Annotated in this window: 53 protein-coding genes and 1 pseudogene (2 of these 54 running past the window's edge); 24 read left to right on the forward strand and 30 right to left on the reverse strand. The window is 70.6% G+C overall.

Going from position 1 to position 56,315, the window contains the following annotated elements:
• Positions 1-189, reverse strand: the 5' portion of a protein-coding gene (locus HS104_34940) for a hypothetical protein (protein MBE7485152.1). It extends 102 nt beyond the left edge of the window; the window shows 189 of its 291 coding nt (coding positions 1-189); it begins with the start codon at positions 187-189; its stop codon lies off the left edge, out of view.
• A 3-nt stretch (positions 190-192) separates the two neighbouring features.
• The gene (locus HS104_34945; protein MBE7485153.1) at positions 193-1,776 is read right to left on the reverse strand and encodes a hypothetical protein; all 1,584 of its coding nucleotides are present in this window, start codon (positions 1,774-1,776) and stop codon (positions 193-195) included.
• Positions 1,777-1,864: 88 nt separating this feature from the next.
• Between HS104_34945 and HS104_34950 the strand changes: the two genes are divergently transcribed.
• The gene (locus tag HS104_34950) at positions 1,865-3,499 is read left to right on the forward strand and encodes a glycoside hydrolase family 1 protein (GenBank protein MBE7485154.1); all 1,635 of its coding nucleotides are present in this window, start codon (positions 1,865-1,867) and stop codon (positions 3,497-3,499) included.
• On the opposite strand, the gene HS104_34955 is transcribed toward HS104_34950, so the two are convergent.
• Positions 3,500-4,417, reverse strand: coding sequence for a 2-dehydropantoate 2-reductase (locus HS104_34955; GenBank protein ID MBE7485155.1), 918 nt, complete (start codon positions 4,415-4,417; stop codon positions 3,500-3,502). It abuts the gene before it with no gap.
• 64 nt (positions 4,418-4,481) lie between these two features.
• Here HS104_34955 and HS104_34960 point away from each other — a divergent pair, with 64 nt between their 5' ends.
• From HS104_34960 to HS104_34975, 4 genes are all read left to right on the forward strand, one after another.
• Positions 4,482-5,054, forward strand: a complete 573-nt coding sequence (locus HS104_34960) for a hypothetical protein (GenBank protein ID MBE7485156.1) — start codon at positions 4,482-4,484, stop codon at positions 5,052-5,054.
• Positions 5,055-5,144: 90 nt separating this feature from the next.
• The gene (locus HS104_34965; protein MBE7485157.1) at positions 5,145-6,419 is read left to right on the forward strand and encodes a hypothetical protein; all 1,275 of its coding nucleotides are present in this window, start codon (positions 5,145-5,147) and stop codon (positions 6,417-6,419) included.
• A 1-nt stretch (position 6,420) separates the two neighbouring features.
• Positions 6,421-7,188, forward strand: a complete 768-nt coding sequence (locus HS104_34970) for a DUF72 domain-containing protein (protein MBE7485158.1) — start codon at positions 6,421-6,423, stop codon at positions 7,186-7,188.
• A gap of 200 nt (positions 7,189-7,388) precedes the next feature.
• On the forward strand, positions 7,389-7,943 hold the full coding sequence (locus tag HS104_34975) for a hypothetical protein (GenBank protein ID MBE7485159.1): 555 nt from the start codon (positions 7,389-7,391) through the stop codon (positions 7,941-7,943).
• A 47-nt stretch (positions 7,944-7,990) separates the two neighbouring features.
• Here HS104_34975 and HS104_34980 read toward each other — a convergent pair whose 3' ends face one another.
• Positions 7,991-8,767, reverse strand: coding sequence for a MerR family transcriptional regulator (locus tag HS104_34980; protein ID MBE7485160.1), 777 nt, complete (start codon positions 8,765-8,767; stop codon positions 7,991-7,993).
• 56 nt (positions 8,768-8,823) lie between these two features.
• On the opposite strand from HS104_34980, the gene HS104_34985 reads away from it, so the two are divergent.
• Positions 8,824-10,455 (forward strand): right-handed parallel beta-helix repeat-containing protein, encoded by a 1,632-nt coding sequence (locus tag HS104_34985; GenBank protein MBE7485161.1) that lies wholly within the window; start codon positions 8,824-8,826, stop codon positions 10,453-10,455.
• A 31-nt stretch (positions 10,456-10,486) separates the two neighbouring features.
• On the opposite strand, the gene HS104_34990 is transcribed toward HS104_34985, so the two are convergent.
• From HS104_34990 to HS104_35005, 4 genes are all read right to left on the reverse strand, one after another.
• Positions 10,487-11,926 (reverse strand): protein kinase, encoded by a 1,440-nt coding sequence (locus HS104_34990; protein MBE7485162.1) that lies wholly within the window; start codon positions 11,924-11,926, stop codon positions 10,487-10,489.
• A gap of 51 nt (positions 11,927-11,977) precedes the next feature.
• Positions 11,978-13,396 carry a hypothetical protein gene (locus tag HS104_34995; GenBank protein ID MBE7485163.1) on the reverse strand — a complete coding sequence of 473 codons (1,419 nt, stop codon included), beginning with the start codon at positions 13,394-13,396 and terminating at the stop codon, positions 11,978-11,980.
• On the reverse strand, positions 13,397-14,392 hold the full coding sequence (locus tag HS104_35000; GenBank protein MBE7485164.1) for a hypothetical protein: 996 nt from the start codon (positions 14,390-14,392) through the stop codon (positions 13,397-13,399).
• 103 nt (positions 14,393-14,495) lie between these two features.
• On the reverse strand, positions 14,496-14,987 hold the full coding sequence (locus HS104_35005; GenBank protein MBE7485165.1) for a hypothetical protein: 492 nt from the start codon (positions 14,985-14,987) through the stop codon (positions 14,496-14,498).
• 349 nt (positions 14,988-15,336) lie between these two features.
• On the opposite strand from HS104_35005, the gene HS104_35010 reads away from it, so the two are divergent.
• Positions 15,337-16,476, forward strand: a complete 1,140-nt coding sequence (locus tag HS104_35010; GenBank protein MBE7485166.1) for a hypothetical protein — start codon at positions 15,337-15,339, stop codon at positions 16,474-16,476.
• Here HS104_35010 and HS104_35015 read toward each other — a convergent pair.
• Positions 16,461-17,276 (reverse strand): hypothetical protein, encoded by an 816-nt coding sequence (locus HS104_35015; GenBank protein ID MBE7485167.1) that lies wholly within the window; start codon positions 17,274-17,276, stop codon positions 16,461-16,463. The genes HS104_35010 and HS104_35015 overlap by 16 nt on opposite strands.
• A gap of 95 nt (positions 17,277-17,371) precedes the next feature.
• Here HS104_35015 and HS104_35020 point away from each other — a divergent pair, with 95 nt between their 5' ends.
• Genes HS104_35020 through HS104_35035 form a run of 4 tightly spaced genes read left to right on the forward strand, consistent with a single transcriptional unit; the run spans position 17,372 to position 20,686 of the window.
• Entirely contained in the window at positions 17,372-18,685 is a 1,314-nt protein-coding gene (locus tag HS104_35020) for a sigma 54-interacting transcriptional regulator (protein MBE7485168.1), read from the forward strand.
• On the forward strand, positions 18,682-19,611 hold the full coding sequence (locus HS104_35025) for a hypothetical protein (GenBank protein MBE7485169.1): 930 nt from the start codon (positions 18,682-18,684) through the stop codon (positions 19,609-19,611). Before HS104_35020 ends, HS104_35025 begins: the two co-directional genes overlap by 4 nt.
• 57 nt (positions 19,612-19,668) lie before the next feature.
• A complete protein-coding gene (locus tag HS104_35030; protein ID MBE7485170.1) occupies positions 19,669-20,001 on the forward strand; it encodes a hypothetical protein in 333 nt (110 codons plus the stop codon).
• Positions 20,002-20,032: 31 nt separating this feature from the next.
• Positions 20,033-20,686 (forward strand): hypothetical protein, encoded by a 654-nt coding sequence (locus HS104_35035; GenBank protein ID MBE7485171.1) that lies wholly within the window; start codon positions 20,033-20,035, stop codon positions 20,684-20,686.
• 39 nt (positions 20,687-20,725) lie between these two features.
• On the opposite strand, the gene HS104_35040 is transcribed toward HS104_35035, so the two are convergent.
• The 6 genes from HS104_35040 to HS104_35065 form a co-directional block, all read right to left on the reverse strand.
• Positions 20,726-21,133 (reverse strand): hypothetical protein, encoded by a 408-nt coding sequence (locus HS104_35040; protein MBE7485172.1) that lies wholly within the window; start codon positions 21,131-21,133, stop codon positions 20,726-20,728.
• 177 nt (positions 21,134-21,310) lie between these two features.
• Positions 21,311-21,607 carry a S24/S26 family peptidase gene (locus tag HS104_35045; GenBank protein ID MBE7485173.1) on the reverse strand — a complete coding sequence of 99 codons (297 nt, stop codon included), beginning with the start codon at positions 21,605-21,607 and terminating at the stop codon, positions 21,311-21,313.
• A complete protein-coding gene (locus HS104_35050; GenBank protein ID MBE7485174.1) occupies positions 21,607-22,428 on the reverse strand; it encodes a TatD family hydrolase in 822 nt (273 codons plus the stop codon). Before HS104_35050 ends, HS104_35045 begins: the two co-directional genes overlap by 1 nt.
• Positions 22,425-22,841: a hypothetical protein gene (locus HS104_35055; protein MBE7485175.1), complete on the reverse strand. Its 417-nt coding sequence runs from the start codon at positions 22,839-22,841 to the stop codon at positions 22,425-22,427. Before HS104_35055 ends, HS104_35050 begins: the two co-directional genes overlap by 4 nt.
• A gap of 438 nt (positions 22,842-23,279) precedes the next feature.
• Positions 23,280-23,843 (reverse strand): hypothetical protein, encoded by a 564-nt coding sequence (locus HS104_35060; GenBank protein ID MBE7485176.1) that lies wholly within the window; start codon positions 23,841-23,843, stop codon positions 23,280-23,282.
• Between the two features lie 27 nt (positions 23,844-23,870).
• Positions 23,871-24,770 carry a serine/threonine protein kinase gene (locus HS104_35065; GenBank protein ID MBE7485177.1) on the reverse strand — a complete coding sequence of 300 codons (900 nt, stop codon included), beginning with the start codon at positions 24,768-24,770 and terminating at the stop codon, positions 23,871-23,873.
• Between the two features lie 230 nt (positions 24,771-25,000).
• Between HS104_35065 and HS104_35070 the strand changes: the two genes are divergently transcribed.
• From HS104_35070 to HS104_35085, 4 genes are all read left to right on the forward strand, one after another.
• On the forward strand, positions 25,001-28,801 hold the full coding sequence (locus tag HS104_35070; protein ID MBE7485178.1) for an N-acetylmuramoyl-L-alanine amidase: 3,801 nt from the start codon (positions 25,001-25,003) through the stop codon (positions 28,799-28,801).
• Positions 28,801-30,558 carry a hypothetical protein gene (locus HS104_35075; protein ID MBE7485179.1) on the forward strand — a complete coding sequence of 586 codons (1,758 nt, stop codon included), beginning with the start codon at positions 28,801-28,803 and terminating at the stop codon, positions 30,556-30,558. The genes HS104_35070 and HS104_35075 overlap by 1 nt, the downstream gene beginning before the upstream one ends.
• A gap of 11 nt (positions 30,559-30,569) precedes the next feature.
• Positions 30,570-31,106: a hypothetical protein gene (locus tag HS104_35080; GenBank protein ID MBE7485180.1), complete on the forward strand. Its 537-nt coding sequence runs from the start codon at positions 30,570-30,572 to the stop codon at positions 31,104-31,106.
• A 90-nt stretch (positions 31,107-31,196) separates the two neighbouring features.
• The gene (locus HS104_35085; GenBank protein ID MBE7485181.1) at positions 31,197-32,213 is read left to right on the forward strand and encodes a hypothetical protein; all 1,017 of its coding nucleotides are present in this window, start codon (positions 31,197-31,199) and stop codon (positions 32,211-32,213) included.
• 12 nt (positions 32,214-32,225) lie between these two features.
• On the opposite strand, the gene HS104_35090 is transcribed toward HS104_35085, so the two are convergent.
• The 3 genes from HS104_35090 to HS104_35100 all read right to left on the reverse strand — a co-directional run bounded on the left by HS104_35090 (position 32,226) and on the right by HS104_35100 (position 34,123).
• Entirely contained in the window at positions 32,226-32,444 is a 219-nt protein-coding gene (locus HS104_35090; protein ID MBE7485182.1) for a hypothetical protein, read from the reverse strand.
• Between the two features lie 46 nt (positions 32,445-32,490).
• Positions 32,491-33,729: a histidine phosphatase family protein gene (locus HS104_35095; protein ID MBE7485183.1), complete on the reverse strand. Its 1,239-nt coding sequence runs from the start codon at positions 33,727-33,729 to the stop codon at positions 32,491-32,493.
• A gap of 61 nt (positions 33,730-33,790) precedes the next feature.
• The gene (locus HS104_35100) at positions 33,791-34,123 is read right to left on the reverse strand and encodes a hypothetical protein (protein ID MBE7485184.1); all 333 of its coding nucleotides are present in this window, start codon (positions 34,121-34,123) and stop codon (positions 33,791-33,793) included.
• A 40-nt stretch (positions 34,124-34,163) separates the two neighbouring features.
• Between HS104_35100 and HS104_35105 the strand changes: the two genes are divergently transcribed.
• On the forward strand, positions 34,164-35,381 hold the full coding sequence (locus HS104_35105; protein MBE7485185.1) for a pectinesterase: 1,218 nt from the start codon (positions 34,164-34,166) through the stop codon (positions 35,379-35,381).
• Between the two features lie 6 nt (positions 35,382-35,387).
• Here the strand turns inward: HS104_35105 and HS104_35110 are convergent, their stop codons facing one another.
• Genes HS104_35110 through HS104_35120 form a run of 3 tightly spaced genes read right to left on the reverse strand, consistent with a single transcriptional unit; the run spans position 35,388 to position 38,763 of the window.
• Entirely contained in the window at positions 35,388-36,830 is a 1,443-nt protein-coding gene (locus HS104_35110) for a diguanylate cyclase (protein MBE7485186.1), read from the reverse strand.
• 20 nt (positions 36,831-36,850) lie between these two features.
• Positions 36,851-37,831 carry a family 43 glycosylhydrolase gene (locus tag HS104_35115; GenBank protein ID MBE7485187.1) on the reverse strand — a complete coding sequence of 327 codons (981 nt, stop codon included), beginning with the start codon at positions 37,829-37,831 and terminating at the stop codon, positions 36,851-36,853.
• A 32-nt stretch (positions 37,832-37,863) separates the two neighbouring features.
• Positions 37,864-38,763 (reverse strand): hypothetical protein, encoded by a 900-nt coding sequence (locus HS104_35120; protein MBE7485188.1) that lies wholly within the window; start codon positions 38,761-38,763, stop codon positions 37,864-37,866.
• Between the two features lie 1,394 nt (positions 38,764-40,157).
• On the opposite strand from HS104_35120, the pseudogene HS104_35125 reads away from it, so the two are divergent.
• Together HS104_35125 and HS104_35130 are read left to right on the forward strand one after the other, a co-directional pair.
• Positions 40,158-40,235 (forward strand): annotated as a pseudogene (locus tag HS104_35125) (energy transducer TonB).
• Positions 40,236-40,497: 262 nt separating this feature from the next.
• Positions 40,498-41,403, forward strand: coding sequence for a glycine--tRNA ligase subunit alpha (locus tag HS104_35130; protein MBE7485189.1), 906 nt, complete (start codon positions 40,498-40,500; stop codon positions 41,401-41,403).
• Between the two features lies 1 nt (position 41,404).
• Here HS104_35130 and HS104_35135 read toward each other — a convergent pair whose 3' ends face one another.
• The gene (locus HS104_35135) at positions 41,405-41,971 is read right to left on the reverse strand and encodes a sigma-70 family RNA polymerase sigma factor (GenBank protein MBE7485190.1); all 567 of its coding nucleotides are present in this window, start codon (positions 41,969-41,971) and stop codon (positions 41,405-41,407) included.
• 65 nt (positions 41,972-42,036) lie between these two features.
• A complete protein-coding gene (locus tag HS104_35140; protein MBE7485191.1) occupies positions 42,037-42,207 on the reverse strand; it encodes a hypothetical protein in 171 nt (56 codons plus the stop codon).
• A 77-nt stretch (positions 42,208-42,284) separates the two neighbouring features.
• On the opposite strand from HS104_35140, the gene HS104_35145 reads away from it, so the two are divergent.
• Positions 42,285-42,815 carry a hypothetical protein gene (locus HS104_35145; GenBank protein MBE7485192.1) on the forward strand — a complete coding sequence of 177 codons (531 nt, stop codon included), beginning with the start codon at positions 42,285-42,287 and terminating at the stop codon, positions 42,813-42,815.
• A 4-nt stretch (positions 42,816-42,819) separates the two neighbouring features.
• Here the strand turns inward: HS104_35145 and HS104_35150 are convergent, their stop codons facing one another.
• The gene (locus HS104_35150; GenBank protein MBE7485193.1) at positions 42,820-43,353 is read right to left on the reverse strand and encodes a peroxiredoxin; all 534 of its coding nucleotides are present in this window, start codon (positions 43,351-43,353) and stop codon (positions 42,820-42,822) included.
• Between the two features lie 58 nt (positions 43,354-43,411).
• A complete protein-coding gene (locus HS104_35155) occupies positions 43,412-45,829 on the reverse strand; it encodes a Smr/MutS family protein (GenBank protein ID MBE7485194.1) in 2,418 nt (805 codons plus the stop codon).
• Between the two features lie 79 nt (positions 45,830-45,908).
• On the opposite strand from HS104_35155, the gene HS104_35160 reads away from it, so the two are divergent.
• From HS104_35160 to HS104_35170, 3 genes are all read left to right on the forward strand, one after another.
• A complete protein-coding gene (locus tag HS104_35160; protein MBE7485195.1) occupies positions 45,909-47,888 on the forward strand; it encodes a protein kinase in 1,980 nt (659 codons plus the stop codon).
• Between the two features lies 1 nt (position 47,889).
• On the forward strand, positions 47,890-48,270 hold the full coding sequence (locus HS104_35165; GenBank protein ID MBE7485196.1) for a hypothetical protein: 381 nt from the start codon (positions 47,890-47,892) through the stop codon (positions 48,268-48,270).
• A 185-nt stretch (positions 48,271-48,455) separates the two neighbouring features.
• On the forward strand, positions 48,456-49,310 hold the full coding sequence (locus tag HS104_35170; GenBank protein MBE7485197.1) for a phosphate/phosphite/phosphonate ABC transporter substrate-binding protein: 855 nt from the start codon (positions 48,456-48,458) through the stop codon (positions 49,308-49,310).
• A gap of 24 nt (positions 49,311-49,334) precedes the next feature.
• Here the strand turns inward: HS104_35170 and HS104_35175 are convergent, their stop codons facing one another.
• The gene (locus HS104_35175; GenBank protein MBE7485198.1) at positions 49,335-49,985 is read right to left on the reverse strand and encodes a DUF4230 domain-containing protein; all 651 of its coding nucleotides are present in this window, start codon (positions 49,983-49,985) and stop codon (positions 49,335-49,337) included.
• Between the two features lie 79 nt (positions 49,986-50,064).
• Positions 50,065-50,532, reverse strand: coding sequence for a hypothetical protein (locus tag HS104_35180; protein ID MBE7485199.1), 468 nt, complete (start codon positions 50,530-50,532; stop codon positions 50,065-50,067).
• 91 nt (positions 50,533-50,623) lie between these two features.
• Here HS104_35180 and HS104_35185 point away from each other — a divergent pair, with 91 nt between their 5' ends.
• Positions 50,624-51,994, forward strand: a complete 1,371-nt coding sequence (locus tag HS104_35185; GenBank protein MBE7485200.1) for an Ig-like domain-containing protein — start codon at positions 50,624-50,626, stop codon at positions 51,992-51,994.
• A 21-nt stretch (positions 51,995-52,015) separates the two neighbouring features.
• On the opposite strand, the gene HS104_35190 is transcribed toward HS104_35185, so the two are convergent.
• From HS104_35190 to HS104_35200, 3 genes are read right to left on the reverse strand one after another with little or no spacing between them, the layout of a single operon-like run.
• Positions 52,016-53,326 (reverse strand): DUF4026 domain-containing protein, encoded by a 1,311-nt coding sequence (locus HS104_35190; protein MBE7485201.1) that lies wholly within the window; start codon positions 53,324-53,326, stop codon positions 52,016-52,018.
• Between the two features lie 12 nt (positions 53,327-53,338).
• Positions 53,339-53,635 (reverse strand): Smr/MutS family protein, encoded by a 297-nt coding sequence (locus HS104_35195; GenBank protein MBE7485202.1) that lies wholly within the window; start codon positions 53,633-53,635, stop codon positions 53,339-53,341.
• On the reverse strand, positions 53,632-54,519 hold the full coding sequence (locus tag HS104_35200) for a Ku protein (protein MBE7485203.1): 888 nt from the start codon (positions 54,517-54,519) through the stop codon (positions 53,632-53,634). Before HS104_35200 ends, HS104_35195 begins: the two co-directional genes overlap by 4 nt.
• Here HS104_35200 and ligD point away from each other — a divergent pair.
• Positions 54,467-56,315, forward strand: the 5' portion of a protein-coding gene (gene ligD, locus HS104_35205) for a DNA ligase D (GenBank protein ID MBE7485204.1). 1,274 nt of this gene lie beyond the right edge of the window; 1,849 of the gene's 3,123 nt are visible here — the first part of the coding sequence; it begins with the start codon at positions 54,467-54,469; the stop codon falls past the right edge of the window. The two genes, HS104_35200 and ligD, sit on opposite strands and share 53 nt — an antisense overlap.

Raw genomic sequence — 56,315 nt, forward strand, 5'->3', positions numbered from 1 at the left:
GCGCCGCGTCTTGGTGAAGTGAAACGGCAAGCAGAGCGGGCCGAACAGCACGATGGCGCTCCAGAAGCTCGCGTCGGTCCAGGCGCGGCCGAGGCGCTCGTCGTCCAGGCGGCGGAGGTCGCGCCGCACGATCCACCAAGGCACGACGATGCCGAGCCCGAGCTCGATGCTGAGCAGGAGGACGGACACGACTCAGGGGGCCGAGACGGTCTTCATGAGGTCTTTGAACGCGGCCTCTTCGTTCGGCTGCGGGGCTCCGCCGCGGCGGAAGAGCGAGGCCTTCTTCGCGTCCGTCTCACACTTGGCGGCCTTACCGAAGGCGGAGAGCGGTTCGTCGATGGGTTGCTTGGACGCGACGGCCTTGCCGACCTCGTCGATGGCCTTCGCCAGCGGCTCGCAGCCCGAGCTCGCCTCGGGGAGCTCCAGCGCCTTGGGGTCGTTGCAGCAGCTGGCGCGGATCATGCCGAACGCCGCCATCTCGTACCAACCGAGCTTGGCGAACAGCTGCTGCGCTTCGGTCGGAGCTCCGCCGGCCGCGCCCTGCACCACGGCGACGCGCAGCTTCTCGCCGCCCGCTCGCGGATCGACCTCGGCGCAGAGCCAGGTCAGGTCGGGCGCCTTCTTGAAGGTGTCCTTGGGGAAGTAGGCGGCCACGCAGCTGAGCGAGCGGTCCACGCCACCTTCGCCCTCGCTCTCGCCGGTCACGGCGACCTCGCCCAGGCTCACCGCCGAGGGCGCGACCGCGGCGCCGGTCTCCTGCGGGGCGGCGGTGGTGATGACCGTGACCTTGGGCCGCGAACGCCAGGCCGAGACGCCCCAGGCCGCGCCCAGACCGAGCACGGCGGCGACCGCGGCAAAGACGAGGGGAGTCGAGGTCTTCTTGCGCGCTGCGACCTCCGTCGGCATCGACTTCGAGAACGGCGGCGCGCCGGACACCGGGGCGGGGGGCGGCACACTGCCGCTCGAGCCGGGTAGCCCCGGCGGCAGCGGCGGCGGGCGGCTCATCATGCTGGAGTGACTGGAGCCGTCGCCCGCGTGATCGGCGAACCAGCGCGCCAGCTCGCGGCGGAGCGGCTGGAGCGTGTCGCTGCGCTTGGACGGATCGGCGGCGAGTGAGTGAAAGAGCGCCGCGCGCAGCACCGGATCGTCGATGCCGGCGGCGCCGACCTCGTCCTCCGACATGTACCCCACCGCCGCGGGGTCCTTGCCGGTGAGCATGCGGTAGAGGAGCGCCCCGGCGGCCCAGGAGTCGTCGGCCACGGAGGGCGGACCGGCCTCGCCGCGCTCCGGCGAGCGATAGGTCGAGAGCGCCAGCAGCGATGGCGCGAAGGTGACGACGGGCCTCGGCCGCGCCTCCGGCTCCATCACCACCGCGGCGGGGCGCAGGAAGCCGTGCGCCGCGCCCGCTTGGTGCAGCGCCAGGAGCGCGTCGAGGATCCTGAGCGCGAAGCGCACCGCGTCCACCTTGGACAGGCGCGACGCCCCGTCCGTGAACGCCTCGACCGAGAGCCCAGGGACGTACTGAGCCAATAAGACGTCACGCTCGCCGTGCGCCACCAGCCCGACCACGACGCCCAGGTGCGGGTGCTGCACGGCGACCGCGGGCCGGAGCGCGTCGGCCTCTGCCAGCTGCACCTCGAAGACCAAGAGCCGATCTTTCGACTCCTGATCGGTGGCCAGGAACGCCGGACCCGCCTCCGCGAAGGCAACGGGCTCGTCGATGCGGAAGCGATCCGCGATCACCACCCCGGGCTCGAGCGCCGTTTTTGGGTCCACCTCGGGTCGAGGTTTGTCACTTCCCCGGGGGGCCGTAAAGGGCAGACGCGGGTCAAACGGGTAAATCTGCGCTAGATCGTCGCCCACCATGGCGGGTGTTCAGGTATCGAGTCGGTTCCTCGCGGGAGTGTGCTGTTTGGGCGCCCTCTCCGGTTGTGGCGGTGACGACGGGGGCGGCGGCGGGACCAAGGACATCGCGTTCGCGGAGCCTGGCAGCCTGAGCAGCAGCGCCGGCAAGGGCAGCTTCCGCTTCGGTGCGGCCAGCGCCGCGACCCAGATCGAGGACCAGAACACCAACACCGACTGGTACGTGTTCACCCAGCCGAAGGCGCAGGGCGGCCTCGGTCACGGCAGCTTCGTCGGCGAGGCGGCCAAGGGCTACACGAAGGCCCTGGAGGACGTCGCGCTGATCTCCAGTCTGGGCCTCGACTCGTATCGCTTCAGCATCGAGTGGGCGCGGGTCGAGCCGAAGCGCGATCAGATCGACGAGGCGGCGCTCACCCACTACGGAAAATTCATCGACGCGCTCCTCGCCGCGGGGATTCGGCCGGTGATCACCCTGCACCACTTCTCGAACCCGGTCTGGGTGGACGACCCGCGCGACATCGAGTGCGTGAACGGTCCGACGGATCAGAACTTGTGTGGCTTCGGCCACCCGCAGGGCGGCGCGCTGGTGATCGAGGAATTCGCGGAGCACGCCAAGCTCGTCGCCGAGCGCTTCGGGGATCGGGTCGACGACTGGGGCACGGTGAACGAGCCCATCAACTACCTGGTGGCCTCCCACATGGTCGGCGCGTTCCCGCCGGGGAAGAGCTACCTGACGGCCCTGGTGGACAAGTTCGTGCCGGTGGTGAAGGACTACGCCGCGGGTCATGTGGCGGCCTACGACGCCCTCAAGGCGGCGGATCAGAAGGACGCGGACGGCGACGGAGAGGTCGCCAGCGTGGGGCTCTCGCTGGCGGTCGCCGACTGGGTGCCTTCCCGGCTGGGCAAGCCCAGCGACGACCCGGAGGACGTCGCTGCGCGGGATCGCCTCGAGCTGTTCTTCCACCACCTGTTCGTCGACGCGTTGATCGAAGGGGGCTTCGACAACGACCTCGACGGCAAGCTCGAGGAGAGCCTTCCCGCGTTCAAGGGCAAGCTCGACTGGCTCGGGCTCCAGTACTACTTCCGCGCCGGAGTCACCGGCAAGGGCGGGCTCTTGACGGCCCTCGGCCTCACGCCCTGCTTCAGCACCTTCGACTTCGGGGCCTGCGTGGAGCCCATCGATCCGAGCTACTGCGTGCCCACCATGGGCTACGAGCACTACCCGCCGGGCCTGGAGAGGCTGCTCGGGGTCTTCTCGAAGCGCTACCCCGGGCTCCCGCTCGTGGTGAGCGAAAGCGGGATCGCCACCGAGCTCGGGGAGCGACGCGCGGAGAACATCGTCCGCGCCCTCGAGCACATCGACGCCGCGCGCAAGTCCGGCGTGGACGTGCGCGGTTATTACCACTGGTCGCTCTACGACAACTTCGAGTGGGCCGAGGGCTTCGTGCCGCGCTTTGGGCTCTACCACACGGACTACCAGACCTATGAGCGCACACCGACCCTGGGCGCGGACGTGCTCGGGCAGATCAGCAAGGGGCGCAAGCTGAGCGGCGCGCTGCGCGCGAAGCACGGCGGTACCGGACCGATGACGACCGAAGGCACGCCGCCGGACGAAGGCGCCTGCGAGAAGTACTGATCAACTCCCGTGGGAGCAGCCCCTGAGCAACGCGTGCAGCGTGCGGTGGATCGGGGTCGGCAAGCCGTGCCGTTCGCCGCGTACCGCCACCGCGCCCTGCAAGGCGTCCGCCTCCGTCGCGCGCCCGGCCACCACGTCCTGAAGCATGCTCGGCTCGGTGTCGGCGAACATGCCGCGCGTGATGGCCAGCATGGCGTCGATGGCGTGCTCTCCGAGATCGACGCCTTCGCTCTGGGCGACCAGCACGATCTCGCGCATGGCGTCCCGGATCAGCGCCTCCAGGGCCGGGACCGCCAGCACGTCGCCGGCGTTCTTGCGGGTCAGCGCGCACACGCCGTTGAAGGGCGCGTTCCAGAGCAGCTTGGTCCACAGCACGCGACCCAGGTCGTCCTCCGCGGCGCAGGGGAAGCTGGCGTCGAGCTCGGTCGCCAGCGCGCGCACGCGCTCGAGCTGATCGCCGGACAGCGGCGCGATGGTCATCATGCCGCCGGCGCGCACGCGCACTCGCCCCGGGGTGACGAGCGAGGCCGCGAGCTGCGCCACTCCGCCGACGACGTGCTCGGAGCCGATCACGCCGGCGAGCTCGCGCTCGGAGTCCAGGCCGTTCAAGAGCGGGATGGCGACGCCGTGCTCGCCCAGCGCCGCGCCGGTGCCCGCGGCGACGTCGGCGAGCGCGGAGGCCTTCACGGCCACCAGCGCCAGATCGAAGCCCTGGCCGCGCGCCTCGCCGACGTCGTCGATCACGGCCCCGTGCGCCTCGAGCTCGTTGCCGTCGGGCGTCTCGACCCGGAGCCCTCGCTCGCGGATCGCCGCGCCGTTCTCGCGCCGCGCGACGAAGGTGACGGCATGCCCGCCCAAGGCGAGCTTGGCGCCGAACCACCCGCCGACCGCCCCGGTTCCGACGATGAGGACCTTCATGCCCGCGAGGCAACACCGGCTGCGGCCGAGGGACAAGCTGGGCGAGCGCGCTAGCCTTTCCTTCATGGTTGCCCCGACGGTCAGCGAGCTCCTGGGTCGAGCCGGGGCGGCGGTTCACGTCATCGAGCGCACCGCCGCCGGCGCGCCGGGCAAGGTGCTCGCGCAGCTCGCCGCGCTCGCGCCCTGGCTGAGCATCGCGACCGCGCGAGCCGCCGACGCGCGGTGTCCGCGCGTGCGGGTCGAGGGCGTCAGGCCACACGGGGAGATCACGTTCCTCGGCCCCGTCGAGGGGCGCCAGCTCGAGCCTTTCGTCTGGCTGTTGCACGAGCTCTCGAGCGGGGAGCCGAGCTACGAGACTCCGGCGACCGCGGCCCTGCTGTCCGAGCTCGAGCGCAATCTGGCGCTGACCTTGGCCGTCAGCGCGACCTGCCCGTACTGTCCGGCTCTGGCGTCCACGGTGCTGCGCTTCGCTCAGGCGTCGCCACGCATCGACGTGGTCATCGCGCGGGCCGATCTGGGGTGTCTGACCGGTCCTGTGCGCAGCGTGCCGACCCTGCTCGCGGATGGCGTGGTGGTGGCCAAAGGCCCAGTCGGCGAGTACGCCCTGGCGCAGAAGCTGCTAGCCGCTGGAGTCTGATGCCGCGTTTTGCGGGGTTTTCGCCGCGTGCGCCGCGCGGCTGCCCGAAAAGCAGACCCGCGCGCCGCTGGGTGGCAAAATCGCCGAGTCATGTCTCGGGCCAGGTCCATTGGGCTGCTCGCAGCGCTCGCGCTCTGTGCCGCGCCGGCGCTCGCGCAAGAAGGTGCCGCTCCGCCAGCCGCCGCTCAGCCGAAGGCGCAGAAGACGGTGGTCGTGGTCGCGGACGCGTTCGACGACGAGACGGAGAACGCGAAGTTGCGCGCCAAGGTGTTCGACGCCTGTCGCGAGCGCGGCCTGACGCCGGACGGCAAGGCCGACGTGAAGGGCGCCGCCGAGCAAGGCGGCGCGATGCAGGAGGGCCGCGTGGTCGCGGACGCCGGCCCGCTCGACGGCGTGCGCAAAGCGGTCGGGGCAGCCGTCCTGGTCCGCATCTCCAAGGACGCGGACGGCGTGCGCGTGCTCGTGATCCGCGACGGCGACGCGAAGAGCAAGGTCGTCGCGAACGCCGACGCTGCTCTCGCCGCCGTGGGGGAGTTGCTCGGCGGCCCGGCGAAACCCGCGGCTACCGCCGCCGCCCCGGCAGCGGGCGCACCAGAGACCGCGCCGTCCGAGGGGATCTCCGCGGGCTTCATCCTCAAGCGCCCGAAGAAGGACGACGAGCCCGACTACGGGGATCCGAAGGTGCTCGCCAAGGGGTGGCAGGACCGCGGCGGCGCGCGCGTGAGCTACGGCGCGCACGCAATGGCCACCGGACTCATCATCCCGAACACGCTGTATCCGGGAACCAACCCGGAGACCAACGAGCTCGAGATCGGGAAGGCCACGACCTACGGCGTGGGCCTCGGGCTCGGCCTCGATCTCTCGGTGATGTACCTGCCGCTGCCCGAGCCGGCCAGCGGCTCGACGTCGTGGGCGGCGTTTCGAGCCGGCATCCGCCTCGACGCGAGCGGGCTCTACGTGCGACCGCCGCTGAAGTACACCTACAAGGTCGACACCACGACCGGACAGGTGACGGGTCGCGACACCAAGTACGACAACGTCGGCTACATCTACGGCGTGCTGCCCTTCCAGCTCGGCGTGCACTTCGGGTTCGGCGACTTCCGCCTGCCCACCTTGTGGCGCGGCATCGTGCTCGGCGTCGCCTACTCGCCGGCCGTGATCTTCTCGCTCAAGGTCGGGGAGAAGGAGGACGCGGTGGACTCCGTGTTCAACTACGGCGGTTTCGAGCTCTCGGCGGACATCACCAAGCTCGAGGTGGGAGGAGGGTCGCAGCCGCAGGTGAGGCTCAGCGCCCTGGTGCTGCCGAGGGTGAACGACGAGGTCCCCTGGCTGGCGTCGTTCGGCGTCGGCGCGGTCTGGTATTGAGATGAAGCTCCGTGCGGGAACCAGCGGCTTCTCCTACTCCGAGTGGCGGGGCGCCTTCTACCCGGAGGGAATGCCCGCGGACGCGATGCTCGGCTACTACTCCAGCCGGCTCGGCAGCGTCGAGGTCAACAACACCTTCTACCGCATGCCGAGCCCCGCGGTCCTCGCCGGTTGGGCCGGCGCGACCCCGCCAGAGTTCCGCTTCGCGGTGAAGGCCTCGCGGCGCATCACACACCTGTCGAAGCTCCGGAACGTCGCCGATCCCGTCACCTTCCTCGCCAAGACGCTGAGCGGGCTCGGCGCCAAGCTCGGCGTGGTGCTGTACCAGCTGCCCCCGGTGCTCCGGCGGGACGACGCCTTGCTGCGGGACTTCCTCGCGCTCTTGCCGAGCGAGCAGCGCGCGGCGCTCGAGGTCCGGCACGCCTCCTGGCTCGACGACGCGGTCTACTCGCTGCTCCGCGACAAGAACGTCGCGCTGGTCGCCGGGGATCCGGAGGAGGGCGGTCCGGTCGTGCCCCTCGAGCCGACGGCCGACTTCGGCTACCTGCGCCTGCGCGCCGAGGACTACTCCGACGCCGACCTCGGCGCGTGGCACGCGCGTCTCGCCGCGCAGCCGTGGCACGAGGTGTTCGCGTTCTTCAAGCACGAGACGAAGGGCCCAGAGTTCGCGCTGCGTCTGTCGGCGCTGGCCGAGGGCCGCGCGCGTCCCGGCGTCGCGAAGCCCAAGGCGAGCCCGGCGCGCGGGAGCGGGCGGAAGAGGACGGCGTAGGGCGCGCCGGTTACCGAAGCGCCAGCGACCGCCATGGGCTCTTGGGATCCGCCAGCAGCTCGTCGGCCGCCTCGCGCGCCTCCTCGGCGTCGCCCATCCACAGCTCGCGCCCCATGCGCCGGCGGTCCGCGGTTGCGATCGATCCGAGTGTTTGACATGGGTGACGACTCGGATAACGTGGTGCATTGGGAGGTGTGCGCGTGAGACGTTGGGCGTGGCTTTCGGGTGTGCTCTTGGTTTGGACGGCAGGGTGCGGGGGTGACGACGGTGGCGGAGGTTCGGGCGGCAGCGCGACCGGCGGCGCAGGTGGCAGCACCGGCGGCGCAGCTGGCTCGGCCACCGGCGGCGCAGCTGGCTCGGCCACCGGCGGCGCAGGTGGCAGCACCGGCGGCGCAGCGGGGTCGGCCACCGGCGGTGCGGGCGGCAGCACCGGCGGCGCAGGCGGCAGCGCTGGGTCCAGCGGCACCGCCTGCAAAGGCGAGCCTTACTCGGCCAGCTGCAAGATGAACGACGGCAGCAGCTGCATCGACTACCACGGCGCGACTTGGACCTTCGACATCGTGAAGCAGGGCTGTGAAGTCGGGGGCAAGGCCACCGTGAGCACCACGAAGTGCGCCCTCACCGGGACCGTCGGCGGCTGCGAGCACTACATCGCCGCGGGGACCTGCGACGTCACACACTACTTCGCGCCCGTGACGACGGGCGTGGCGCAATCGACCTGCACCGGGAGCGGCGGCACGTTCTATCCGCCGTGAGCGTGGCTCTGGCCGCCGGCTCGCGAGCGACTGCCGCCGCCGGCGGTTCAGCGCGCGGTCCGCTTCTTCCGCTTGCCCTCCCGAGCGGCCTCGGCGAGCAGCTGCTCGAGCGTAGGCAGCAGCAGCTTGCGCCGCAGCAGCACCACCAGCTGCTCCGACAGCGCCGTCGCCTGATCGGCGAGGGCGTCGAGCTCGTCGCCGGCCAGCGGGATGACGCCGGCGCGGAACAGCGCGAGCTCCGTGCGCACCAGCTCGCGGATCGCTCGGGCGTAGTCCGCGAGGATCGCCGTGGGGAGCATCTCCGGCGCGAGCCCCACGCGACGCGCTCGCCCCAGCACGCGCAGGATGGCCAGATCGTCCCCGCGGTACGTCTTCTGGTCGCCGCGCCCCGTCGGCGTGACCAGCCCGACCCCCTCGAGCCAGTCGAGCTCCGCGCCCGCGACGCCGGAGGAGACGAGCTCGGCGCGGGTGCGCGCCGCCTCGGGCGTCTCGCGCTCGACGAACTGAGAGATGGCCGCGGCGGTGGCCAGATCGCCGGCGTCGTCGCCGACCTTGTCGAGCACTTCCTTGATGATCTTGAGGGGCAAGAAGCGCTCCTGCTGGAGGCGCTTGATGGTGCGGATGCGCTCGACGGTGGAGGGGGCATACCACGACATGTTGCGCCCGGTGCGCGCCACGGGCTCGGGCAGGAGCCCCTCCCGGAGGTAGTGTTTCACCGTCGCCACCGGGACGCCGCTCTGCTTGGCCAGCGCGGAGATCTTGAGCGGCCGCGGCTCTGGTGTGTTCTTGGGCTTGGACATCTCGGCCCGAAAGAGGGAGCCCATGCTAGCTCGGCGGACCGACGCGCGGCTATACTCGGACGCTCACGACGGGGTACGCCATGAAGCATCCGCTGTTCGCTCCGGCACTCGGCTCGCTGCTCTTCACGGTCGCGCTCTCGGCGCGCGCCGCGGACTTCTACGTGGATCCGGCCAGCGGCAGCGCCGCCGGCGACGGCAGCGCGGCGAAGCCCTGGAAGACGCTGGAGGAGGTGATCGCCGCGGGGCTCTTCGGCTCGGCGGTGAAGGCGGGCGACACCGTGCACCTCCTGACCGGTTTCCACGGCGAGATGATGGTGAGCGGCGGCAGCTACTCGCCGCCCATCAGCGTCGTGGCGGGCGCCGGCCAGAGCCCGAAGCTCCGGCGCGCGCGCTTCAGCAACACCAGCGGCTGGCTGCTCCGCGGCGTGTCGGTGAGCCCGTCCCACGGCGGCACGGGCACCGGGTCCATCACCATGGTCGAGATCCAGACCAGCTCCTCCAAGGTGACCGTGGAGGACTCGGAGGTCTTCAGCGTGGCGGACGCCAGCGGCTGGGGCGCAACGGAGTGGCTGGCGGCGCACAGCGGCGTCTCCGTCCGCGGCGCCGAGTCCGTCGTGCGCGGGAACAAGATCAGGAACGTGCGCTTCGGTATCAGCGCCGACGCCGCGAAGGTGATGATCGACGGCAACGTGGTCGAGAACTTCTCCGCCGACGGCCTGCGCGGGCTCGGCGACGATCAGACCTTTCAGTACAACCTGGTCAAGAACTCGTATCTGGACGACTCGCTGGACTCGAACCACGACGACGGCTTCCAGAGCTGGTCGGTCGGACCCGGCGGCGTGGGGACCGGCGAGGTCAAGAACATGACCCTGCGCGGCAACGTGATCATCAACTCCGAGAACCCGGCGCAGCCGCTCAAGGGCACGCTGCAAGGGATCGGGTGCTTCGACGGCACCTTCGTGGGCTGGGTGGTGGAGAACAACGTGGTCATCACCAACCACTGGCACGGCATCTCGCTCTACGGCGCCCGCGACTCGCGCATCGTCAACAACACCGTGATCGACACCGACGACGCCAAGCCCGGCCCGCCCTGGATCATGGTGAACGACCACAAAAACGGCACGCCGAGCCAGAACGTGGTGGTGCGCAACAACCTGGCCACGGACTACGACGTCAAGGGCACCAACGTGACCCAAGACCACAACGTCACACTCAGCGGCACGTTCGCGGGCTACTTCGTCAACCCGTCGGCGCCGGCCTGGGACCTCCGGCTCTTGAAGACTTCACCCGCCGTGGACCAGGGCTCCACCGATCTCGCGCCACCTCTCGACGCCGACAAGATCCAGCGGCCTCAAGGCGCCGGCATCGACCTCGGCGCCTACGAGTGGCACGACCCGAGCGTCGTCCCCACCGGCGGAACCGGCGGCGGCGGCGGTGCCGCCGGCGGCGCGGGCGGCAGCGCGGGCGCGGGCGCGAGCACGAGCGGCGGCTCCGGCGGTGGCGGCGGCGCAGGCGCGACCGCAGGCGGCGCGGGCGCGGGCGCGGGCGGTTCACCAGCGAGCGGCGGCAAGGGCGCGAAGGACGACGGTGGCGACGACGGCGGCTGCGGCTGCCGCGTCCCGGGCTCGCAGCGCGAGCCGTCGCTGCACGCCGGGCTCCTGCTTTCGGCGCTCGCGTTCGGAGCGCTCCGGCGGCGGCGCCCGGCCAAATAGCATCGCGGTGGCGCTGCCCCGCAGCGTGACGTCAGAACCCGAAGTCTGGCGACGCCGTGGACCTTGGTTTGGCAGCAGCCCCGCGAACCGCCGGGGCGGGCTGAACGGGTTGCTGTCCGGACTTGGTCGGAGCGAGGCCTCTACCCGACGTAGCCTGCGGCGGCTTGATGGCCACTGGGTCCCGCGGCGATCCGGCGCTCGCCGTCGAAGCTGGCGGAGTTGGGCTCTCGAGGGGGGCCGTTCGAATCGCGGGCGTCGGCTCGTCCGGAGCTTTGACCGCCTCGATCCCGGGTTCGTCTGCAGGCGCGCGGACGACGGCGAACGCGCCGGCCGCGATGACGACCAGGATGAACGCCGCTGCCGCCATCCACACCCACTTGGGCCGCTGGGCACCGGCCGCGACTGTCTCCTGCCGAGTCAGCCGGGGGTCCCGATTGCCGGTCTCCTGCGGACGCTCCGTGTGCTGGTCATCGGGAGGCGGAGTCGTCGAATTGATCTCGACCTTGACCTCCGCGAAATCGGCCTCGAGCCAGCTCGAGCGTAGCGACGCCCCGCAGGCGTCCTCGCGGGTGCCGTGCTCGTAGCCCCAGAGTGCCAGCGCTTCTCCGAACGCGCGCATCGACTCCCAGCGATCGTCTGGGGATTTCTTGAGACCTCGGTCGAGCAAGCGCCATAGCTCGACGTTGCCGGCCCGGAGATCGACCGTGGGCGTCGGTTGGTCGTTGATGATGGAGTTGAGAAGGGCGTGGTAGTTGTCCGCCTTGAACGGCACCGCTCCGGTCAGAGCCTCGTAGAGCATCACGCTGAAGCTCCAGATGTCGGTCCGCGCGTCGACCTCGGCGCCTCGGGCCTGCTCGGGCGACATGTAGTCCGGCGTTCCCACGACTGCGCCCTTGGCCGTGAGTCGCCGATCGACGTCCGTCTGCCGAGCGATACCGAAGTCCAGCAGCTTCGGCTGCACGCGCCCGAGCTCGTCCGAAGCCACGAACACGTTCTCCGGCTTGACGTCCCGGTGAACGATTCCGGCGCTGTGCGCCGTGTGAAGCGCGTCAGCGATGGGCAGGAGCAGCTGCACGACCCGCGGGCCGGTGAGGCGTCCCTCCCGTTGGATCAACTCGAAGAGCGACTCGCCATGCAAGAGCTCCATGGCGACGAACGGGTCGGCGCGTTCGGTCTGACCGAAATCGAACACCCTCACGATGGCGGGGTGGCGAAAGCGCGCGGCGGCCCGGGCTTCCTGAAGCAGGCGCTCCGTCTGGGACGGTGCAGCGCCGGGCTCCAGGTAGATGATCTTGAGCGCGGCGTGGGTGTCCAGGAGCGAATCGTGGGCTACCCAGACCCGCGCAAAGCCGCCCTGCCCCAGCGGTCGCACCAGGTGATAGCGCTCCCGGATGACTTCACCGGGCCGGTAGCGGTCTTCCGCTCCGGCGCTCGATTCACCGTAAGGCGTGGCTCGGCGGGCAGGGCCCATGTGAATTCGAGATCATGCCCGCGGCCCGATTTGCTGGCAACCGGACCCCGGCTAAGGCTGGAAACGCACGCCCTTCGACGTGAGCGCAGCACCCGTGCGGCCGCCCCAGACCACCAGCTCTTGTCCGGTCCAGACGGCCGCGCCCCAGGCATGGTCCTCCGCGCTCGGCCAGTCCCCGACGCCGGTCCACTTCGGCGTGGCGGCGCTGGCGTCGTAGATCCCGCCGTTGCGGAAATACGTCCCGGTGGCGGTCATGCCTCCGACGAGCAGCACGACCTGGTCGGCGACTCGAGCGCTCCACCCGGTGTGGCGTTGCGGCGCTGCGCGAGCGGCCGGCGCTCCGGTGATCGCAAGCGCACTCCAAGTCCCTTGGTAAGCGGCGCCGTCGGCCTTCGCGTTGTTGTCGTCGCGGCCGCCCCAAACCCAAAAGCGGGTCCCGTCCCAGGCCCCGAACGACGCGAAGCGCCCGCTCGGCCCTTTGCCCGCAGCGGACCAGACGCCGGTGGTGACCGTCGCGCGGTGGGCCTCGTCGCTCTTGGTCGTGCCCGCGACGCGCCCGCCGTACACGTAGAGCTCGTCGGCGGAGTTGGCCCACGCGAACTCGGACCGCGCGCTGGGCTCCGTGCTCACAGTCGTCCACAGCTTCGTGCCGAGGTCGAGCACGTGCGTTCCCGCGACCGGCTTGTTGGCGCTGTCCCAGCCACCCCAGAGCAGCACCTTCTCGCCCTTCCTTGCCATGACCGGGGCGCGCCGAGCCTTCGGCGCGTCGGGGACGGGCTGCCAGGTCTTCGAGGTCGGGTCGAAGATGGCCCCGTCTGCGTAGTCTGCCGTCCCTGCTGCGTCCCCGCCGCCCATCACGAGCACGGAGCCGCCGAGGTCCAAGGCAGTCGCCAGAACGCGCGGGGACGGCGCGCCGGACCCGGCGGGGACCAGCGTCCAGCCCGACTGCTGCGCCTCCATGGGGTCGTACAGCGCCGAGTCCCCGAGGGCAGTCCCGGTTGCATCGGCGCCACCGAAGATGAACACCCGGGAGCCCGTCCAGGCGTGCGCCGTCTTGTCGCGCGGGACGAAGCTCGTCGCGCTCATCGCGACCCAGCCGCTCGAACACTTGCCGAAGTTGCAGGCCCGACCCTTCGGGCAAGCGGAGCCACACGCTCCGCAGTGGCTCGGATCGCTCAGGACATCCACGCACGCGCCGCTGCAACAGCTGGCGTTGCACACGCCGCACCCAGCGTCGCTAGCATCGGCTCCGGAGTCGCCACCGCTGCCCGCGGATCCGGCCATGGCCCCCGAGCCACTCGAACCGCCGGCGCCTCCCACTCCTCCCGAGGCTGCCCCGCCATCGGAGCCACCGAAGCCCGAGCCGGCTGCGCCGGTGCCGGCGCCTCCGGTCCCGACGATCTCGTAGTCGTCGCTGAGCGGCGGGCAAGCTGCTGCGAACAGCGCGAGCGCGATGAGTGCGGCGCGCATCTAGAATCTCCCTGCCACGCCAGCGCCACCGGGTCCGAGCCAGGGTAGGACGCCGGTCCTCGGTCGAGCGTCGTCCCGAACCACGAAGAGCAGCACCGCCGCCGAGGCGAGCCCCGCCGCCCCCACTCCGTAGCCGACCCACGCCGCCGTGCGGTGCGTCCGAAATGAATCGAGCGCGTCCTGCTGCGACGGCGGGCACTTTTCGTCGTCGCACGCTTCGTCGAGACGGCTGCGTTTCTGCTGGGCCGACAGCCCAAAGCCGACGCCCGTGGCCATGCCCGCGACGCCGATGCCTGCGGCGACGAAGGCGAGAGTCCGGCGCGAGGAGCCAGAGCGCTGCGCGGCGGGTGGAGGCTCGCCATCGGCGCTCGAGCTTGCCCCGGCGTCCAGCGGCACGAGCGACAGCTCGATGTCTGCCGCGCTGCCTTCGGCGACGGTCACACGCTTCAGGATGCGGGAGACACCCGCGACGCGGGCATCGAGCTCGTGCTGGCCCGGGTCCACCGTACGCAGCACGCCGATCAGCTCCTGGGGAACTCGCTTGCCGTCGAGGGTGACCACCAGCGACTCCGAGTCGGCGCCTGGCCCGCTGACGCGAACGCGAATTCTCGGGATGCGCTTGCGCAGGACCTCGACCTCCTGCGCCGCGTCGGCGACGGCCGCGCGGAACACGTCCGGCGCATCAGGTGGAAGCGGTGCACGGCGCGTGCTTTCGTAGCGTTCGTTGGCCTCGATCAGACGTCCCAATTTCGCCAAGATGCGTGCCTGCCAGATCGAGATGGTCGGGGCGGAGACGAGCCTGTGGGCTCGGTCGATCAAATCGAGAGCGCGCGCGTAGTCTCCCGCATCGTGGGCAGCCACGGCGTCCCGTGCCAGCTCCCGGGCCGCGTTTCGGGTCTCCTCGGTGGTCGGAGGCTCCGGCTCTGCACCCGCCGGGGCGGAGAGCGCGAGTCCCGCCACCAGCAGAAGACAAGATGTGAAACCGTCCGGACGCATGAGAGGAGCTTCTCAGGCTAGCGTCGAGGACGCGAGCGGCCAAGTGGGAGCGGCCGACACCCGGCAAAACCCCGAGCAGCGCAGCGGTCGGCGCGCGCGCGGCTCAGAATTCGTACAAGTACTTCGCCACGCCGACCGCCGTCATGAAGAAGTCCTTGGCGTTCTCCGGGGGCGCGGGCTCGTTGCAGCGCACGTACATCCGGCTCTTCATCTCGTAGCTCTTGCCGCCGATGAGCTTGGGGAAGGTGACCATCTTCTCAGAGGTCACGTCGGCGTAGCCGGAGTCCTTGGCCAGGGAGGTGGCGCCGAGCTCCGCGAACTGGTCGGCCTGCTTGGTGCTCGGCAGGGACGTGCCAGCCTGGTCGGCGGTCTCGCCGATGTCCGCCAGCGTGTCGCCTTGACCCTCGCAGGCCCCGAGCGCCGTCTGCCAGACGGCGAGCCGGGTCTGGTCCATGACGCGGATCTTCGTGGCCTGATAGCGGAGCGCCGCCCACACGCAGGCGAGCATCACGACCATGAACGCCGCGACCACCGCCGCCTCCACCATCGCCGCGCCGCGCTCGCGGCGTCTCCGGGCCCTGAACCTCGCCTGCATGTCGGCGGAGGTGTGCAAGGGCTCTGCCACGCCGCGCTGGGCCAGAATCGCGGCCGAGACGCCCGAAGCGCCTGACGCTCCAGCCGCGCGCCGCGGGCGCCTCGGCCCCGAGAATTGCGGGGGTTCGGCTGCGCCGAGCGGCTTCCGGAGTGTCACGACATGTCGCTGACACTCGGCGTGCCGATCTCGCCCGCGGTGCACCCACCCGTCGAACGCTCGCAGCGCCCTCGCTCTGACCGCCCGACCCTGTCGGCCCCATGCCGGGCCGGCCGAGTGACGCATGGTATCCTGCGCATGGAACGCGCCGTGCTTGGAGGCGCCGGCAGGTCAGATGGGACTCGCTCGTTCGTTGCGACTGCTGCTCGTGCTCGGGCTCGGCTCGGCCGGCTGCGCTGCGCCTGCGGACCCCGGGGAGGACATCGACTCCGTCGAGCTCGGCGCCACCAGCTCGGGCCTCCGCGCCAGCAAGTGGGTGAAGCTGTGGAGCGATCTGCCGAAGGAGCGCGGCGGAACGGCGCACTTCCGCGCCTGCGCCGGCGACTCTTTCAAGTTCACGCTCTCGTTCCGCAACATGGGCTCCGCCATTTGGCGTGACGTTCCTGGTCGCGGCGAAGAGGCGGGCAGCGACGTGTTCCTGGAGACGGCGAACGGCAAGAAGGACGGGCTGACCGGCAAGACGCGCTTCAGCTTGCGCTGGAACGCCAACGACTGGGTGCGCGGCGACAGGAAGGCCAAGGAGTGCACGATGAACCGCGGCTGTCGCCGCACCCGCGCCGTGCACGACGGCATCAAGGCCCGCGCTCCCGCGAAGCCCGGCATCTACAAGTCGCGCTGGCGCCTGCGGGACTACAGCGAGGCCTGGGGCAAACCTCAGGGCTTCGGCCCGAAGGCGGAGGTCCGCGTGCGCGTCGAGCAGTGCCCGGCTCCGGGCGAGTGCGCCTGCAAGGTCGCGTGCTCGGACGGAACGGGCACCACGCTCTTGCTCATGGGCGGCAGCGAGGCGACCTGCAAGACGGAGGCGCAGCTCAACTGTCTGCCCTACGAGGTCACCAGCCACGACTTGGGAGAGTGCAACACGGGCGGCGCGGGAGGGAGCGGCGGGACGTCGGCGACGAACCCCGACGAGGTGAACGCCGAGGCTCCGCCGGACGGGCCTGGCTTCTGGATCACGGACTCCGAGCTCGCGTCCGGTGGCTCGGGCGGTAGCGGCGGGACAGGCGGCTCGAGCGCGGCGGGCGGCGCGGCCGGAGCCGAGTGGTGGGGCGGAGAGGACGATCCCGGCGTCGGCACCGACGATCTGATCGACGACCCGGACTACCAGCCCGACGGCTTCGACGGCGTGGCGGAGGACGTCTCCGGCGGAGTCGTTCCGGCCGACGAGGGCTGCTCCTTCGCGGCGCCGCACCGGGGCTCGGCGCCGCTCGCGCTCGCGGGCCTGCTCGTGCTCGGAGCGCTGCTCCGCCGGCGCTCGGGTCAGAACGCGAGCTGAAAGCGCGTCTGGGCACCACCCGGACGCGGCGCGATGGCCAGGCTCGCGGCGGGTCGCTCCGGGGCGCGCTCGTCGCGCGACGAGAGGTAGAAATAGAGCGCGCCGCCGAAGGCCAGTGCCCCGATGGCCAGCGAGACGTCGGCCCGGGTGAAGTCCGCGCGGACCGCGTCCACGTCGTCCTGGGCGCACTCCCCCTTGCACGCCTTCAAGTCGCTGCGGCCGCGCAGGCCGCGAATGCCGAAGTACGAGAAGCTCACCAGCCCCACGGCGCCGACCCCCGCGAGCACCCAGCTCGTCACGGGAGGGCCCGCGCGCTCTTGTCGGGAGCTGCCCAGGGGCTCGAGGGCTATGGAGAGCCTTCGACTCTTCTCGCCCTCGCGGATCGTCAACGTCTGCTCGGCGGGAGCGTGGCCGGGAGCCTCGAAGCGGAACACCCGCTGGCCCGGGTCCACCTCCAGGGCGGCGCCGGTCAACGACTCCGCGAGCACCTCGTCGTCGACCAGGACGCGGACGTCCGAGAGCTCCGCGTCACCGGTGCGCGCGACCACCACCACGGTGGGCATGCCGCGCTCGACCTCGGTGAGCCAGCTCGTACAGTCCGCGCGGAGCAGGGCAGGGCACTCCGGCTCGACGCAGACCAGGAGCTTCTTGCGCGAAGCGCGCAGCTTGCCTGCGTTCTTGTCGTTCTGCGCCGACTCGTAGGCGCGCAGGCAGGTGGCCTTGTCCGCGGCTCGCGCCGCTCCCGACCAGGCAACCAGAGCGGCGATCGACAACGCCAGCGTCGCGAGCCTCGGCCCCATGTGCCCTCGGTTATTCACCGCCCGCCGACGGGCCGCAAGGACCCTCGAGCCTGCTTTGGCTGCGGAGCGTCGGTCGCGGTAGAGTCCGAGCGGGCATGGCCGACGTGACCGAAACTCGCCAGGGCCCCGAGCAAGGCTCGGGCTCGCGGCCCGTCGTCGGTGTGGTCGTCGTGTTCTCCGAAGAGCACCCGGTGCCGGCGCCGCGGCTCCACGCCGTCACCTCGCGCGTTCGCCTCGGCCGAGACGAAGGCGTGGCCCTCCAGCTCGACGACTCGCAGGTGTCGCGGGAGCACGCCGAGCTCGCGCCGGCCGCGGGAGGCGTCAGCGTGACCGATCTCGGCAGCCGCAACGGCACCTTCGTGGACGAGCAGCGGGTCGGCGAGGCAGGCGCAGTGGCCCCGATCGGCTCGTGCATCCGCTGCGGCAAGACGCTGCTCGCGGTCGTCGAGGACGTGGAGCTGTTCCGCAAGCACGCGCCCTCCATGCGCCCGCCGTTGGTCGGTAGCGCGCGGCTGTCGGAGGTGAGCCGGCTGGTCGCCACCGTCGCGCCGTTCGCCCACCCCGTGTTGGTGCTCGGGGAGACGGGCACGGGCAAGGAGCGCGTGGCCGAAGCGGTGCACCTGGCCAGCGGGCGCGCGGGGCCGTTCGTCCCGGTGAACTCCAGCGCCATCCCCGCCGAGCTGGTCGAGTCCGAGCTCTTCGGCCACGCCAAGGGCGCGTTCTCCGGCTCGCACCAGGCGCGCACGGGACTGTTCCGCTCGGCGGACGGCGGCACGCTCTTCCTGGACGAGATCGCGGATCTGCCGCTGGCAGCCCAGGCCAAGCTCCTGCGCACGCTCGAGACCGGAGAGGTGCGCGGGGTCGGCGAGGACCGCGCGAGCACCGTGGACGTGCGCGTCGTCTCGGCCACGAATGCCGATCTCGACTCGCTGGTGCAGAGCGTTCGCTTTCGCGCCGACCTCCTGCACCGCATCGCGACCTGGCGCATCACCTTGCCGCCGCTGCGCGAGCGGACCGAAGACGTGCCGTTGCTCGCGGCGTTCTTCCTGCCGCCGGGCTCGCCCGGGTTCTCGGTTGAGGCGATGGCGAAGCTCCTGCTCTGGCGCTGGCCGGGCAACGTGCGCGAGCTGCGCGCCGCGGTGCTCACGGCCGCGGCCCGCGCGGGCGCCGACCGCGCGGGCCAGATCCTGGTGGCCCACCTGCCGCCGGAGATCGTGGCGGGTGGGGCGCGCGCCAAAGCACCGGGGTTGGACCCAGACGCAGTGTTCCGAACGCGGGTCGAGACCGCGCTCGCGCTCCGCGAGGGAAACGTCGCGCAGGTCGCCCGGGACCTCGGCTGTGGCCGCGCCTGGCTCTACCAGGAAATCAAACGCCTGGGCGTCGACGTGAACGCCCACCGCAAGCGATGAGCTGGACGAGAGCCTTCGCTTTGCTCGCGTCGGGCGCCCTCGGCGCGTGCAACGTCTTCTTCTCCCTCGACGACTACGCGGCGCCGGAGCTCGCTTCCTGTTCGAGCTGCGCCGCGGCCCGCTGCCAGTGTGCACCCAAGGCCCCGGCGGGCTTCGACCACGCGCGCCTGCGTCTCGCTGCCAAGACCGCGGACGTGTGTCCCGCCGGCACCGTCGCCGGAGTGGCGATGGGGCAGGGGGCGAAGGACGACGGCTGCGCTTGTGGCTGCGACAGTCCGGCGCCGGGCGCAGCCTGCGGCCTGGCGATCTTCGCGGGCAAGGGCTGCCAGGGTTCCCCCGCCGAGAGCATCACGGGCCAGAGCTGCACGGCGCTCGCCTCGAGCAGCGGCGACAAGTCGGCGGCGGTCCTGCCCGCCGCGGGTGCGATCTGCCCGGCGCAGGCGGAGCCCCGCCCGCCGGAGTTCACGAAGCGCGTCCTCGCCTGCCTCGATCAGCTCCCCGACGCCGCCGGCTGTGACGAGCGCACCACCTGCACCGCCGCGCTCGACCCGCCGTTCGACCCCTCGCCGTGCATCGTGGCCAAGCCCGGCGCGAGCGCAGCGTGCCCGGACAGCTACTCTCACCAATACACGTTTGCCACCGGCTTCGACGATCAGCGAAACTGCGACGGCTCGGCGTGCGCGTGCAGCCCGCCCGAGTGCCCCGACACGACCGTGACCTTGTGTCAGGACGCGGCTTGCCAGAACGCCTGCGGACTCTCCGCCCAGAGCTTCACCAACTGCAAGGACTTCGCCGGGCTCACCCACGGCCGCGTGGACTTCGACGGCAAGACGAAGGGCGCGTGCGCGCCGAGCGGCGAGGCCACGTCGTCCGGATCGCTCACGCCCAAGGGCTCGGTGGTGGTGTGCTGTCGGGGGGCGCTCTGAGGGCTGGTTTCCGGGCGGTTGGGCCGCCCCCAGCGTCCGTGGCACACTGAACGCGTCATGCGCTGGCTGGTCCGCCGCGCCTCGCTGCTGCTCGCGCTGCTCTCCGGCTGCGCCGGTGACGGCGCGCCTGCCGGCCAGAGCTCGGCAGACGCCGCGGCTCCGACGGATCCCGCCTGCTCGGAGTCCGCCGTGTTCTCTCGGTTGCTGGACGGCAGTTGCGTCACCGGCGCCGTCTGCGACATTCGCGTTCAGTTCCAGTGCGAGCCGGGAGTGAAGTACGTGACTGGTCTCCGGGAGTACGCCTGCTCTTGCCCGACCGGAGCCTGGGAGTGCACTTTCACTGGTGGCAGTCTCAGCCTCAATTCGTGCCCGGACGCCGGCGCCGACTGATTCCGTCGCCGGATTCGAGTACCATCGAGGCATGCGCGCGCTCGGCTTGCTCGCTCTGGTGGTCGGTTGCGGTGGAGGTGACGACGGCGGCGGCGGGGCCGCGTCGAGCTACGGCGGGCACGACCTCGGGGGCCTGAGCGAGAGCTGCGAGGGCGTCGCCGGCCTGACCGGGGATGCGCTGCTCGCCCAAAAGACCGACCAGGTCGCCGCGACGCTCGGCTACGTCACGGCGTCCGGGGACAAGGTCTCGCCCACCGCGCTCACGCTCGATCTGACCTGGCCCGCCGCGCCGGTGGCCACCTGCTTCCCCGCTCACAACGAGGCCGCCGTGACCGCCGAGCCCCGCGTGGGGATCCGAGGCGTGGGCATGCGCTTCGTCACCGCGGACGGCAAGTTCGACGAGACCCTCGACGCCACCGCCTGGCTGACGTCGACGAGCGGAGTGCCGAGCTTTCCGCTGGTGGTCGGCGTGACCACGCGGAGCGCCTTGAAGGGAAGCTGGGAGCCTTTCCCCGACTACGGAGCCGCCGGCAGCACCCTCGCCTTCGTGAACCGCCTGACCGGCGCGACCTCCGCGCAGAGCGGCGGCAACATCAACATGACCGCGGCGACGCTCGACGAGCTCCGCGCCGGCGTGTTCCGGTCGGGCTTCGCGATGGCGCTCTGGCCCGTGGCGAATCCCTGACCCGGCCTGCGCTGCATCGAGCGATGCGCGGTCGGCGAGTTACAGCCCGCAGGCCGACTTGTCGACGGTCACTTCTTCGAGCGCGCCGCTCGTTTCGAGCGTGAACTTCGTGCAGGTCGAGCCGTCGGTGGCGTGCCAGATCTTCTTGCCGCCCTCTTCCTTCTGAGGCTTCCCGACCTTGGCCTCGAACGCCGCGATCTTCTTGTCCATCGGGTCGTTCATCTTCTTCATGTCGTTGAGCTCGGCCTCGTAGGCCGCCTGCACGTCCTTGGTCTTGAGCGTGACGGCAGCGGCCCCGCCGCCCCTTGCCGCTGCGGACGCTGCGGACGCCGAGCCCGCCGGCGCGCTGCCGCTCGCTTCCTTGTTGCAGCCGCACAAACCCGTCAGAGCCACACTGAACACGACGCCCACTGCAAGGCGAACGCGCATTCCGATTGCCGTCTTCATGTTTCGCCCCCTTTCCGAGCGCCACCATCGTGCGCAGCGCGACGGGATGCAAGCCCGATTTCTCTCGTGGCCGTTCGCGTCGAGCCGCGCTCGGGCGGCTCCGTGGGGAGCGCGCTCGGCTCGGGGGCGTTCGTGGCCATGGGTCGCGCAGAATGGCTGCAGATTCGGGGGCCTGACTCAGCGCCCGACGAGCACGCCGAACACTCCGCTTCGGGTGATCCAACCGTTCAGGCCGCCGCGGTTGTTCCCGATCAGGTAGCGTTCGCCTTGCACGGCGTGGATCAGGTGCAGGTACTCCTGGCCGCGCACGCGGCAGAGGACGATGTCGCCGCTGGTCAAGGCGCGGTCGCCGAGCGGGGCGACCGTCACGCGCTGCCCGCTCTCGATCAGACCGCGCATGCTGCCGCCACGCGGGCAGAAGCTCAGCGTCTCGCCCGCCCGGAGCCGCGCGATGTAGCCGCTGGCCCAGCCCATCACGCCACCTCCGGACTCTCGAGGCGGAAGAAGCGCCGAGCCGTCGCGGTCGAGGACTCGGCCACGGCCGACTCGCTCCGGCCCGTGACGGCGGCGACCGCCGCGAGCACCAGCGGAAGAAACGCGGGCTCGTTGCGGCGGCCCGCGCTTCTGGGCGCGCCACGCGGCAACAGGAACGGCGCGTCGGTCTCCAGCATCAGGCGGTCGGGTGGGAAACGCGGTGCCGCGCGTCTCAGAGCGCCGCCGCGGCGCTCGTCGCTGATCCAGCCGGTGATGCCGATGTGGCAGTCGAGCTCCAGGTAGCGCTCGAGCTCGGCCTCGTCGCCGGTGAAGCAGTGCACGACCGCGCCCCCGAGCGCGGGCCGGTGCTCGCGCAGGATGGAGACGAAGTCGTCGTGTGCGGCGCGCTCGTGCAGGAACACGGGCAGCCCGAGCTCGACCGCGAGCCCGAGCTGCGCGGCGAACGCGCGCCGCTGCGTGTCCCTCGGCGAGAAGTCTCGATCGTAGTCGAGGCCGCACTCGCCGATGGCGACCACGACGCGCCGGCCGGCCAGGTCGCGGACGGCTGCCAGCTCGCGCAGCGTCGCCGGCGCCTCGCGATCGAAGCTCCGCGCGTCGTGCGGGTGGACGCCGGCGGTCGCGCTCAGATCCGAGTGCGCGCGGGCGAGATCCACGGCGGCGCGGCTGCCGGGCACGCTGGTGCCCGTCAGGATCTGGTGCACGACGCCGGCCGCCCGGGCCCGCGCCAGCACGGCCTCGCGGTCCCGAGCGAACTGCCGGTGCGTGAGGTTCACGCCGATCTCGATCAGCTCGTTCATCATCGCGCCTCCGCGCTGGCCACGGCTGGGGACGGGAGCGCGTACTCGGGGTAGAGCGCCGCCACGATCAGGTCGCGGTAGACCTCGGGCGCCCAGGCGATGCGTTGCAGCATGTTGCTCCTCGGGATTGGAACGTAGACCCATTGCGTGTCGGGCACGGAGCCCGCGCGCGGTCGCACCGTGCGGTGCAGGCGCCCACGCGTCCAGGCGAGGAGCACCAGACACTCGGTGGTGCGTCTGCGGAGCAGCAAGAGCTCCTGCTGCACCTCGGCCATGGGCTCGGTCCAGCGCTGGCGCAGGCGCCGTTTCAGGGTGAGGCTCTGGGCAACCAGAGCACGGATGTCGGCGCGCAGGCGCGCGCGATCGACGCAAGCGGGCGTCGGGTTCGTAGATGGAGTCGTATTGTCTGAGCTCATTGTCTCTTTCTCATGGGGCAAAAGGTCTGGGGGAGATCGCGGGCGCGGGCGCGGGCGTGCTCGCGGCTCGGAGGCCCGCGCGTCGAACGGCACGCCCGTGTCCGGCGTGCGCGACGGCGACCTCGGTTGCGGGGGCTCGGATCGAACGAGCGTCTCCGGGAGGCTATCCCGGCGTAGGGGCCACTCCTACTACCCCGCTCTGCACGCGCGAGAGCGCGCACGCACGCGACGAGCGTAGCGGACGCGGGGCACGTGTGAACCGCGAATCGAGCGCCCGGGCTCATCGCGAAGGGGGTCGCGGCGCACCGGGTTTTCTCTGGAAATCTAGCTGAATTCTGCGGTCTAAGAGCCTGTCACTTCCAATCGCTGGATGAGCCCATGTTAGGCGCCCAGGTGGCTTCGGTCAAGGCAGCCCGCTCGAGATTGGCGAGGGTCGAGTCAGAAACACTCCGGCTTCGGCACCTTCACGCGCCCCGTGTAGGTGAACGGCGGGTCGCAGGGATCCTTGGGCTTGGCTCCGGCGGGCACCTTCACACCGGGCTTCGCAGTCGCGGTCGCGCTCGTGGTCGCGAGCGGAGCAGGCTCAGCCGGTGCGCTCGGTGAAATTGGCGGATCGACCGCTGCCGTGGGCAGTGCGCTCGGCGTCGTCACTGCGGCGGCGGGTCCGATCGCGCTCGCGGGGGTTGTCTCCGCGCCTCTCCCTCGGGCCGCGAGCACCACCAGCACTATGGCGCAGAACAGGACCGCTCCGAGGAGCGAGCCGCCTAGCGCCAGCCACAGGCGGTCGCGGGGCTTCGCCGGCTCCTCGGGCGAGGAGCGCATCGCCGTCATGTCACTGGTGACGAGCGAGGTGCTCTCGGGGGCGTCGCTGTGCTCGGTCGAGACGGCGGTCGCTGCGCTGCGTGAGGAGACCGGTGCCGAGCGAGGCTCCGGGAGCGTCTGATCGCCGGCCTCGATGCGAGCCACGCGCTCGGCGCGCTCGGCTTGCGTCTGGCCCGCCACCCGCTCCACCCACTCGGCGACCGCGCGCTACGAGGCCGGCGAGAGCGCATGCTCCACCGCCAGCGCGAAGTCCCGCGCCGACTGGAATCGCCGCGACGGGTCGACCGCGATGGCCTGCATGACCACGGCGTCGAGCTCCGCCGGCACCTCGGCCGCGAGCTCGCGCACCGAGTGCTTCGCCCCGGCGCTCACCAGCTGGAAGGTATGGGCGTCGTTCGCGCCCTGGAACAGCCGGCGCCCCGTCAAGAGCTCCCAGGCCATCACGCCGGTGGAGTAGACGTCGGTGCGGCGATCCACCTCCGCGCCCGTGATCTGCTCCGGCGACATGTACGCCGCCTTGCCCTTGACCTCGCCGGCGCGGGTCGTGGCCAGGCGTTCCGCCGCGTGAGCGATGCCGAAGTCGAGGACCCGCGCGAGGCCATCGGCGCCCACCATCACGTTCTGCGGCGAGACGTCGCGGTGCACGATCGAGAGCGGGGCGCCGGTCTCGCTCTTGGCCTCGTGGGCGGCGTGCAGGCCCGTCAACGCGCCCACCAAGATCGCGCTGGCGATGTCCAGCGGGATGCGCCGCCCCGCCAGCGCCTCCGTGCGCGAGAGGGCTGACAGCGACTCGCCCGCCACGTAATCGAGCACGATGAAGAGCTCGGTGGGCAGCGACACCACGTCGAGGATCGGCACGACGTTCGGGTGTCGGACCCGCGCGGCGAGCCGAGCCTCGTCGAGGAACATCGACACGAACTCCGGCTCGAGCGCCAGGTGCGGGTGCAAGCGCTTGATGGCGACGATGCGCGAGAAGCCCACCGGCCCCACCATGCGCCCGAGGTGCACCTGGGCCATGCCGCCCTGGGCGATGGACTCGAACAGGAGGTAGCGACCGACGCGCTCCGGCTCGGCTCTGGCAGGGGGCAGCGTCGCCGAGCTACTCACGCTCGCACCTCGAAGGCACCGACCCGAGCTTAGCACCCTCGCCCCCCGGCCGGGTCCGGTGTCGGAGGACATGTCAGACACTGTCAACGCCGAATACAGCGGTAAAAATGCTGATTTCGACGTTGGCCGTGTCAGCGAGAGGACGCGCCCCGGGTGGGAAAACCAGCGCAATTGCCGCCACTGTCGTTGGAACGGCACCTGCAATCCCACCTGCCCGGAGGTCTGTCGTCATGTTGCGTCACCGGCTCGCCGTGCTGTCTCGCTGGTTCTTGGGACTGAGCCTGATCGTCGTGGCGACGCTCGCGGGTTGTGCCGTGCCGCTCGGCGGGGACGAGCACGAGGCCTGCGAGCTCGAGCCGCAGGCCATCGCCTCGACGCCCCAGGGCCTCGAGGAGGAAGAGGTCGGCACGGTGCAAGAGGAGCTCTCGAGCCACTCCTGCAAGATGTCCGGGGCCAAGGGCTACAGCTCGGGAAGTGCGTTCGACATCAAGGTCGTCACCGTGGACGGCAAGAAGGTCGAGTGGAAGACGGCCAACGCCTACCTGCGCATGGCCGAAGCGGCAGCCAAGGACGGCGTGCAGATCCGCATCGTGAGCGGGTTCCGCAGCAATGCGGAGCAGCAGTACCTGTACAGCTGCTACAAGAACTGCAGCTGCAACAGCTGCAACCTGGCCGCCCCTCCAGGCTACAGCAACCACCAGAGCGGGCACGCCCTCGACTTGAACACCAGCGCGGGCGGCGTCTACAACTGGCTGTCGAAGCACGGCGGCAAGTTTGGCTTCAAGCGCACCGTCCCGAGCGAGGCCTGGCACTGGGAGTGGTGGGGTGACGACGCGGGTGTGGGTCCCTGCAACGGTCCCACGCTCAAGGCCAAGGTCACCAAGCGCTGGAGCAACGCCAAGCGCTACCGCGGCAAGAAGGCGCACTACGCCGTGTGCGCGGGCGAGGACTTCAAGTACAGCTTCACCTTCAAGAACAAGGGCACCGCGACCTGGCACGACGTGGACGGCCGCGGCAAGAAGGTGGGCAGCGACGTCTTCCTGGTCACGGCCAGCGGCAAGACGGACAAGCTCACGGGTCGGAAGCGCTTCTCGGTCGACCTCAACAAGAACGCGCACGTCCACGGGGACCGCAAGGCCAAGGACTGCAGCAGCAAGAACGGCTGCCGGCGCACTACCTTCATCAAGGGCGCCATCGAGGCGACCGCGCCGAAGAAGCCGGGCGTCTACACCACGCGCTGGCGCCTGCGCGACTACAGCAAGGCCTGGGGCAAGAAGTCGAAGGGCTTCGGGCCGAAGGTGGAGCTCAAGTTCAAGGTCGTGAGCTGCGAGCAGCCCAAGGCCGAGTGCGGGTGCCGCGTATGGTGCACCGACGGCAAGAGCCAGAAGCTCTCGGCCAGCATCTCGACCGCGGCGATGTGCAAGGCCGTCGGTGACACGGCGTGCAAGCCGGCCGCCTACCTGGATCACAGCTTCCAGGCCTGCGCGAGCACGGGCACCGGCGGGAGCGGAGGCAGCGCAGCCGGCGGGGCGGCGACCGGCGGCGGTAGCGACGAGCCGGAGCCTGGCGACGAATCGGCCGAGGGCGACGAGGCGAGCAGCGCTTCATCCGCCGACGAGTTGCCCGAGGCGGAGAGCAGCGCGAGCGACGAGGGCGACGAGAACGACGACAACGGTATCGAGTCCGCGGACGAGGAAGAGGACGGCGTCGGTACGGAAGAGCCCGACGACGCCGACTTCGAGGATGACGGCTACCCCGGCTACGACGAGACGGACGCGACGACGGCGGAGGCAGCCGGCTGCTCGCTGTCGCGTCCGAACGGGGGCGCGCCGCTGGGGCTCGGGTTCCTGGGTGTGCTCGCGGCGACACTGCTCGTGCGCCGGCGCCGAGGCGCGCAGAGCCGTCGAGCTCCGCTGGCAGTCCTGGGCATGATTGCGCTGCTCTTCATCGGCTGCAGCGCCGACACGTCGGTGCCCGCCCGGCGCGCGACGCTCGAGGGCGACTCGCCGCTCGTGGGGCTCTTCCACGACGCGGAGACGGAGACCGGCGTTCCGGCGGAGATGCTGGCGACGCTGTCCTGGCTTCAGGCGCGCCTGAGCATGAATCTGACGGCGCCCGACGCCGAGTCCCACGGCGCGCCGCGGGAGCAAGGTTTGATGGCGATCGGGACCGGCGGCCTCAGAACGCTCGACGAGGTCGCCAACGCCGCGAGCCTCGCGCCGAGCGAGGTGGCGACGGACCCCCGCGCCAACGTGCGCGCCGCCGCGCGCTGGCTCGCCGCCGAGGCGAGGCGTCAGGGGCTCACTCCGGCGGCGGACCGTGACTGGGCGCCGGTCCTCCGGGCCTGGGGCGGTGACGACGTGTCTGCCGGCGTGCTGCGCCTGCTCTCCACTGGCTGGGAAGGCAGCGACGACGAGGGCCGCGGCGTGTCGGTCGGCGGCAGCGAAGCCGAGCTCGATCCGGAGCAGAGCGGAATCGGCAGCGTGCAGCAGGGGCTCGGCTACCCGGGTGGCAAGTGGAGCCCCGCGGCTCCTGGCAACTACACCAACGCCAGTCGCGGCGCCTCGCAGATCAACTACGTCGTGATCCACACCATCCAGGGCTCCTACGCCGGCGCCATCAGCTGGTTCAAGAACCCTTCCGCCAAGGTCAGCTCGCACTACGTGGTGCGCTCGCACGACGGCGCGGTCACGCAGATGGTGGACGACCGCGACATCGCCTGGCACGACGGCTGCTTCAACACCAACTCCATCGGCATCGAGCACGAGGGGTTCGTGAGCGCTCCGGGCAAGTGGTACACGGAGGAGATGTACCGGTCGAGCGCCCGCCTCACGGCGTGGCTCTCCGACAAGTACGGCATCCCGAAGGATCGCAAGCACATCCTCGGTCACGCCGAGACGCCGGACTGCAGCGATCACACCGACCCGGGCTCCGGCTGGAACTGGGGCCTCTACATGAAGCTCGTGAAGAACGGCGGCAAGCTCGAGACGCTGAAGGCCAAGAGCGTCAAGAAGTGGAGCAACGCCCGGCGCTATCGCGGCAAGAACGCGGACTACGTGGCCTGCGCCGGCGACGACGTGAAGCTGTCGTTCACTTTCAAGAACGTCGGGAGCGCCATCTGGCACGACATCGAGGGCCGGGGCACGAAGGTCGGCAGCGACGTCTTCCTGGTGACGACGAGCGGCAAGGCGGACGCGCTCACCGGGCGCAAGCGCTTCAGCCTGCGGAACAACTTGAACCAACACGTCCACGGCGACCGGAAGGCCAAGAACTGCAGCACCAAGAACGGCTGCCGCAAGACCACCTTCGTCGCCGGCGGCATGAAGGCCAAGGCGCCGGGCAAGCCGGGCGTCTACCACTCGCGCTGGCGCCTCCGGGATTACAGCAAGGCCTGGGGCAAGAAGTCGAAGGGCTTCGGGCCCAAGGTGGACCTCAGCCTGAAGGTGGTGAAGTGCGATCAGCCGAAGGGTGAGTGCGGCTGCCGCGTGTGGTGCAGCGACGGCAAGAGCGACAAGCTCGCGGCCAGCATCGACAGCGCGGCGGCGTGCAAGTCGGTGGCACAGACCTACTGCTCGCCGGACAAGCTCCTCTCCCACAGCTTCCAGGCCTGCGCGCCGAGCGGCGACCAGGCCTCCGGCGGCGGCGAGGGCGGCGCGAGCGGCGCCGACGAGGGAGCCGCCGGCGCGGGCGGCGAAGGCGGCGCGAGCTCGGAGCCTCCCCAGGGAGCAGCCGGCGCCGGCGGCGCGGCTGGCGAGATCTCCGAGCCCGCCGAGGGCAGCGAAGACGACGACAACGGCTACGAGGTCGAGGACAGCGAGGACGATCCGGACGTCTTGCCGGTGGAAGACGACGCCGACTTCAGCGATGACGGCTTCGACGGCGACGAGGACTCGATGCCCGATCTGGACTCCAGTGCGGGAGGCTGCGCGATCGGCCCGGCGAGCCGCCCGGCCCACGCGCCGCTCCTCGCGCTCCTGGCAGCTGGCGCAGTCGTCGGTCTCCGGCGGCGCGACCGGAAGGGAGGCCTGTGATGTTGCCTCGGCTCACTCTACTCGCGCTCAGCGCCGTCGCCGTGTCCTCGCTCTCGACGCTCGGGTGCACCGCGGAGGTGGCGAACGAAGAGCTCGGCCAGCGCCAGGAAGCGCTCAGCGCGCCGAAGAAGGCCTTCTGCTCGATCCCGGTGGAGGGGCGCGGCCAGAAGGCGATGGAGACCGACTACATCCCGCACGTCATCACCTGCGAGAACGGCGGGGCCGACCTCGAGGCGCTCAAGGCGCAGGCCATCGCCGCCCGCTCCGTCGCGTATTACTCGATGCTCACCAAGGGCAGCATCTGCGACAGCCAGGGCTGCCAGGTGTACGGCTGCGGCGCGACGCCCTCGGAGAAGGCCAAGCGCGCCGCCCGCGAGACGGCGGGCATGTACCTCTCGCACGGCGGGACGCTCACCTACGCGTTCTACGTCGCCGGCGACTCGGGCGCGTCGGGCCCCGCATGCAAGGACTACGGCGGCTCCACCAGCCACTACGTCACCTACAACTGGGGCAAGACCGGCAAGCAGGTCGAGCAGACGTCCCTGGGTTACATCGGGCCTCCGGGCTTCGGTCAGAACCGCGGCTGCATGAGCCAGTGGGGAGCGCGCTGTCTGGAGAAGGCGCGCGACTTCAACTACCTCGAGATCTTGCGCTTCTACTACGGGCAGGACATCAAGCTGAGCCAGGCCGAGGGCGACTGCGTGCCCGACACCAAGACGCTGCGCGCCAAGCTCACGAAGAAGTGGAGCAACGCCAAGCGCTACCGCGGCAAGCAGGCGGACTACGTGGTGTGCGCCGAGCAGCCCTTCCGCATGACGTTCTCGTTCAAGAACACCGGCAGCGCCACCTGGCGCGACGTGAAGCAGCGCGGCAAGAGCATGGGCTCGGACGTGTTCCTGGTGACCGCCAGCGGCAAGACCGACGCGCTCACCGGACGCAAGCGCTACAGCCTGCGCAACAACGCCAACGCGGAGGTGCGCGGTGACCACAAGGCGCCGAACTGCATCAGCAAGGACGGCTGCCGCAAGACGCGCTTCGTGGCGGGCGGCATGGACGCGGTCGCGCCCAAGAAGCCCGGGGTCTATCGGTCGCGCTGGCGCCTGCGCGACTACAGCAAGCACTGGGGCAAGAAGAGCCACGGCTTCGGCCCCAAGGTCGAGCTCAGCGTCAAGGTCGTCTCCTGCGAGCAGAAGCAGAAGGAGTGCGGCTGCCGCGCGTGGTGCACCGACGGCAAGAGCCACAAGCTCGCCGCCAGCATCGACAGCGCCTCGGCCTGCAAGTCCGTGGCCGAGACCTTCTGCGGCCCGGGCAAGTACCTGGACCACGGCTTCAGCGCGTGCCCGAGCGAGTCGCCGGTGGGCGGCGCGGAAGCGGATCCGGAAACCGAGCCGAACGCGGGCAGCGAGCCGGAGCCGGTGCCGGAGCCTGGTGCGGGGGGCGCCTCGGGCGGGGGGCAGAGCGAGCCTTCTGCCTCGAACGAGGAGCTCGAGGACGAGGAGATCGACAACGGTCTCGAGCCCGACCAAGGCGACGACGGTGACGAGGACTTCGTCGAGGAAGAGGACGACACCGACTTCAGCGACGACGGCTTCGACGGCAGCGAGGAAGGCGGAGTCATCCCCTACGACCAGGGCTGCGCCGTTTCGACCGCCGGGGCCGGCTCCGGCGGCTGGCTGGGGCTCGGGGGGCTCCTCCTCGGTCTGGCGGCGCTTGCGCGCCGACGTGGTGCAAAGACCCGAAGCGAATACACTGAGTGAAGGAGGCGACGATGCGATGGTCCATGCTGGTGCTCACGACGTCTCTCTGTGCCGCTGCGTGCGGTGGTGGCGACGGCGGTGGCAGCGGGCCGCCCGGAGCGGTCGGCGGTAGTGGCGGCGGCGGCGGCGCGCTTCCCGACGCCGACCTCCCCGAGAGCTACGCGCCGGAGCCCGGCGTGTGCCGTCCGCTATGCTGCGCCGACTCGGACTGCGGCGGCACCGAGAAGTGCGAGCCCTTCGATCCAAAGGCAGGCACCCTTGGCGTCTGCTCCGCCGGCTGGGCCGGCGAGGCGGGCACCGCGGATCCCGACGCCGGCACCCCGAGCTTCCCCCAGAGTTGCTGGACGCTGAACACGCCCGAGTGCAACCCGCTCACCAACGAGTCCTGCGCTGCCGGTGGCGCCTGCGACATCGGGGGCATGGGCGACCCCGACACGAAGCCCGTCGTGGCCTGCTACTACGACGACAACACGCAGGGGCCGGGCGAGGTCTGCGACAACGTGGAAGGCCCGTTCTGCGTGCCAGGGTTCCACTGCGTGCCGAAGTGACTCGGGCGCCTGGTGAGCGACACATTTTCTCGACCCGCGCTGTGCAGGCGCGTACCCTCCGCTTCGGGGCGGTTGTCGCGAGGAGGGCCCATGACCACCGACGAGAGCAAGGAACGACGCGCTTCGGATCCGGGCGAGGACGCAGAGGAAGCGAAGGGCGCCGAGGACGCGGACGCGAAGGCCGCAGACGCGAAGCCCGCGGACGCGAAGGACGTGGACGCGGAGGACGCGGACGCGAAGGACGCGAAGGCTGAGGACGCGGAGGCCGACGACGCGAAGGCCGACGACGCGAAGGCCGAGGACGCGAAGGCCGAGGACGCGAAGGCTGAGCCCGAGGCGCCGGCGGCGAAAGCGATCGAGCGCGAAGACGACGACGACGAAGACGACGACGAAGACGACGAAGACGACGAAGACGACGAAGACGACGAGGTCGAAGCGAAAGCGGAGCCGAGGAAGAAGTCCGCCGAGCCCGAGCCGAAGGCGAAGCGTGACGCGCCCGCGCGGGCGCGCCCAGAACCGGACGAGCCGCGAGGCCCGTCGACCTCGATGTGGATCGTCGCAGTCGGTGCGGCGGCGCTCTTGGGCTGGTACTTCATGGAGAGCTCGGACCCCTCCGTGAACCCCACGCCTTCGTCGAAGCCCCTGACTCAGCCCAGCCCGCCGCCAGAGCCACCCAAGCAGGTGACGCCGGCGCCCGCGCCAACGCCGACGCCGATCGTCGAAGCCGTGCCCGCTCCGAGCGCGGAGCCTTCGCCCGCTGCCACCGTGGCCCCTGCTGCCGTCGAGAGCGCAGCGGCCCCAAAGCCAGCGGAGCCCGCGCCGGCTGCCGGCGGTGAGGGCGCGTTCGATCGCGCGGCGGCGCTGAAGGCGCTCGCCCAGAGCGGCGCGAAGGCCGGGCGTTGTCGCTCGGCGGAAGCTCCCGCCGGAGCGGCGACCGTGGCCGTGACCTTCGAGCCGAGCGGCAAGGTTCAGAGCGCGAAGATCAACGCGATGCCGTACGCGGGGACGCTGACCGCCAAGTGCGTCACCACGAAAATCGCGGAGACGACCGTGACGCCATTCGCCGGCGCCCCGCAGACGGTGTCGGTGCAGGTTCAGCTGTACTGAGCTTTGGGCTCACTAATCCGCCGCTGCGATTCCGGCGAGCGCCGAGAGCTCTTCGCTGGTGGACGACTTCACTTGCCAGGCTGCATGTCCCGGAAGAAGCAGGTGGTGCCGCCGCTCGAGGAGGCCTGCGCCGCCGAGGGCGCCGAACCTCGCTAGCCTCGCGCCATGGTGCTCGACGCCGAAGGGCGCGCCGTCGATTTCGGTAGGACCGCCGACGACTACGACCGGCATCAGCCTGGCTTCCCTGCCTCGTTTGCGCGCTGCCTGCTGGGTGCCATCACCCCTGCGGCCAAGGCCCCATCGAGAGCGGAGCGTCCGAGCGATCCGGCAAGCTCGGCTCGAGCTCCACGCGGTGCTCCTCGTAGCCGTAGGCCGTCGGCGTGAGCTCGATGATCGAGTGCAGGGGGATGGGGACGTGGGGGCACTCTTCTTGGGGGCGCCCGGTGAGGTAGCCGTACAGCGCGCGGACGATGGCCTGATGGGCGACCAGCAGGATGGGGTGACGCTGGCGCTCGATGTCCACGATGATGGGCTCCAGGCGCTGGATCACGTCGGAGTAGGACTCGCCGCGGGGGTAGCGGTAGCGGAACTTGTCGGCGCTGCGCGCGCGGTACTCGTCGGGGAGGTCGCGCTTGATCTCCTCGTAGGTCATGCCGTCGCAGATGCCGGCGTCGATCTCGTCGAGCGCGCGGCGCGCGATCGGGCGGATCCCGAGCTGAGATGCAGTCTGGATGGAACGCTTGAGCGTGCTCGTCCAGACGACCAGACGGTCCACCTTGGGCTGGCGGAGCATGAACTCCGCGAGGCTGCGCGCGTAGGCAAAGCCGCGCGGCGAGAGATCGCTGTCGCCGCCGATGCGGTCTTCCGTGTTGAACACGCTCTCACCGTGCCGAGTGAGCCAGATCTTGCGACGCGCTGGGTGGATGTTCATCAGGAAGAACATCAGGCGCGCGCTGAAGTAGCCCGCCATGCGGTTCACGACGACCTGCCGGCCCTCGTCGATGATCTTGACGTAGCTCTTGTCGGGTTCGTCCACCGGCTCGTAGTTGCGCTCGTACAGCGCGATGCGCTCGCGGAAGTCCCTCACGGCCTCTTCCGGGTCCACGTCCAGGTAGTCCGGGGAGCGCAGCTTGTTGTCGCGGACGTTGCGCTCGACGACCGCCTGGTCCTCGCAGATGCTCTCGATGAAGACGACCTGGATGCCCACGGCATGGCAGCGGCGCCAGATGGCGTCCCGGCGTGCTCTCTCGATGTTGGTGGCGTCGTAGATGGCGACATCTCCGCCGTCGTGCAGCCACCACATCATGTCGTCGAGCGCCCGCATCGCGATGGCCTCGCGCAGCTCGCTGTTCGTCGTGTCGTCCGGGTCGAAGAAGCTCGCGGGCTGGCGGGCCCCGACCTGCGAGCGGCGGTACTCGCCCACGTTGAAGGTGCGCGTCGAGTACCCCAGCCAGGAGAGGTAGCGGGCGATCTTGCGCGCGATGTAGGTCTTGCCGCGCGCCGGCAGGCCCACCATCACCAGGACGTGCTTGGGCAGCTCGTGGCCTTCGAAGATCACCTTCGGGCTCCGTCGGTGGTCATTTGCCGAGCTCGTCGCAGCGGGCGAGCTCGCTCGCGTTGTTGGCGAACTGCACGCACTCGAGCTGCGCCCGCGAGCCGTGCGACATGCAGCGGTCCACGGTGTTCTTCTGCTCCTTGCTGTTCACCCGTCCGAGCTCCTTGTTGCGCAGCTCGTTGACGCGGATGGTCATCTGCACGCACTCGGCGCGGCTGAGCTCGCCGCTCGCCTCCGCCTCCGCCGAGCCCAGCTTGTCGCAGGCAGGCAGGAGAGAAAGCGCGACGATCAGCGCGAGACGCACGGCGTCGATCTTGTCGGTGGAACCCGTGCCAGTCAACTTGAGGCGCGGCACCCCCTGGCGCGCAGCGGGGCTTTTCCCTACGCTCTGGCGCATGCTGGCGCGGTCGATCGGGGTAGTGTGCTTTTTGGGGTGCGTCGGGCTCTTCGGCTGCGGCGAAGACGACGAGGAGGTTGCTGCCGGTACCGGCGGCAGCTCGGGCAGCGGCGGGGCCGCGGGCGCCGGGGGCAGCGGCGGCAGCGCAGGTGTTCCGGCGAAGGGCGAGTTTCTGAGCATCGAGCCCGGGGGCGAGACCATCTGCTCGCGCGGCACGCCGTTCCGCTACTTCGTCGCCGGCGGCGATCCGAAGAAGTTGGTCATCGACTTCCGAGGCGGCGGCGCCTGCTGGAACCAGCTCACCTGCTCGATCTCGGACGCCATCTTCTCGCCGGAGGCGCCGACGGAGGCGCAGGCCAAAGCGGCGCTCGGGGGCGCTGCGGGCGGCATCTACCGGCTCGACGACAGCAAGAACCCGGTGGCAGGATGGACTCTGGTCCACATTCCCTATTGCACTGGCGACGTGCACTGGGGTGACGCCGTCAAGGACTACGCAGCCGATCTGAAGATCCACCACAAGGGCTTCGTCAACGCGCAGACGGTGCTGAAGTGGATCTTCGAGCGCTACGAGCCCGAGCAGATCCTGGTCACGGGTTGCAGCGCGGGCGCCTACGGCGCGATTGGCCACGCGCCCTACGTCGCCGACAAGTACCCGAACGCGAAGATCACCGTGGTGGCGGACTCGGGCTGCGGCGTAGTCAGCGACAGCTTCTTCAAAGACAGCTTCCCCAACTGGAACGCGCAGATCCCGCAGCAAGTGCCCGATCTCGCGGGTAAGGACATCACCACGCTGACGATAGTGGACCTCTACGCCGCCATCGTGAAGCACTACCCGAAGCTGCGCATCGCCGAGCAGACCACGGCCTTCGACAAGGACCAGACCTCCTACTACACGGCCATGGGCGGTGTTGCGTCGGACTGGTCGGGCAAGATGCAGCAGACCTTGGCGGACATCAGCGCTGCCGCGCCGGGCTTTCGCTACTACCTCTCGCCGGGGCCGCTGCACTGCCTGCACCCGTACGACTCGATGTTCGAGCGCAAGAGCGAGGGTAAGGCCTACGTGGACTGGCTGAGCGAAATGCTGAACGGAGCTTCGCCACCGGCCAGCGTGGGTTGTACCGCGACCAGCTGCAAGCAGGACCCGGTCTGCGACGCCTGCAAGGCCGGCTCGGGGCTGCCGGAGTGCAGCTGGTGCGACGGCTGGACCGGACAGTAGCGGCGCTCAGCGCACGCAGTTGCGGCCGGCGTGCTTGGCTTCGTACAAGCGAGCATCGGCCAGAGCCACCAGCGCCGTCGCATCGCTCGCGTCGGGCGGCAGCTCCGCGACCCCTACCGACACGGTGAAGCGACGCAGGCCGCCGCGCTCGCGGGCGACGTGCTCGCGTAGTGCCTCCAGGAGCACCAACGCGGCGCTCTTCGAGGTCTCCGGCAGGATGAGCAAGAACTCCTCGCCGCCCCAGCGCGCCACGCAGTCGGTCTTGCGGACGCGCGACGTCAGGTCGTCGGCGAACGCCTTCAGCACGTCGTCTCCGGTCTGATGCCCGTGCTCGTCGTTGATGCGCTTGAAGTGGTCGAGGTCCAGCATGGCGAGCGAAAAGCTGCGGCCGGTGCGCCGTGAACGCGCGATCTCCTCCGTCAACCGCGCCTGCACGTGGCGCCGGTTGAAGAGCCCGGTCAGCGCGTCGCGGCTCGCGAGCTCGCGGAGCTGCTCTTCGCTCGCGCGCAAGGCGGCCTCGATGCGTCGGGCGTGGCTCACGTCGCGGTAGCTCCAAACGCGCCCGATGACGTCGCCGCCCAGCCACTGGGGCCGGCTCGAGCGCTCGATGCTGCGGCCGTCGCGCAGCTCGATCAGGTCGGTCCGCTCCGAGCTGGGCTCCGCCGAGAGCTGGCGCGCTCGCGCCACGAACCCCTCGGGGTCCACGGTCTGCTCGGCCAGGTAGCGCAGGCGCGGGCCCCCGTCGCCCGCCGGTCCGAGCAGCTCCTTCGGCACGCCCCAGATCTCCACGAAGCGTTGGTTGTGCGCGATCACGCTCCCGCTCGTGTCCACCGCCAGGATCCCCTCACCGGTTGCGTCGAAGGCGGCCTGCAGCAACGAGTAAGACTCCGCGAGCTGTTTCTCGCTCTCGCGCCGTCGCTTGAGCTCGAGCGACAGCGACACCAGGCTGGCCAGGTAGCTCGCCGTGTTCTGCTCGTCGGTGAGGAAATCGCGCTCGCCGCCGACGTGCTCGTGGCACAAGACGCCCACTACCCGACCGCCGGAGCGGATGGGCGCGTCGAGCATCGCTCCGATGCCGAGCGCGCTGAGGTAGCTCTGGCTGAACTCCGAGGTCCGGGGGTCGGTGTGCGCGTCGGACGCGGCGATCACCTCCTCGGAGCAGAGCGCAGCGAAGTAGCGGGGGTAGTCTCCGGCGGCGAGCTCGATACCCCGGCTGTGGTGGCCCGTGGTGCGCTCGAACAGGTCCTCGCACACGATCTTGGAGCGTGCCTCGTCGAACAGCCACACGCTGGCCCGCGTCACGTCCAGGGCCGACACTGCGGTTTCCGTGATGGCCCGGAGCGCCCCGTCCAGATCCGACTCGTGGTGTCGCCAGCTCGCTGCGATCTGGAGCAGGGCGGCCTGCTGGCGCTGAACCCGAGAGGGCAGCGACACGGGACCGGTGGACATCGGCGCGAAGCTAACACGGGTCAGGGCTCGGGCACGACGACGCGGCCGTCGGCGCCAAAGCCGAGCGGCGCGTAGCGCAAGCGCCGGTCAGCGCCGACCTCGGGAGCTCGCTTGGTGTGATAGAAGATCGCGCGAGCGCCGTCGCGGCCCGTCGAGACGCTGTTGTGTCCCGGCGCGTAGAGCTCCAGAGCCTCGTCCGTCTTCAAAATCGGGTTGTTCGGGTAGCGCTGGTAGGGGCCCAGGGGAGCGTCGGACTCAGCCACGCCGATGGCGTAGCTCGTGCTCATGTAGATGTTCCCCGAGTACATCAGGTGGTAGCGCCCCGCGTGCTGCTCCACCCAGGCGCCTTCGACGATCAGGCCCTCCCAGCCCTCGCTGGGCGCGAGCACCAGCTTCGGTGCCACGTCGTCCAAGGTCGTGTAGTCGAGCATCGGCGTCGCGTAGATCTTGCTGGTCGGGTCGTAGGCAGAGAAGAACAGGGTGAGCTCCCCCGCGTCGTCGAGCACGAAGGCGTCGATGGCGCGTTCATCGAAGTCCAGAGGCTTCTCGCCGAGAGCTCCGTTGCCCACGTGACCGTAGCCGTCGCCGACCAGCGGGTGCTCGAACACGTCCACGAACGGTCCGAGCGGAGAGCTGGCCTTGGCGACGCCGATGCGCAGATTGGCGGTGATGTACAGATAGAAGCTGCCGTCGGGTGCAAGCTGCACGTGCGGGGCCCAGACTCCTTGCCCTGCGTTCCAAGAGCCGGGAGTCGGCTTCCACACGGCGCCGCCGAAGGTCCAGGTCTCGAGGTCGTCGCTGTGCCACACGCGCAGCTCGTCGGGAGCGTTGGTGGCGTAGAGGTACCAGGTTCCGCCGACCTGGATCACGTGTGGATCGGCGACGTCTCCGTCGGTGGGGAGCTCGATCAACCGGTGCGGGGAGCCTACTTCGCCCGGGCCGCGCTCGTCCGCTCCACAAGCGAGCACACCGAGCGCCAACAGCAAGCAGGAGCGGGACACCTACGGATCGTTACACGAAGGTGGGCTCGAGCTCACTTCGTTCCGTTCGAGGTGGGCACCCAGGCCGCCCACCACGCCCAGTTCCAGTAGTCGTCGCAAGCGCCGCTCACGAACGAGCGGAGGTTGTGAACTTGCAGGGGTTCTGGTGCCATCACCGTCTTGCTCTCACCCATCCCGACGTGGGTGCCGGGGTCGCCCGGTCCGACGTTGAACACGAGTTTGAAGTCGTCCGGAGGCTGGCCGCCGCAGCCGGTGCCACCAATCGGACAACCCAAGGGGACCTCCGTGATCGCCAGCGGCGCGTCGGAGTTGTCGATCTGCCCGTCGGTGCCGGCGAAGTACAGCCTCCCGCTCGCCGACACGGGGTTCTGCTCCCCGCCCCAGCTCGGCACGTTCTTGACGCTGATCTGACTGGTGCAGTCACCCCAAGCGGGGGAGAGCGCGTACTTGACCGACACGAATGCGTTCTCGGGCACCCACAGCTCGAGGTCCTTCGCGCTCACGCTGACCGTGGCGAACATCGGCATGCAGTCGGCGTTGGGCGGACAGGTGTCGAGGACGAAGACGTTCTTGCTCGTCTTCGCCACGCGACCCGTCGCTTGCCATTGGACCGGCGCACTCATGCTGCAGGCCGGCCCGCTCTCGCCGATGCTCGGCTCGATCGTCACCTCCAGCGTGTCGTAGGTCCGACCGCACCCGACAGCGCCGGCGGCGCCTGCGATGCCGCCCATCCCACCGCCGGCCACGCCGCCACCGAAGCCGGCCGCGCCGCCCATGCCGCCTCCCCCCGAGCCGCCGCCTGCACCGCCGCCGCCGAAGGCGCCGGCGCCACCGCTGCCGCCGCCACCGCCCGCGCTCGAGTCTTGTTCGACCGAGCCGCCGCAGGCGGCGACGAGGGTCGCGAGGACGACGAAGCTGACTTTGCGCATCATACCCGACACGTTCAGCAAGACACGTGCCGAGCGATGAGGGCGGGATTGCCGCCGACTGGCTCGGCGTCGTTGGCACAAGCTGCGCCAGCTCGCATCAGGGTGCGATCTGGATCCCCTGCACCGTGCCGCCGCTCACTGCGGCCTCCAGCACCTTCGAAGCTGGGCTCTGGTTGGCGGTCGCGAGGTCGCTGGTGACGTAGACGTCCTTCTGCGTGTCCGTGACCAGGTCGCCTCGCACGAACACGCGAGTGCTGTCCTTGGAGAACACGACGTCGTCCACGTCGAACGTGGTGGAGGTCGGCGCACCGAGGAGCAGCGTGGCGCCCGGTGTGCCGGACGAGGGCACGACCCACGCGCCAAAGGCGTTGTCCACGGCCCCGCTGCCCACGGGCCAGTCAGCGACGACCCCCAGCTTGGTGCCGTCTGGGCTCCAGCTGATCGCGCTGAAGAACGAGGGTCCGTAGCTCACGCCGCTCGCCGGAGCGGCGGTGACGCTGGTCACCGCGGCGGCGGTGGTCTGTGCCAGATCGAGGACCAGCACCTGGTAGACGCCCGCGGTCGGAGTGTCACAGCTGAACGCGAGCTTGGTGCCCGCAGCGTTGAAGCCGAAGGTCCCGACCTCCGCGTCCACGGTGCCGCCGGTGTTCTTGAGCGCGGTGCCCGGCACCTGTTCCCGGCCCGTCCCGGTGGCGCTGGCTCGGTACAGCCGGAACGAGTCGTCCACCTGGAAGTCGCTGGTGAAGTAGATCCGGTTCTGGGAGTCCCAGCCCAGGCGGTCCTGCACGTCCTTGGTGCCCGCGGAGCCGCCGAGCTCGGCCTGAGTGACGATCTCGACCGGGGAAGGCGAGGCGGCGAGCGCGTCCACGACCCACAGGCCGTAGACCCCGTTCGTCACCATGTCACCGGTGTAGGCGATGTATGCGTTGCTGGTCGAGACGCTGAACGCCCACGCGAACTCGGTCACGCCCAGCGAGGTCGCAGGCGTCTGGCTCAGCCGCTTGGGAGCCGTGCCGCCGGCGGCCGGGACCACGTAGAGCGACATGACGTTGTCCATGTCGCCTTCGGCGGTGTAGGCAATCCACTTGCCGTCCGGGGACCAGGCGATGCTCTCGATGGGCCGATTAGCCGCGGGCATGGTCGCGACGCTGGTCGGCGAGCCGCTGCCGTCCTTCGCGTAGACGTTCAGGACCGGGTTGCTGGTTGCGGTGTCGCGTCCGGCCACCGCCACTTTGGTGCCGTCGGGAGAAGGAGCGACATCGTAGACGTTGTTGCCACCGGCGAGGCCCGACAGCGCCAGGAGGCCCTTGGTCGTGCCTTGGAAGGCCCCGACCTGCTCCTTGCCGGCCGTGTCGAAGTCACCCCAGAAGTAGACCTCCGGAGAGGCCACGGTGCTGCCGCCCGTGCCGCCGGTGGCGCCGCCTGTGCCGCCGGTGGCGCCGCCGACTCCTCCGCCACCGAAGCCACCGCCGAAGCCGCCGCTGCCGCCGGTGGCACCCGTGCCGCCGCCGCTGCCGCCGCTGCTGCCTTCGCTGCCGCAGCCGGGCAGCGCCAGAGCGATCAGTCCGAGAGCCGTGAACGAGACGCGCAGGGAACGCAGGGTCATGCTGGTGCTCCTTTCGAGCGGAACGGAGCTCGCCGGTAGCAGAGGTCTGGTGCGCTCGCAACGAGAGCAAGTGCGCCCACTGGATCGAACCATTTGCGCGGCATCCTCCGGCGCCCTAGCCTTCCGGCGCCGTGTACTTCCAAGACCTGATCCTGACTCTGCAACGCTTCTGGGCCGAGCGTGGCTGCTCGGTCGTGCAGCCGTACAACTCCGAGGTCGGCGCCGGCACGTACAACCCCGCCACCTTCTTGCGCTCGCTGGGGCCGGAGCCCTGGAACGTCGCGTTCGTCGAGCCGTCGCGACGTCCGACCGACGGCCGCTACGGCGAGAACCCGAACCGGCTGCAGCAGTTTCATCAGTTCCAAGTGATCTTGAAGCCGAGCCCCCTCGACATCCAAGACCTGTACCTCGAGTCCTTGGTCGCCTTGGGCACCAACCCGCTGGAGCACGACGTGCGCTTCATCGAGGACGACTGGGAGAGCCCGACGCTCGGGGCTTGGGGGCTCGGTTGGCAGGTGTGGCTGGACGGCCTCGAGATCAGCCAGTTCACCTACTTCCAGCAGTGCGGCGGCTTCGACTGCAAGCCCGTGAGCGGCGAGCTGACCTACGGCCTGGAGCGCATCGCCATGTACCTTCAGGACGTGGACAACGTATACGACCTGGCCTTCGACGCCCGGGTGAAATACGGCGAAATCTACCAGCGCGCCGAGTGGGAGTGGAGCACGTACAACTTCGAGGAGGCGGACGTCAAAGCGCACTTCGCGACCTTCGACCACAGCGAAGCAGAGGCCAGGCGCCTGCTCGAGCGTGACGAAGACCCGCTGAAGAAGCTCGTCTTGCCCGCCTACGACCACGTGGTGAAGGCTGCGCACGCCTTCAACGTGCTCGACGCCCGCGGCGCCATCGGCGTCACCGAGCGCCAGCGCTACATCTTGAGGGTGCGCACGCTGGCTCGGGCGGTGGCGCAGGGTTGGATGGCGCAGCGGGAGGCGCTGGGCTTCCCCCTGCTCCGGAGCGCGGCCAAGGCCGCGGAGTGAGTCAGGAGCAGTCGCTCGTCTCGCAGTGGCAGTCGAGGCAGCCGTGCGTCGCGCAGGTGCCGCAGCTCTTCTCGAGCTGCTTCCTGAGCGCCTCGCGCGCGCGAAACACCCGCACGCCGGCGTTGTTGGCAGAGATCCCGACCCGCGCGGCGAAGTCCTTCACGCTCCGCCCCTCGAGCTCGACGCTGCGTAGCGCCTCGGCGTACTCGTCCTTCAGCGTCGGCAAGAGCGCCGTGACGCAGGCGCACACCGCCTGCTGGAGCTCCTCGTCGCTCGGCGGCTCTGGCTCTTGAGCCAAGGCGTCGAGGGCGCGGGCCTCCGACCCACGGCTGCGGTAGTGATCCGCCAGGGCGTTGCGCAGCAGCCGGTAGAACCAGGCCACCGCGGACTCGCCCTCGCGCACCCCCCCCGCGCGCTCGATGCCGCGCACGAATGCCTTCTGCAAGATCTCTTCGGCCAGCTCGCGGCTCCGCGTGCGGCGCTCGAGGAAGGCGAGGAAGCTCCGGTGATTGTCCACGAGGGCCCGCACGACCTCGGTCGAGTCGTCGCGGCGCGCGTCTTCGTTCATCCCAGGATTCATGGGGGAAGGTCGGGGGCGCCGCAACCCGATCGTCGCGGCGCCCCCGCTCCGGTTCAGCAGCCGCAGGTCGGCGGGCAGTCGCAACGCTCCCCGCACCCGCAGCTCGTCCCGCAGCAGCAGCGGGTCTTTGCGGGAGGGGTCGCCTCGCTCCGTTTGCAGTCGCAGCTCTGGGCGTGACAGGGGTTGCAGCTACAGGCGCTCGAGGTCTTGGGCTTTTCGTTCATCGAATCCGTCCTTTCGACCGTGCTGACGGGTGGGGTGTCGGGGCATTACAGCGAAGTTGCGCTATGCTCTGGCAGCGATGGGGAAGCTGGTCCGTTTCACCCTGGGCGGGCTGCTGGTCGTGGCCGGTTGTACCAACGACTACGAAGAGTTCAGCTTCGGCGACGCGGGCGCGGGCGGGTCGGCGGGCGCCGGCAACGTCTCGGGAGCCGGCGGCGCTGGCAACGCCTCGGGAGCCGGCGGCGCTGGCAACGCCTCGGGAGCCGGCGGGGGCGCCGGCGATTGTGGGACCTGCCCGCCGGGCATGGTCTGCGAGAACCAACGCTGCCGCTGCACCGCAGCGACGCAGTGCGGCTCGGGCGCAGACGTCGAGTGCAGCGGAGAGGGGCGCTGCGTCTGCGACGGCGATCAGTGTCGCCCCGGCGAGGTTTGCGAGCCCGGGGGCAACGGTCCTCGCTGCTCGTGTAACGGTGGGCAAGACTGCAGCAACAACCAGATCTGCTGCGCGAGCGGCTGCGCCAGTCCCTGGAGCAGCGAGGAGAACTGCGGCGCTTGCGGCCGGGCCTGCGGCGCGGGCCAGCAGTGCATCGCAGGCAACTGCGTCGGCTGAGGCGCTACTCGGCGCGGTCGAGGCCCTGCTGGTGCATGGCCTCGAGCACGGCGAGCACCTCCTGCACGTGCACCGCCGGATCCACCTCGGGAAAGATGCGGCGGATGATGCCCTTGGCGTCGATGATGAACGTGGTGCGGGAGGCGTAGCCCTTGGCGTTCCGCGTCACGCCGTAGGCGTCGAGCAGGCGCCCGTCGGTGTCGCTGAGCAGCGGGAAGGGCAGCGCGTGGTTCTTCTTGAAGGCCGCGTGAGACTCGACACTGTCGAGAGACACGCCCAGCACGTGCGCGCCGGTAGCCTGCAGGCGCTGCCACTCGTCGCGAAACGCACAGGCCTCGCGGGTACAGCCGGGCGTGCCGTCCTTGGGGTAGAAGTAGAGCACCACCGGGCGGCCGCGGAACTCGCTCAGCTTGCGCAGCGCACCCGTCTCGTCCGGCGCGGAGAAGTCCGGCGCCACGCTGATGGGCTCCAGGTGGGAGGTCCCTCGAGCCGGCGGCGTGCTTGGGGTACATGCTGGGCCGAGCGCCAAGAGCAGCATCAGGAACCAGCGCGACATGGGGCAGGCGTAGTGCCGGCGTGCGAGCGCGGCAAGCAGCTCAGCCGAGCCAGACCATGGTGAAGGCGTCGCCGCCGTCGTCGGGCTCCGCAGCTCGGGCCCGGCGCACGTGGGCGGCCGCCGACAGGTGCGCGCGCACGGCGAGCTTCAGCGCGCCGGTGCCGTGGCCGTGCAGCACGTAGCCGACCTGCTCGCCCTCGCGCAGCAGTCGATCGACGAAGGCGTCCACGGCGTCTAGGGCCTCGTCCACGCGCTGGCCTCGGAGGTCGAGCGTGTTGTGCGAGGTGCGCACGGGAACGAAGCCGTCCTGTATCGCCAGGCTGCTCTTCTCGGCGGGCCTAGTGGGCTTCTTGGCGCTCTTGGCCTGGCCTCGGGCGAGCTCGACCTCGTCCAGCCGCACGCTGAGCTTCAGCACGCCCGCCATCACTCGGACCTGTCCCTTGCTCGGGGCCTCCAGCACCTCGGCGGTCTGGCCGAGCTTGGTGAGGAAGACGCGGGCGCCGGGCACGAGGTCCGCCTGGCGCGCGGGTCGGTGCTCGGATTGGGCCGGCTCGAGCGCACGCTTGGCGCTCTCGAGCGCGCTGCCGACCGCGACCTGGCCGGCGGCGGCGTTGACGCTCTTCTCGACCTGCCTCAGCTCGTCGCGGCTCAGCTCGCCACGGCCGACGCGCTTCTTGGCCAAGCTGAGCTCGGCGCGAGCGCGTTGCACCTCTCCGAGCAGCTCGCGGGACTCGGCCGCCAGGCGCGCGCGCTCTTCCTCGCGCGCCTTCTTGCGCTCGGCCTCGATCTCCGCGCGGAGCTGGCGTTGCTTGCGCAGCTCCTCCTCGGCCTCGAGCTTCGCAGCTTCCAGCGCGCTGCGCTCCGCCTGGAGCTTCTGCACCAGCTCCTCGCGGTCGAGGGCGCGCTCCGGCAAGAGGGCCTGCGCGCGCTCCACTACCGACGCAGGCACGCCGTAGCGCGCGGCCACCGCCAGCGCGCTGGAGGCGCCGGGCACGCCGATGGTCAGGCGGAACGTCGGCGCCATGCGCGCGAGGTCGAAGCCCACGGAGGCGTTGACCAGGGGCCCGCCCGAGGCGCCGAGCTCTTTCAATCGCTCGTAGTGGGTGGTGACCGCCACGGCAGCGCCGCGCGCGACCAGCGCTTCGAGCACCGCGGCGGCGAGCGCCGAGCCTTCTTCCGGATCGGTCCCGGCGGCGACCTCGTCCAGCAGCACCAGCGCACGGTCCCCCGCGCGTTCGAGGATGGAGGCCAAGTTCTTGACGTGGGCGCTGAAGGTCGAGAGCGAGTAGAGGATGGACTGCTCGTCGCCGACGTCGGTGAGCACCGGCTCGAAGAAGCCCATCTCCGAGCCAGCCTCGGCCGGCACCGGGATCCCGGCGCGCACCATCCAGGCCGCGAGACCCAGGGCCTTGAGCGCGACCGTCTTGCCGCCGGCGTTGGGGCCGGAGACGACCAGCGCGCGACCCGCGTCGAGCGTGATGTCGTTCGGCACCACGTCGATGCCCTGGATGAGGAGCAGGGGGTGGCGCATCCCGATCAGCCGAGCGCGCGGGACCTCGCTGGGCGAGAGCGCTGCGCTCCGAGTCTCCGCCGCGAAGCGGCAGAGCGCGGCCAAGCAGTCCGCGGTGACGCAGGCCTCGAGCGCGACTTCGAGCGCCGGCGAGTGCCGCTCGACCTCCGCCGAGAGCGCCGCCAGCACGCGCGCCACCTCGCGTTCGACCTCGGCCTCCGCGACCTTGAGCCGGTTGCCGAGCTGGGTCGCCTCCTCGGGCTCGACGTAGAGCGTGGCGCCCGACGCGCTCGAGCCGAGCACGATGCCCTTCACGCGCAGGTGCGCGTCGGAGCGCACGGGCAGCACGAAGCGCCCGTCGTGCTCCGTCCAGTACTGGTCGCGCAACACCTCGGAGTAGCGGCGCATCAGCTGCGAGAGCTTCGAGCCGAGCTCGCGCCGCACTTCGGCCACGCGTCGCCGCGCGTCGCGAAGCGCTGGGGAGGCCGCGTCGGCGACGCTCCCGTCGGCCTCGATGGCCGCCGCGAGCGCATCGCCCAGCGCGTCGAGCTCCGGATCGCTGTCGAGCGCCGCGGCGAGCGCCGGGTGACGCTCTCGTTCCGAGCGTGCATAGGCTCGGAGCGTACGGGTGGCGCCGACCAAGAGGCCGATGTCGCGCAGCTCCTCGCCGCTCGCGACGCTGCCCTTGGCGACGCGGCGCAAGGCCTGCTCGAGGTCGGGCAGGCTGCGCGCTGGCACCGGCGCGTCGTCTGCGAACGCGTCCAGGGCTTCGGCGGTGAGCGTCATGCGCGCGCGCGCTTCTGGGAGCGTCGGCGCGGGTGCGAGCGCTCGCAGGCGCTCCGCCGCGGTGGCGGACAGGCAGGCACCGGCCAGGTGCTCGAGCAGGTGGACCCACTCGAGGTCGTGGGCCGTTCGCTGCTCCCTGGGAGTGCTCTGCTCCTCGTCCACGGCGGGCGCCCTATGGCATGGCCGAATCAGCGCCGCCAGCTCCCGCCCCGCGTTGCGGATTCTCCTGGAATCGACGATCTTGCGGCAGCGCGCGATGCAGACCCAGGAAGGCCTCCCCGACGCCCGCGAGCGCGTGGTCGGTTCGTACGTGCTGAAGCGCCGCTTGGGCAGCGGGGCCATGGGAGAGGTCTGGCTCGGCTGGCACCGCTACACGGAGAGCCTGGCCGCGGTGAAGCTGCTCAAGGAGCACCCGGCGTTGCGCGGTCGGGCGCGGCGCTTCTTCGATCGCGAGCGTCGCATCATCGGTCGCCTGTCGCACCCGAACGTGATCAGCCTGTACGAGGTCGGGCCGGACCACATCGCGATGGCGTACGTGGACGGTCCGAACTTGGCCCAACGTGTGATGAACGGCATCGAGCCGACGTTGGCGATCTCCTACGCGCTGCAGATCGCGTCGGCCCTGTCCCACGCCCACGCGCTCGGCGTGGTGCACCGCGACGTGAAGCCCGGCAACATCTTCATCGACGGCAAGGGCAACGCGTTCCTGGGCGACTTCGGCCTGGCGACGTTGACCGAGGAAGACGCCGACGCGCGTTCCCTCCGGGCCGGTACCCCCGGGTACATGCCGCCGGAGCAGCTCCGGGGCGCGGGGGTGGGGCCTGCCGCGGATCAGTTCGCGCTCGGACGCACGTTGCTCGAGATGCTGGCGGGGGGCCCCGTTTCGCCGCACCTCGAGCAGGCTCTGAGTCAGTTGCCGGCGGAGACGCCTGCCGAGCTCCGCGCGATCTTGGAGACCGCCTGCGCGCCCGAGGCCGACCAGCGCTTTCGCAGCATGGAGGAGCTCTCCCTCGCCCTGAGGCGCATCTCGTTCGACGCGGGCGCGCCGCCGCTGCGTCTGGCACCGGAGCTGAGGGTGAGGGCGCCCTTCGCATGGTGCAGCGCGCCGAGCCGGGTCGAGCGCGTGTCGCACGACGTCGCGCGGGCGGACTACGAGATGGGGCAGATCGAGCGCACCGGGCTCGTGCAGACGGGTGCAGCGCGCCGCCTGCTGGCGAACGCGGGACTGGAGAAGCTCGGGTTTTCCATGTACGCGCACGAGAGCCGGCTCGGCAGCGTCGCCGACTCCGCCGTGCTCGCCCGCGCCAGCGACATCGTGGTGTTGGTGCACGGCACTCTGTGTACCCGCAAGGTCTGGTCGGCGGTCGCGGCGAACATCTGTCGCAGTCGGCCTCAGGTGATCGTGCTCGCCCCCGACGTGCTGGGCTCCGGCGAGTCGACCTGGGACCCGAAGGCTCCGCCGGAGTGTTTCACCACGCAGGCGCTGGTCAGCACGCTGGAGAGCTGGCTCGAGATCTTGGGCGTACGCGAGCTGCCCACCGTGTTGGTCGCGCACTCCGCGTCTGCGACGGCGTTGCTCGGCGTGTCGGACGAGCGCTTCGGCGAGCGCACCTCGCGCGTCGCCGTCACGCCGGTCTTCCCCCCTGCCTCGCTGCGCCTGCGCTGGGGGCTCCGGGCCGTCGCGGTGTTGCTCCTGGTGCTGGGACGCGTGGACTTCCTCCGGCGCTGGCTCGGTCGCGCTGCGTTCCTGCTCGGCCCGGCGACGCGCACGTACACGCGCGTCGAGCGCGAGCGCATGCTGGAGCAGTTCCTGCAGGTGCCCGCGCCGGTGCTGGCGCGCTTCTGTCGCTCGCTGGCGGACGCCCGCCCCGAGCCGGCGGATCGTCTGGACCGCTGCGCCATCGTCGTCGCGAAGGACGACCCGGTGGCGCCGGAGGCCGAAGTCCTCGAGACCCTGGACGCGCTGGGCTTCCCCCGCCGCAGCGTGCACCGCATCACGGGCTCCGGGCACGTCCCCCACATGGAGAGCGACGAGCACCCCGAGTGGACGCTGCGCAACTTCGACGAGCTGGCGCGCATCGCCGAGTCGATGTTGATGTCCGCTCGCGAGGGAGCGCCGTCGAGCACCGTCATCGCGAGCACCGTGCTGGTCTCGAGCGACGCGGAGAGCGACGCGAGCGGGCCCGATGCGCCTCACCCGACGCCCGGTGGGGAGGCCTGAGTTGGCGAAACAGCCTGGTGAAATCCAAGTTCAGCGCGTCACCCCCGGCGTCGTGCTCACGCGCATGCGCGGCCATGCGACGCTCGAGCACTTCGCCCCGATCAAGTCGGCGGTGGACGCGGAGCTCGAAGGGGGCGGCCGCCCGGCAGTGTTTCACGACTGGGAAGCCATGACCGGGTACGACAGCGCCGTACGCGTGGCGATGGCCGACTGGTATCGCGGCGTGGAGGACCGAGTCGCCGAGGTGCACGTGCTCGCGTCGAACCGGATGGTCGCGATGGGCGTCGCCGTGGTGGCGCTGGCCGTGGGCGCCCGGATCCAGAGCCACGCGTCGCGCGCGAGCTTCGAGCGGGCGCTCGGCGAAGCGAAGCGCCGGGCCTGACGGGCGGCGCTTCCGCCGCGCTCGACCTCACACGGCTCGGGACGTCGGACCCTGCGCAACGCCTGCGTCGAGCCGCCGGGCCGCGCCGCGGTCTTGACTGGCGCTCGCCCACGCGCCAGCGTCGGGGGGTGACCGATTCGCCCGACGCACCGCCGTCCCAGCAGACGCCGCTTCGGATCGGCATGGTGGCCGCGCCCACCCGCACCTCGCTCGGGGGCGGGGAAGCCGCCCAGCCGGTGATGCGCGCGCGCCTCCACGCATTCTGCGCCGCGCTGACGCGGTGCAGCGGCCTGCCCGCCGAAGGTCGGGACTTCGACGATTACCCCAGCCTGCTCGAAGCCATGTCGGCGGGAGCGCTGGATCTGGCCTGGCTCCCGCCGATCGTGGCGATGCGCGCGGCGGCCGGCGGGCGCTCGCTGCCCATCGTGTTGCCGGTGCGGCGCGGGGTCTCGAGCTTCCACTCCGCCCTGTTCACCACCGTCGGCTCCGCGGTTCAGCGTCCGCCGGACCTGAACGGCGTGCGCGCCGCCTGGGTCGATCGGCAGAGCGCCTCCGGCTACCTTTTGATCCGCGCCGCGCTACGCGCGCAGGGCGTGGACCTCGAGCAGGCCTTCTCCGAGGAGCACTTCTTCGGCTCCCACGAGGCCGTGGTGCGCGCCGTGCTCGCGGGCACCGCGGACGTGGGGGCGACCTTCCTGCATCACGACGCGAGCGGCACGGGCGTCTGGCGGGCGGGCTGGGGGGACGCAAACGTGCACATCGTCGCGCGGGTCGGCCCGATCCCCTCCGACGTGATCGCCGCGGGGATTCACGTCCCGGTGTCGCAAATCCGTGCGGTGCAGCGCGTGCTCACCGCGGAGGGTCAGCCGGAGCTGGCCGCCGCTGCCAGCGTGTTGATGGAAGCCGACAGGTTCGTCGTTGCCGAGTCGGCGCACCTGAAGCCTCTGGAAGACTTGCTCGACTTCCTGGAGGACGCAGCGCGGCCCTGGCACTCGATGCTGCCGCCGCCGAACGCGCGGGTGGCCGAGCACGGAGATTGACCCGCGCTGACCTGGGCAGCGGGGTCACACAGCCCGCACGCTGACCTCGACGCTGCGGAAGCCGAGCGCTCGCAGCAGGTCCTCGACGCTGCGGCGCGCGCTCGCCCCGGCCTTGTTCAAGATGCCCGCCTCGCGGGCGGCCGACGCCAGCTCCTTCTCGGCGCGCGCGCGCGCGTCGCTCTCGAGGCGCGGGTTGTGCTTGGCCAAGAGGTCGGTCTTGCGGCTGTGTACGTAGGTACGCTCGCTGTCGAGCCGTGCGCTGAAGATCTTCGGCGCCGGCAGCGTGACGCGTACGCTGCCGGTCTGGCGATCGACGTGCACGTCGTCTTCGTCGAGGTTCTCCAGGTCCACGCCGGCGACCACGTCACCGGCCACCACCAAGAGCAGCGAGTCCTCGGCCTCGAACAGCCCGTACGCACGGGTCTGCTGGTCCTTCACGTCCATGACGCGCTCGAGGTGGTACTCGGCGCTCTCGAGCCGTGACAGCTCGCGGATGGAGGTCACCACGTTGGGGCTCGGGCGCACGATGGTGACGGACCGCGTCGCACGCGGCAGCAGGAGCGGCGGAGAGACGTCGAGCTTCTGGCTCGCGATCCCGAGGCCCACCCCAAGAGCGAGCACCGCAGACAAGAGCACCGCTCCGAGTCCGCGACCACGTTTCACTTCGGCGTTCATGCGCCAAAGGTAGCGCGCGAGCGGGTTCTGTCGACGTGACAGCCGGGCCGCACCCCGCGAAGCGGGATTCGCGCCGCGCTCACTCGGCGGCGGGTTGGCTCGATTCCGGCCAGGAAAGCCCGAGCATCGGCTCGCGTCGTCCGATGCGCAACGCCACCTTCACTCCCGAGCGCGTCGCGTCCGTGTCGAGCGCTGCGGCCAGCCCGAGCAGGTTCTCGCACACGCGCGCGCTGACCGCGTCCGACACGCTGAGGATGATCTCACCGCCGCTGCTCTTGCCGAGCCGCGCGAGCAGACCTCGAGCCAGCACGCTGCGCGCGGCAAACGCCGCCGCGTCCGTCCGGTCGTTGGCGACGATCACGGTCTTGTCGAGCCGCCAGCCGGTGGCTTCCAGCCGGGCGATGCGGTTGGCCACCTGCGTCACCAGCGAGGTCGGCTCCCCTTCGTAGTGTTGCGCGACCACCGCGAGGTCACCCCCGCGGCTCGGCTGGAGCCACCTGGGCCAGCTCGCACCGAACTCGATCACTACCAGCGTCGCGTCTCGCATGAACCGGGGGATAGGTCGTCAGCGCCGAAGTGGCCAAAAACTGAGCCAACATCGGGCTGGCGGCCGGGCCGAAACGGCGTAGGCTCCGCCCATGACTTTGCGGGGAATCTCGGGCCTATCGCTGACTTTTGCGGCTCTCGCGCTGGCCTGCGCGGCCGACGATTCGGGCGACCTGGGCAGCGGGGGCAGCGCCGGCTTCGGCGGCGTGGTCACCGGAGGCACTGGGGGCGGAGGCGCCGGCGGCACGGGGGGCGGCAGCGGGGGCGCGACGGGCGGCAGCGGCGGAGCGACAGGCGGCGCGGCCGGTGCCGCTGGCTCCAGCGGTGGCATGGCCGGGGCCAGCGGGGGTGGCAGCGGCGGCACGGGGGGCGGCAGCGGGGGAGCGACGGGTGGGAGCGGCGGAGCGTCGGGCGGCGCGGGTGGCAGCGGTGGCAGCACGGGCGGCGGCGGTGGCAGCACGGGCGGCAGCGGCGGCAGCACGGGCGGCAGCGGTGGTGCAAGCGGCGGCAGCGGCGGTTCCGGTGACACCACGCCTCCGACCGTCACCGCCACCACGCCTGCGCCCACGACCACCGGCGTCGCGAAGGGCTCGAACGTGGCGGTCACCTTCGGCGAGGCCATGCAGGTCGCCTCGATCACGACCAGCACTTCGGGCACGAGCTGCACCGGGACGATCCAGGTCTCGTCGGACAACTTCACGACCTGCGTGGCGATGAGCGCGCAGCCGGTGGCGAGTGCCGGGAACACCGTGTTCACCGTGACTCCCTCCGGCGGGCTCGCGAGCCTGGGCGCCTACAAGGTCCGGGTGACCACCGCCGCGAAAGACGCGTCGGGCAACGCCCTCGCCGCCGTGTACACGGCGGCCGATGCGTTCACGGTCCGGTACTTCCACACCATCACCATCGACGGCGTGAACGACTTCGCGGCCAACGAGACCTTCACGACCTCGTCCGCGGGCTACAGCGGCTACCTGGCATGGGACAACGCCTACCTCTACGTCGGCATGTCCGGGGCGGACGTCGGCGCGAACAGCGCCACCAAGTGGCTCTTGCTCTACTTCTCGGGCACTCCCGGCACGACCACTGGTGTGACCTACAACACGCAGCAGCCCACGCTGCCATTCAGTGCTCGGTGGCACGCTCGCTGGCGCACCAACAACAGCTACACCAACGCGCAGCTCTGGAGCGGCTCCGCGTGGGGCGAGGCATCGTGGGACTTCACCGGCGACGTCTACCAAGCGGGCACGTTCGTCGAGATGCGCGTGCCGCTGGTGGACATCGGCTCCCCGACCACGCTGTCGCTGCACATGGGCATGCTCAACGAGCAGGGCAGCGTCGAGGCCACGTATGCCGCAGTGCCCTCGTCCTCCCACGCGAACGGCTACGATCCGAACTTCGGCAAGTACCTCGAGCTCGCGCTCACCGGCTCGGTCGCGCCGAACGCCTCCCCAGTGAAGCCCTAGGCAAGACTGCTCGAGCCGAGCCTAGTGCAGCTGGCTCTGCTCGCTGAGCAGGCGCTCGAGCTCGGCGACGCTGCCGGCGTCGAAGCGTCCGGCCTCGCACAGGATGGCCCAGTCCGTGAGGTGCTCGAGCGCGTGTCGCCCGCGGTCGCCTTCGTGCAGGCGAGCGACGCGGTACGGCGCGTTGAGCAGCGTGGCCTCGACCTCTCCCGGGCCCCGCGCGTGGACCTGGAACCACAGGTGCTCGCGATCGGAGTCGTCCTCGGCGCCGTCCACGGGGTAGCCGAGCTTGACCAGGAACAGCCACTTGTCCTGCCCGCCGAAGCCATCGAACAGCCGAAGGAAGCGCGGGAGCCGCTCGCTCGCGAGCAGCGCCATGCGCTCCGTCTCCGCGGACGACACGTAGAGCAACGGGTTCTGCTCGAGCACGGGCACGTACACCGCGAGGCTCTGGTACTTGGTCCCGAACAGCGCCCTCTTCGGCGCGAACAGGATGGCGCGCGCGCCGCGGTGGGCCTCGTCGCGGTCCTTCTCGCCACCGGGCGTGTCGTCGCGCACCTTGCCGAGCCCCTCCGACCAGGGCAGCCAGGTGAGGTCGATGTCTTGCCCGACGGCGAACGCCTCTCCCGGCTCCGGCAGACCCCGCTCCAGGAACATGGCGGCGACCGAGTTCATCAGCTCGCCGACGAGACCGGCTCGTTCGCCCGGCACGTCGAGGGCGTCGAGCTCGACCAGCCCGCAGCGATCCAGACCGTGGGTGTGGAGCCAGTGGAGCGCGGCGCCCGGCTCGGCGACGTCGTGAATGGAGAACAGCGCGACGGGCGAGGGCGGGATTTGGGTCTCGGCGAGCTCGCGAAGCCACGCGCCCGGGTGCGGCCGGTAGGCGTTGACGTCGAGCACCAGGATGGCCTCCGGCGCCAGCGCGAAGAGCAAGCGCGCCTGGGCGTGGTAGTCGGCGAGCGGGTTCGCAGCGAAGCCCATGCTCACGCACACCGCCCAGGTCGCGTGACGCCCGTCGTTCAGGTCGCGTGCCGTCACGCCCCGCCACGGGACGCCATCCGTCAGCATGCCGTGCGGCGCCGGCTCCAGCCAGGCGCGCGCGAGCGCGGGCTCGGACCTTCCCCGGACCGCGAGCTCGATCTCCAGCTCCCAGAGCGCTCCTTCGTGCTCGGGTGCCACCGGCGCTGCGTGCGTGACGCCGAGCTCCGCTCGTTCGAGCGACGCGAGCGCGTCGCTCAGGGAGAGCGCGCCCGAGCCCTCCGGCAAGATGGCCAGGAGGTCCGAATCCGGCGGATCCTCCAGCAACCGGGCGAGCTCGGGCGGAATCTGGGCCACGCCGCCTCGCGACTAACACGGGTCGGTGAGCCACACCACCGTCGCCCCCCAGCCACCTCGGGTGGCCGGCGCGTCGCGGAACTCGGCGACCAAAGGGTGGGTGGAGAGCACCTGGCGCACGCGGGAGCGCTGGAATCCCGTGCCACGGCCGTGGATCAGGCGGACCTCGCGGAAGCCCTTCTCGTGCGCCGCCTCCAGGTACGACTCGACCACGCTGGGGATGTCCCGGGGCGCGAAGCCGTGCAGATCGATGCTGTCCTCGATCTCGAGGACGGCGGGCGGGTCTTCGTCTTCTTCCGGCCCGCTCACTTCTTCGCGCTGCGTCGCCGCGCGGCGACCTTCTTCTCGACGGGAGGGGCCTCTTCGGCGCGACTCTTGACCGGAGGCTTCGGCGCCTCGGTGCTGTTGGCCACGCGCTCCTGAGCCTCCGCCAGGCTCTTCTTCAAGGCCTCGAACAGGTCGATGATCTGCGCGCGCGGGGCCTCGGGCGCCACCGTGATCTCCTGGCCCGCCACCTTCTTCTCCACGGCGGCGCGCACGCGCTCCTCGTAGCTGTCCTTGTATTTCTCGGCAGCGAAGCTCTCGCTGGTCAGCTGTTCGATCAGCTTCTCGGCCAACTCGCGCTCGATGTCGCTGAAGGTGAAGCGCGCGCCCGTGTCGATCTCGCCGAAGCTGCGCACCTCGTTCTGATAGTAGAGCTGGTGCAGCACCAAGCCGTCCTTGTCGTACGGGCGGATCAGGACCAGTTGCTCCTTGCCGCGCCCGGCCCAACGCCCCACGGCCACGACGCCCTTCTTCTTCATGCACTCGCCGAGCAGCTGATAGGGCTTGTCTCCGCCCTTGTCCGGGCCGAGGTAGTAGCTCTTCTCGACCTGCACGAAGTCCACGCTGTGGAGGGGCACGAACTCCGTGATCTCGATCGAGTTGCTGCGCTCGCTCTCCAGCGCCTTCAGTTCTTCGTCGCTGAAGCGCACGTACTGGCCGCGGGACCATTCGTAGCCCTTCACAGTGGCCTCTCGCTCCACGACCTCGTTGTCCACCGGGCACAGGTACTGCTGCTTCAGGCGGCTGCCGCACTTGTCGTGCAGCATGTTGAAGCGGACCTGCTCGCTCGAAGCGGAGGTGTAGAGCTTGACCGGGATGGCGACCAAGCCGAAGGAGATGGTCCCAGAGGAGATGGCGCGCGCAGCCATGGAGCGCCCATGGTATCGGCGTGATCCTGACGCCAGGAAACATTGTGGCGAAGGAACCCGCCGCGGGCTGAACGTGGGTGCAGGGCGAGAGCTCGGCTATGCTCGCCCGGGTGTCGGCCAGGCCGCCCAGCTACGAGGCATTCGGCTTCCTGGGCTCCGGGGGCCTCGGGCGCGTGTACCGCGGGGTGCACCACCCCTCCGGAACCCCGTTGCGCTCGAGACGCTGCGCGGCGATCGGGTTGCTCGCCGCGTTCGCGTGCGCGGACTCCCGGGACACCGAGTGCGCGCGTCCGGCCGTCGCGGCGTTCCTGCGAGCCTTCGCCGACTGCCCCCACGAGAAGCTGATGACGCTGTGGATGCTCCGCGAGCTGCCGCCGCGCCTCGAGGCGCGGGGCCTGTCCGACGAGGCGCGCGCCGTGCGAGCCGTCGATCAGGAGCTCCGCGAGAACATCGCTCGAGGGTTCGCCGAGCCCGCCGAGGAGCCGAGCTAGTGGCGTCGCGCCGCCGCCCCGAGTCGAGCGACCAGAGCCCGCTCGGCCGCTACCGCGAGAAGCGCGATCCGGCCACGACGCCCGAGCCGTTCGCCCCCGCGCCGGCGCTCGCTCGGGCCACCAGCGTGGGGCGCTTCGTGGTTCACCGCCACTCGGCGACCCGCGAGCACTACGACCTGCGCCTGGAGATCGGCGGCACGCTGAAGAGCTTCGCGGTGCCCAAGGGGCCGAGCCTCGATCCCGAAGAGAAGCGCCTGGCGGTGAACACCGAAGATCACCCGCTCGAGTACCTGGAGTTCGAGGCCGTGATCCCCGACGGCAACTACGGCGCGGGGCCCATGATCGTGTGGGATCGCGGCCGCGTGCGCTACCTGGAGGGTAGCGCCGAGGAAGGGGTCGCCCGGGGCAAGATCGACTTCGTGCTCTCGGGGTTCAAGCTCGCCGGGCGCTTTGCGCTGGTGCACACCGGAGCCCGTCGCGGCCCGAACGAGCAGAACCATTGGCTCCTGATCAAGAAGGCCGATGCACACGCGCGCGCTGGAGACGGCGTGGCAGTGCACGACCCGCGCAGCGTGCTGTCGGGGCTCAGCATCGAGGAGCTCGGGTCGCTGGCGGAGCTCAGGCGCAGCATCGAGGAGCAGGCCGCGAGCCTGGGCGCACCGCTCGGTCAGGTCGACGCGCGCTCGCTCCGGCCCATGCTGTGCGCGCTCGAGGGCGCGTCGCTGGACGACGCGAGCCGGCTCTACGAGCTGAAGCTCGACGGCGCCCGCGTGGTGGCTCAGAAGAGCGGCTCGACCGTCGTGCTGCGCTACCGCAACGGCCGCATCTGCACGCAGACCTTCCCCGAGATTGCCCAAGCGGTGGCCAAGCTGCCCGCCGAGCGCTGCGTGCTGGACGGTGAGGTAGTGGCCTTCGACGACGGCGGTAAGCCGCGCTTCCAACGCCTGGCGCCGCGGCTGATGAGCGTTCGCCCGGAGGAGGTGCTGCGGGTCACCGCCGAGATCCCCGTCGCGTACCTGGTGTTCGACGTGCTCGAGCTGGGCCCGCGAACGCTGGTCTCGCTGCCGCTCCGGGTGCGCAAGCAGCTGCTCGCGGCGCTGGTTCGAGGGCGCGGATTGGTACGGGCGCTCGATCACTTGGAGGGCCACGGCCGCGCGCTCTACGACTTCTGCCGGGCGGAGCACCTGGAAGGAGTGGTGAGCAAGCGCAGCGACTCACCCTATCGTCCCGGGCCGCGCCGCACGGGTGACTGGGTGAAGATCAAGTGCGAGCGCGACGAGGAGCTGGTGGTGGTCGGCTGGGAAG

This window comes from Polyangiaceae bacterium (genome assembly GCA_015075635.1).
GTDB lineage: Bacteria > Myxococcota_A > Polyangia > Polyangiales > Polyangiaceae > JADJKB01.

Coding starts and splice junctions, on each gene's coding strand:
- HS104_34965 (MBE7485157.1), top strand. CDS start 5,145: ATGTCTCGGGCCAGGTCCATTGGGCTGCTCGCAGCGCTCGCGCTCTGT.
- HS104_34955 (MBE7485155.1), bottom strand. CDS start 4,417: ATGAAGGTCCTCATCGTCGGAACCGGGGCGGTCGGCGGGTGGTTCGGC.
- HS104_35135 (MBE7485190.1), bottom strand. CDS start 41,971: ATGAACGAAGACGCGCGCCGCGACGACTCGACCGAGGTCGTGCGGGCC.
- HS104_34985 (MBE7485161.1), top strand. CDS start 8,824: ATGAAGCATCCGCTGTTCGCTCCGGCACTCGGCTCGCTGCTCTTCACG.
- HS104_35025 (MBE7485169.1), top strand. CDS start 18,682: ATGAGCTGGACGAGAGCCTTCGCTTTGCTCGCGTCGGGCGCCCTCGGC.
- HS104_35180 (MBE7485199.1), bottom strand. CDS start 50,532: ATGCGAGACGCGACGCTGGTAGTGATCGAGTTCGGTGCGAGCTGGCCC.
- HS104_35175 (MBE7485198.1), bottom strand. CDS start 49,985: ATGAACGCCGAAGTGAAACGTGGTCGCGGACTCGGAGCGGTGCTCTTG.
- HS104_35070 (MBE7485178.1), top strand. CDS start 25,001: ATGTTGCGTCACCGGCTCGCCGTGCTGTCTCGCTGGTTCTTGGGACTG.
- HS104_35000 (MBE7485164.1), bottom strand. CDS start 14,392: ATGCGTCCGGACGGTTTCACATCTTGTCTTCTGCTGGTGGCGGGACTC.
- HS104_35075 (MBE7485179.1), top strand. CDS start 28,801: ATGTTGCCTCGGCTCACTCTACTCGCGCTCAGCGCCGTCGCCGTGTCC.
- HS104_35080 (MBE7485180.1), top strand. CDS start 30,570: ATGCGATGGTCCATGCTGGTGCTCACGACGTCTCTCTGTGCCGCTGCG.
- HS104_35140 (MBE7485191.1), bottom strand. CDS start 42,207: ATGAACGAAAAGCCCAAGACCTCGAGCGCCTGTAGCTGCAACCCCTGT.
- HS104_34995 (MBE7485163.1), bottom strand. CDS start 13,396: ATGCGCGCCGCACTCATCGCGCTCGCGCTGTTCGCAGCAGCTTGCCCG.
- HS104_35200 (MBE7485203.1), bottom strand. CDS start 54,519: ATGGCTGCGCGCGCCATCTCCTCTGGGACCATCTCCTTCGGCTTGGTC.
- HS104_35150 (MBE7485193.1), bottom strand. CDS start 43,353: ATGCTGCTCTTGGCGCTCGGCCCAGCATGTACCCCAAGCACGCCGCCG.
- HS104_35005 (MBE7485165.1), bottom strand. CDS start 14,987: ATGCAGGCGAGGTTCAGGGCCCGGAGACGCCGCGAGCGCGGCGCGGCG.
- HS104_35185 (MBE7485200.1), top strand. CDS start 50,624: ATGACTTTGCGGGGAATCTCGGGCCTATCGCTGACTTTTGCGGCTCTC.
- HS104_35145 (MBE7485192.1), top strand. CDS start 42,285: ATGGGGAAGCTGGTCCGTTTCACCCTGGGCGGGCTGCTGGTCGTGGCC.
- HS104_35050 (MBE7485174.1), bottom strand. CDS start 22,428: ATGATGAACGAGCTGATCGAGATCGGCGTGAACCTCACGCACCGGCAG.
- HS104_35105 (MBE7485185.1), top strand. CDS start 34,164: ATGCTGGCGCGGTCGATCGGGGTAGTGTGCTTTTTGGGGTGCGTCGGG.
- HS104_35055 (MBE7485175.1), bottom strand. CDS start 22,841: ATGAGCTCAGACAATACGACTCCATCTACGAACCCGACGCCCGCTTGC.
- HS104_35110 (MBE7485186.1), bottom strand. CDS start 36,830: ATGTCCACCGGTCCCGTGTCGCTGCCCTCTCGGGTTCAGCGCCAGCAG.
- HS104_35040 (MBE7485172.1), bottom strand. CDS start 21,133: ATGAAGACGGCAATCGGAATGCGCGTTCGCCTTGCAGTGGGCGTCGTG.
- HS104_34950 (MBE7485154.1), top strand. CDS start 1,865: ATGGCGGGTGTTCAGGTATCGAGTCGGTTCCTCGCGGGAGTGTGCTGT.
- HS104_35035 (MBE7485171.1), top strand. CDS start 20,033: ATGCGCGCGCTCGGCTTGCTCGCTCTGGTGGTCGGTTGCGGTGGAGGT.
- HS104_35095 (MBE7485183.1), bottom strand. CDS start 33,729: ATGGTGGGCCTGCCGGCGCGCGGCAAGACCTACATCGCGCGCAAGATC.
- HS104_34970 (MBE7485158.1), top strand. CDS start 6,421: ATGAAGCTCCGTGCGGGAACCAGCGGCTTCTCCTACTCCGAGTGGCGG.
- HS104_35120 (MBE7485188.1), bottom strand. CDS start 38,763: ATGATGCGCAAAGTCAGCTTCGTCGTCCTCGCGACCCTCGTCGCCGCC.
- HS104_34990 (MBE7485162.1), bottom strand. CDS start 11,926: ATGGGCCCTGCCCGCCGAGCCACGCCTTACGGTGAATCGAGCGCCGGA.
- HS104_35015 (MBE7485167.1), bottom strand. CDS start 17,276: ATGGGGCCGAGGCTCGCGACGCTGGCGTTGTCGATCGCCGCTCTGGTT.
- HS104_35045 (MBE7485173.1), bottom strand. CDS start 21,607: ATGGGCTGGGCCAGCGGCTACATCGCGCGGCTCCGGGCGGGCGAGACG.
- HS104_35020 (MBE7485168.1), top strand. CDS start 17,372: ATGGCCGACGTGACCGAAACTCGCCAGGGCCCCGAGCAAGGCTCGGGC.
- HS104_35030 (MBE7485170.1), top strand. CDS start 19,669: ATGCGCTGGCTGGTCCGCCGCGCCTCGCTGCTGCTCGCGCTGCTCTCC.
- HS104_34960 (MBE7485156.1), top strand. CDS start 4,482: ATGGTTGCCCCGACGGTCAGCGAGCTCCTGGGTCGAGCCGGGGCGGCG.
- HS104_35085 (MBE7485181.1), top strand. CDS start 31,197: ATGACCACCGACGAGAGCAAGGAACGACGCGCTTCGGATCCGGGCGAG.
- HS104_34980 (MBE7485160.1), bottom strand. CDS start 8,767: ATGGGCTCCCTCTTTCGGGCCGAGATGTCCAAGCCCAAGAACACACCA.
- HS104_35090 (MBE7485182.1), bottom strand. CDS start 32,444: ATGCCGGTCGTAGTCGTCGGCGGTCCTACCGAAATCGACGGCGCGCCC.